This is a genomic window from Pseudomonas sp. FW305-20 (assembly GCF_058788075.1).
This window is the reverse complement of record NZ_JBYTAJ010000007.1, coordinates 169024-220723: the sequence shown is the minus strand read 5'-3', so window position 1 is coordinate 220723 and position 51700 is coordinate 169024. Positions and strand designations below refer to the sequence as shown.

The following is a 51700-nucleotide window of genomic DNA, read 5'->3' as shown; positions in this document are numbered from 1 at the left end:
TTGCTGAAAGGGCAAAGCGAATATCAACCAAAAGCCAGTTGAGGGCTTTCCCTCAACCATAGAATCTCCCACAGGGGTTCTTCGACATACCTTAAAATCGCGCCAAGTCATCGTACAACTTCTGATTGACATTCCCCGTAACACTTGTAAATAATCCGCCCCAACGTTGTACGACGACGTATAACGAAAAATAAAAACAACAAGAAACACGGGAGCGTCACTGTGAGCAAGCTCGTCCGCAATTCCTCCGTCAGCACCCCTCGCCCAACCTTCGCACGCCGTCACGCCCTGAACCTGATCGGTTGCAGCAGCCTGGCCCTCGCCCTGCCCATGACTAGCCATGCCGAAGGTTTCGTCGATGACGCCAAAGCCACGCTGAACCTGCGCAACTTCTACATCAACCGCAACTTCACCAACCCGGCCTACCCGCAGGGCAAGGCGGAAGAGTGGACGCAAAGTTTCATCCTCGATGCCAAATCCGGATTCACCCAAGGCCCCGTCGGTTTCGGCTTGGATGTGCTGGGCCTGTATTCGGAAAAACTCGACGGTGGCAAAGGCACGGGCGGCACCTCGTTGCTGCCGATTCATGACGACGGCCGCCCGGCCGACAATTACGGGCGCCTGGGTGTGGCGTTGAAAGCTAAAGTCTCGAAAACCGAATTAAAGGTCGGCGAATGGATGCCGGTGTTGCCGATCCTGCGCTCCGACGACGGCCGCTCCCTGCCGCAAACCTTCCGCGGTGGTCAGTTGACGTCCACCGAGATCAGTGGCCTGACGCTCTACGGTGGCCAGTTCCGCGCCAACAGCCCGCGCAACGATGCGAGCATGGAAGACATGTTCATGAACGGCAAATCCGCGGCCTTCACCTCGGACCGTTTCAACTTTGGTGGCGGTGAATATGCATTCAACGAGAAGCGCACCCAGGTCGGCGTCTGGTACGCGCAACTCAGCGACATTTATCAGCAGCAGTATTTCAACCTGAGCCACAGCCAGCCCATCGGCGACTGGACCCTCGGCGCCAACCTTGGCTACTTCATCGGCAAGGAAGACGGCAGCGCCCTGGCCGGCGAGCTCGATAACAAAACCGCGTTCGCCATGCTCTCGGCCAAATACGGCGGCAACACCTTCTTTGTCGGCCTGCAAAAACTCAGCGGCGACGATGCCTGGATGCGGGTCAACGGCACCAGCGGCGGCACCCTGGCCAACGACAGCTATAACTCCAGCTACGACAACGCCAAGGAACGATCCTGGCAGCTGCGTCACGACTACAATTTTGTGGCACTCGGCATTCCCGGCCTGACGATGATGAACCGCTACATCAGCGGCGATAACGTGCACACAGGCACCATCACCGACGGCAAGGAATGGGGCCGCGAATCAGAACTGGCTTACACCGTACAGAGCGGTGTGCTGAAGAACCTCAACGTCAAATGGCGTAACGCGTCGATCCGCAAGGACTTCAGCACCAATGAATTCGACGAAAACCGCATTATCATCAACTACCCGCTTTCGTTGCTGTAAGCCGGATCTTTGTAGCAGCTGGCGAAGCCTGCGTTCGGCTGCGAAGCAGTCGTAAACCCTGCGAGCGTGATTTTCCTGATGCACCGCGTCGGCTGATTTTACGACTGCTTCGCAGCCGGACGCAGGCTTCGCCAGCTGCTACATCGATTGCGGGGCGACCGGACCCTTCGTCAACTTCAATTGATGTGTCGTTGACAACTACCAGAAAGGCTAACGATACTTCGCCACAGTCATACGACAACCTACAACAACTAACAATAACTGCGTATCAGGGACTTCCATGACCACTACTCCCCCAGCCCCTTTCAATCGTCTCCTCCTGACCGGTGCCGCCGGTGGCCTCGGTAAAGTCCTGCGCGAACGCCTGCGGCCCTACGCCAATGTGATTCGCCTGTCGGACATCGCCGACATCGCCCCGGCCATCGATGACCGTGAAGAGGTCGTGCCCTGCGATCTGGCAGACAAGCAGGCAGTCCATCAGTTGGTTGAAGGCGTGGACGCGATCCTGCATTTCGGTGGTGTGTCGACGGAGCACTCGTTCGAAGAGATCCTCGGCGCCAACATCTGCGGCGTGTTCCACATTTATGAAGCCGCTCGCCGCCATGGTGTGAAGCGAGTGATTTTCGCCAGTTCCAACCACGTGATCGGCTTCTACAAGCAGGATGAAGTGATCGACGCCCACTCCCCTCGCCGCCCGGACAGCTACTACGGTTTGTCCAAGTCCTATGGCGAAGACATGGCCAGTTTCTACTTCGACCGCTACGGCATCGAGACCGTCAGCGTGCGCATCGGCTCCTCGTTCCCGGAACCGTTGAACCGCCGAATGATGAGCACCTGGTTGAGCTTCGGCGACCTGACGCAATTGCTCGAATGCGCGCTGTACGCCCCTGATGTCGGCCACACCGTGGTCTACGGCATGTCCGACAACAAGGACGTCTGGTGGGACAACCGTTTCGCCACCTGCCTGGGTTATGAACCCCAGGACAGTTCCGAAGTGTTCCGCGAAAAAATCGAAGCCCAACCGATGCCAGCCGCTGATGACCCGGCTCGGGTCTACCAGGGTGGTGCGTTTGTCGCGTCCGGCCCGTTCGGCGACTGAGCTCGCGTACCTCACTGGATCCCGACAACAAAAACCCGAGGGGATGAGCTGTCATGCAAGCCGAATTGATCGTCGATGCCCGCAACGCAGTCGGTGAATGCCCGGTCTGGGTGCCCGAGGAAAACGCCCTGTATTGGGTCGATATTCCTGCCGGTGGACTTCAGCGCTGGAGCGCCGAAACCGGCCATGTCCACGCCTGGAGAGCACCGCAGATGCTTGCCTGCATTGCACGTCACCGCGATGGCGGTTGGGTTGCCGGGATGGAAAGCGGTTTTTTTCATCTGCACCCGCATAACGATGGCAGCCTCGACAGCAATCTCCTGGCGCCGGTCGAACACGCCCGCACAGACATGCGCCTGAACGACGGTCGCTGCGATCGTCAGGGCCGTTTCTGGGCCGGCAGCATGGTGCTGAACATGGGCGCCAACGCTGCCGACGGCGCGCTTTACCGCTACAGCACCGGGCAACACGGGCGACTCGAGGCGCAACTCGGCGGGTTTATCGTGCCCAACGGTCTGGGTTTCAGCCCGGACGGGCGGACGATGTACCTGTCTGACTCTCATCCTCTGGTCCAGCAAATCTGGGCCTTCGATTACGACACCGACAGTGGCACACCGTCCAACCGACGGCTGTTTGTCGACATGCATCAGTTCGCTGGTCGTCCCGATGGCGCAGCGGTCGATGCCGAAGGCTGCTACTGGATTTGCGCCAATGACGCCGGGTTGATTCACCGTTTCACTCCCGACGGCCGGCTGGACCGTTCCCTCGCCGTGCCGGTGAAAAAACCAAGCATGTGCGCCTTCGGCGGCAGTCGCCTGGACACCCTGTTCGTGACCTCGATCCGACCCGGCGACGACCATGACGAACAGTCACTGGCCGGCGGTGTATTCGCCCTCGATCCCGGGGTGAAAGGTTTGCCGGAGCCGTTGTTCAACGATTGCTGATCACCCAGCTTTGAATGATGTGACTTGGCTGGCGAGGTCTCCCTGTGGCGAGGGAGCTTGCTCCCGCTGGGTCGCGCAACGGCCCCCTGCAATTTTTCAGACAGTCCGAGTTTCCTGTATTTGCGACTGCTTCGCAGCCGAGCGGGAGCAAGCTCCCTCGCCACAAAAGCCTTTCAATGAGCTAGTAAAAATCAACATGACGCCAATAACTCTGGAACTCGAAGACGAATTCACCCACCTCACCCTCGCCCCCGAACTCGGTGGCAGCATCGTCAACTGGAGCGTGCGCGGCACGGGTCTGCCGCTGTTGCGAGGATTGCGTTTGCTGAAGCAAGGCGAGTCAGCCGAACTTGGTTTCAGCCTGCACTATCGCTACCCCAGCAACTGACTCAGCACCGCGCGCAACTTGCCGGGTTTCACCGGTTTGTTCAGCAGCGGTGCATCGAGTCGCTGCAATGAGCGCCGACACTGATCCGTGCGGTCGGCAGTGATGATCACTGCCGGAATGGCCTGGTGGTAATGCTCGCGCAAATGCCTGACCACATCGCAGCCCACCACGCCGTGATCGAGATGGTAGTCCGCCAGAATCAATTCCGGCGCTCGCCCCTGCAACGCAGCCAGTGCAGAGAACTCATCGGTGGCCGTGACCACCTCGCAGCCCCATTGCCCGAGCAGCGCGCTCATGCTTTCGAGGATGCTCACTTCGTTGTCCAGTACCAGCAAACGCCGGCCGGGCAATGGATTTCCGGTGCCGGGTTGTGGTGCCGCCAGGCTGATCGGCAGCGGAACCTCATGGGAAATCGGCACGTCGATGCTGAACATCGAACCGCGCCCCGGCAACGAATGAACCCCGACTTTATAGCCGAGGATTTTGGCGATGCGCTCAACGATGGCCAGCCCCAGGCCCACGCCCTTGCGGTCGGCGGCGCGGCCGACGTCCAGTTGGTTGAACTCGAGGAAGATCGAATCCAGTCGGTCCGCCGCGATCCCCCGCCCGGTGTCCCAGACTTCAAGACGCAGCATTTCACCCCGGCGCCTGGCCCCCAGCAGGATGCTGCCTTCGTCGGTGTAGCGGCAGGCGTTGCTGAGGAAGTTGCGCAGGATCCGCGTCATCAGGCGCAGGTCGGTGCTGATGGCGTAATCGCCCATGTGCACCCGCAGGTTCAACCCTGCGGCCTGGGCCACTGACTGGAACTCCGACACCAGCGGCGCGAGCAATTCGTCGAGGCGATACAGCGCAATATCCGGTTTGACCGCGGCCTGATCGAGCCGGGAAATATCCAGCAAATCGGTGAGCAGATCCTCCGCCCCTTCGAGCGCCTGGTGAGTCCGCTCCACCAGCACCTGTTCGACGTCGGGCAGCTTGCGTTCGCGCAGGGTCGAGATCAGCAAACGAGCGGCATTGAGCGGTTGCAGCAGGTCATGACTGGCGGCGGCGAGGTATTTGTCCTTGCTGCGGTTGGCGGCCTCGGCGGCGTCCCGGGCATCGCGCAAGGCTTGGGCAATCTGCTTACGCTGGGTGATTTGCTGTTGCAGGTTACGGTTGGCTTCCAGCAACTCGTCGGTGCGCGCGGTGACGCGCTGCTCCAGTTCGTCGTTGAGTTGCTGAAGACGCTGCTGGGCGAGTTTGCGTTCGGTGATGTCGGCGACAAAACCTTCCACCAGCCCTTCCTGATCGGGCTTGAGCAACAGGTTCATCAACACGTCGACGCTGCTGCCATCCTTGCGCCGCAATTGGGTTTCGTAGCCAAGCAGACTGCGCTCGCGCTTGAGCATTTCACCGATGTTTTCCAGCTCTTGCGCGCCGTTGACAAACAGGTTGCTCGCCAGATCAGCCAGCGAAAACAGCACTTCCTGGGGATTGTCGTAGCCGAGCATCCGCGCCAGTGCCGGGTTGGCGGCGCGCATGCCTTCCAGGAGGCTGGCCTGGAAGATCCCGTGGACCGCGTTTTCGAACAGCCATTTGTAGCGATTGCGCTCGGCTTCCAGCTCGTCGAGGCGCGCGGCCAGTTCCGGGTAATGACTCTTGCGCGCCGAGTGGCTGCCTAATCCCAGTAACCCCGCCAGCGCCCGTTGCTGTTCGTCAGAGGGCTTCGCCATAGACGACCTCGACATCACGCTGACTGGACTCGCGCGGGTTGGTCAGGATGCACGGGTCGTGCATGGCGTGTTGCGACAGGAACGGAATGTCCGCGGTGCTGACCCCGTGCAATCCGAGGGTTTCGTGGAAGCCGATGGCGTGTTTCAACGCAATCAGGTGTTCGACCAGACGCCCGCAAATCTGACGGTGATTCAAGCCACGGCAATCGATGCCAAAGGTCTCGGCGATCACCTTGAAGCGCTCGGGCGCCGAGCTGTAGTTGAACGCCACCACGTGTTCCACCAGCACCGCGTTGCACAGCCCATGAGGCAAGTCGAGAAAGCCACCGAGGCTGTGGGACATGGCGTGCACCGCGCCGAGGATCGCGTTGGAGAACGCCAGCCCGGCCTGCATGCTGCCCAGCATGATTTTCTCGCGCAAGGCAATGTCGTGCGGGTTGGCGATCATCTGCACCAGGTTGCCGTTGATCAGGCGCATCGCTTCAAGTGCGTGGGGATCGGTCAACGGCCCGTGACCGGTGGACACAAACGCTTCGATGGCATGCACCAACGCATCGATGCCGGTACAGGCCGACAGGAACGGGTCCATGCTCAACGTGGTTTCCGGGTCGATCAGCGACACGTCCGGCACCACCGCCTTACTGACGATGGAGAATTTCATGCGTTCTTGCTGGTTGGAGATGATCACGAATTGCGAGACATCGGCCGAGGTCCCGGCGGTGGTCGGAATCAGGATCAGCGGCGGGCTCGGGACGCGGATGGTGTCCACGCCTTCGAATTCGAGAATGCTGCGCCCATGGGCGACGACAATGCCGATGCCTTTGCCGCAATCCATCGGGCTGCCGCCACCGACGGCCACGATCACATCGCAATGGTTTTCCCGGTACAGATCGGCGCCGAGCATCACTTCTTCGACCCGCGGGTTGGGCGAGACCGCGCTGTACAGGACGTACTCGATGCCCTGGGCCTGCAGGCTGGCCTCGACATCGGCGACCCAACCGGCGGCAATCACACCGGGATCGCTGACCAGCAGCACCTTGCGGGCACCAAAGGTTTTGGCGCAATTGCCGACGTTGTGCCGGCAGCCGGCACCAAAGATGATTTCAGGGGAAACGAATTTACGCAGTTGACTGAGACTCTGGCTCATTGGAAAGCCTGTTTTTATTGTTTTGGAAGGTAATGCCCACACTAAACCATCCGGTGGTGAATGCAATCAGACCAATGGGTAGCACGGCTGGTGTACTCAAATCCTGTGTCCACCGCAAATCCCCTGAGGGAGTGAGCCTGCTCGCGATGACGGAGTGTCAGGCAGCATCAATGGTGGCTGGAAGACCGCTATCGCGAGCAGGCTCACTCCCACAGGGGATTTGTGTTGTTTGATTCATCCGCGGTAGATCAATCGCGAAGCCTTCTCGTTGCGTAACGTCAGGTGTTCCATACCCAGCCCCGGCGCCTCGGCTTCCTCGCGGGCCTTGAGAATCACACCGTGGTGCGGGGATTTGCTGCACACCGGGTCAGCGTTGGCGGCGTCGCCGGTCAGCATGAATGCCTGACAGCGGCAGCCGCCCAGATCCTTGTGCTTTTCATCGCAGGAGCGGCACGGCTCCTTCATCCAGTCATCGCCACGAAAGCGGTTGAAACCGAAAGAATCAGTCCAGATGTGCTCGATGCTGTGCTCGCGCACGTTGGGAAACTGCACCGGCAACTGGCGGGCGCTGTGGCAAGGCAATGCCGTGCCGTCGGGGGTGATGTCGAGAAACAGATTGGCCCAGCCGTTCATGCAGGTCTTGGGGCGTTCTTCGTAGTAATCCGGGGTGACGAAGATCAACTTGCACGGGTGGCCCTGTGCTTCAAGACGCTCGCGGTATTCGTTGGTGATGCGCTCGGCACGCTGCAATTGTTCACGCGTGGGCAACAGGCCGACGCGGTTGAGCTCGGCCCAACCGTAAAACTGGCACGTCGCCAATTCGACGAAATCTGCTTCCAGCTCCAGGCACAAGTCGATGATCTGCGCGATCTGGTCGATGTTGTGCCGATGGGTGACAAAGTTCAGCACCATCGGATAGCCCTGGGCTTTCACCGCTCGGGCCATGGCGAGTTTCTGGGCGAAGGCCTTGCGCGAACCGGCGAGCATGTTGTTCACCGCTTCGTCGGCGGCCTGGAAGCTGATCTGGATATGGTCCAGGCCCGCGACCTTGAAATCGCGGACTTTCTGTTCGGTCAAGCCAATGCCCGAGGTGATCAGGTTGGTATAGTAACCCATGTCCCGGGCGGCCTTGATCAGTTCGGCCAGGTCCTGTCTTACCAACGGCTCGCCGCCGGAAAAGCCCAACTGCGCGGCGCCCATCTCCCGGGCTTCGCGGAACACCCGGATCCACTCTTCGGTGCTCAACTCTTCGCCAGATTGGGCAAAGTCCAGCGGGTTGGAGCAATACGGGCATTGCAGCGGGCAACGGTAAGTCAACTCCGCCAACAGCCACAGCGGCGGACCCGGACGCGAGTCACTCGATCCAGAATTGAGCATGGGCCACCTCCAGAAACGCCAGCACATCTTCGTCGATCCCCGGTACGCCGGGGAAATTCGCGGACAGTTGATCAATGATCGCCGCAACGCTGCGCTGGCCGTCTACCAGATCGAGGATCTGCCCGGCACTGTCGTTAAGTTTGATCATGCCTTCGGGGTACAGCAGCACGTGACAGTCCTGACGCGGCTCCCACTGCAGACGAAAGCCCTGGCGCAGCGACAGTGATTGTTCGCGGTTGATCAGGCTCACAGGGCAATCCCCCGATGCCAGACCTGTTCCGTGGTGACGGTGTGATACGGCGGGCGCTCCAGTTCGTAGGCCATGCTCATGGCGTCGAGCATGCTCCACAGCACGTCGAGCTTGAATTGCAGGATTTCCAGCATGCGTTGCTGGCCTTCGACCGTGACGTAATGCGCGAGGGTGATGCGCAAGCCATGCTCGACATCCCGTCGCGCCTGACTCAGGCGAGTACGGAAATAGTCATAACCGCCGACGTCGATCCACGGGTAATGGGCCGGCCAGGCATCGAGCCGGGATTGGTGGATCTGTGGTGCAAACAGTTCGGTCAGCGAACTGCTGGCGGCTTCCTGCCAACAGGCGCGACGGGCGAAATTGACGTAGGCGTCGACGGCGAAACGGACACCGGGCAGCACCAGTTCCTGTGAAAGGATTTGCTCGCGATCCAGCCCCACCGCTTCGCCCAGCCGCAGCCAGGCTTCGATGCCGCCTTCACTGCCGGGTGCACCGTCGTGGTCGAGAATTCGTTGCAGCCACTCCCGGCGCACGTCGCGGTCCGGGCAGTTGGCGAGAATCGCCGCGTCCTTCAGGGGGATGTTCACCTGGTAGTAGAAGCGATTGGCGACCCAGCCCTGAATCTGCTCGCGGGTTGATCGGCCGGCGTACATGGCTTGGTGGAATGGATGATGGATGTGGTAATAGGCGCCTTTGGCGCGCAGGGCTGCTTCGAATTCGGTGGGGGACATCGCTTGGTCAGTCATTGTGTTCTCCTGGTAGCGCTGCGGTGTCTAGTCTGGCGCCTTCGCGAGCAAGCCCGCTCCCACATTGGTTCTCTGTTGTTCACACATTTTGTGTCCAGTGGAGATCCCCTGTGGGAGCGGGCTTGCTCGCGAAGGGGCCCTCCGCTACAACTCAATACTCATGCCGTCATAGGCCACTTCGATCCCGCGCCGCTCCAGCAGCGCTCGCTCGGCGGAGTCTTCATCGAGGATCGGGTTGGTGTTGTTGATGTGGATCAGCACCTTGCGCTGGCGGGTGAAGCCTTCAAGGATTTCGAGCATGCCGCCGGGGCCGCTTTGCGACAGGTGACCCATTTCACTGCCCAGGTTCTGGCCGACCTCGCAGACTCGCATCTCGTCGTCGCGCCACAAGGTGCCGTCCAGCAACAGGCAATCGGCGCGTTGCATCCAGCTCAGCACCTCATCGTCGACCTGTCCCAGGCCCGGCGCGTAGAACAGCGAAGCACCGCTGCGCCGGTCTTCGATAAACAAACCAATGGTGTCGCCCGGCTGCGGATTGCCGCGATTGGGCGAGTACGGCGGTGCGTTGCTGACCAAGGGGATCGCGCGAAACCTCAGGTGTGCACACGCCGGGATGCTGAAGGGCTCGCGGTCGAGCCCGACCGGTTGCCACTGCAGCCCGCCATTCCAATGCTTGAGCATGGTGAACAACGGGAAGCCGCTACTCAGGTCTTCATGGACCCGTTCGGTGCACCAGACCTGATGCGGGCAGCCTTCGCGCAGACTCAACAGGCCGGTGCAATGGTCGATCTGGCTGTCCAGCAGGACGACGCCGGCGATCGCGGTATCGCGCAACCGGCGCGCCGGTTGCAGCGGCGCGAAACTCTCGAGTTGCGCGCGAATGTCCGGTGAAGCATTGCACAGCACCCAATCCACACCGTTGTCGCTCAGGGCAATAGAGGACTGGGTGCGGCGTTGGGCCCGCAGGCTGCCATTGCGCATCGCGGCGCACTGGCGGCAGTTGCAATTCCATTGCGGAAAACCACCGCCAGCGGCGGATCCGAGAACGCGAATGTGCATGGGCAATGCTCCAGAAGGCAGGCCCGGCCAACGCAACAGCTGGCCGGGTGAACAATCAGCGGTTGGCGAAATACATCGTCACTTCGAAGCCAATGCGCAGATCGGTAAACGCGGGTTTAGTCCACATGGGTCAATCCTCTTCTTATGCCGGACGATTCCGGTAAAGCCATTAATGCACGGGGCGCCAGGCACTCGAATGCTACTTTCGAACGAGGTGGCGGCGTGCATTGGTAGGGGGTATTAGAAGGTGCAGGCATTACACAAAACAGTGTGGCGAGGGAGCTTGCTCCCGCTGGGTCGCGAAGCGACCCCATTCCCGACAACCCGGTGCATCAGGCACACCGGGGGTTCCGGGATTGCGACGGCTGCGCCGTCGAGCGGGAGCAAGCTCCCTCGCCACAGGTACCGGAGTAGGACTAGAAGAACCCCATCGGGTTGATGTCGTAGCTCACCAGCAGGTTCTTGGTCTGCTGATAGTGGTCGAGCATCATCTTGTGGTTTTCACGGCCAACACCGGACTTCTTGTAGCCACCGAACGCGGCGTGGGCCGGGTACAGGTGGTAGCAGTTGGTCCAGACACGCCCGGCCTTGATCGCCCGGCCCATGCGGTAGGCGCGGTTGATGTCGCGGGTCCACAGACCGGCGCCGAGGCCAAACTCGCTGTCGTTGGCAATCGCCAGGGCTTCGGCTTCGTCCTTGAAGGTGGTGATACCCACCACCGGGCCAAAGATTTCTTCCTGGAACACGCGCATTTTGTTGTGGCCCTTGAGCAGGGTCGGCTGGATGTAATAACCCGTCGACAAGTCGCCCTCAAGACGCTCGGCCGCGCCGCCGGTGAGCAGCTCGGCGCCCTCCTCCTGGGCAATTGTCAGGTACGAGAGAATCTTGTCGTATTGCTGCTCGGACGCCTGGGCGCCGACCATGGTTTCGGTGTCCAGCGGGTTGCCGCGCTTGATCTTGACGATCTTCTTCATCACCACTTTCATGAAGTCGTCGTAGATCGACTCCTGCACCAAGGCGCGGGAAGGACAGGTGCAGACTTCGCCCTGGTTGAAGAACGCCAGCACCAAGCCTTCGGCAGCCTTCTCGATGAACTGCGGCTCGGCTTGCATGATGTCTTCGAAGAAGATGTTCGGCGACTTGCCGCCCAGTTCAACGGTGCTTGGAATGATGTTCTCGGCCGCGCATTTCATGATGTGCGCGCCAATCGGAGTGGAACCGGTAAAAGCAATCTTGGCGATGCGCTTGCTGGTGGCCAGCGCCTCACCGGCTTCACGACCGAAACCCTGAACGATGTTCAGCACGCCAGGTGGCAGCAAATCGGCGATCAGCTCGGCGAAGACCATGATCGACAGCGGCGTCTGCTCGGCAGGCTTGAGTACCACGCAGTTACCGGCGGCCAGGGCCGGGGCGAGTTTCCAGGCGGCCATCAGCAGCGGGAAGTTCCACGGGATGATCTGTCCGACCACGCCCAGCGGCTCGTGGAAGTGATAGGCGGTGGTCAGCTCGTTGATCTCGGCGGCGCCGCCCTCTTGAGCGCGGATGCAACCGGCGAAGTAACGGAAATGGTCGGCGGCCAATGGCACGTCGGCATTCAGGGTTTCGCGCACAGCCTTGCCGTTGTCCCAGGTTTCGGTGACGGCAAGGATTTCCAGGTTCTGCTCGATGCGGTCGGCGATTTTCAGCAGCACCAGAGAGCGGTCCTGCGCCGAGGTCTTGCCCCAGGCGTCAGCGGCGGCATGCGCGGCGTCGAGGGCTTTCTCGATGTCGGCGGCGCTGGAGCGCGGGAATTCGGCGATCACTTCACCGGTAACTGGCGAAGAGTTGGTGAAGTACTCACCATTGACCGGGGCAACGAACTCGCCGCCGATGAAATTGCCGTAGCGCGGTTTGAACGTAACGACGGCGCCAGGTGTGCCAGGTTGTGCGTAGATCATGGTGGGCCTCTGTCTGGGTCGATGCCTGTCGGGCAAACAGGCGATGAACCGATAGTAGAGAGCCCTGCGCGCCAGACGAATGCGCCGTTGGCAGGAGGACTCTCGTTATTTGGTAGTAGGAGCTGAGCTTGCTCGCGATTGGAGCGCCACAGTCTTGATCGTTCCCACGCTCTGCGTGGGAACGATCAGTGGCAGGTATCAGTGCTTGGCCACCAGGTCTTTCGGCAGCTTGAACGTCCAGAGCATGCCGCCCTGGTTGAAGTCCTTGATGCGCTTGGCCACTTCGCCGCCCCACAGCGGTACAGCACCGCCCCAGCCGGACAACACCGAGACGTACTGTTCACCGTCCATTTCCCAGGTCACAGGCGAGCCGAGTACGCCGGAACCGGTCTGGAATTCCCAGACTTTCTCGCCGGTCTTGGCATTGAACGCCTGCAGGAAGCCTTCAGGCGTGCCGGTGAACACCAGGTTGCCCTTGGTGGTCAGCACCCCGCCCCACAGCGGCGCGAAGTTCTTGTGGCGCCAGACTTCCTTGCCGGTTTTCGGGTCGATGGCGCGCAACACGCCGATGTAGTCTTCATTCAGCGGTTTGATAGTGAAACCGGCACCGAGGAACGCCGCGCCTTTCTTGTAGGCGATGCCTTCGTTCCAGATGTCCATGCCCCATTCGTTGGACGGCACATAGAACAATCCGGTGTCTTTGTTGTAAGCCATCGGCATCCAGTTTTTCGCGCCGAGGAACGCAGGGGCTACGAACACCGAACTGCCTTTGGCTTCGGTGCCGGGAGCACCTGGGCGGCTGGCTTCGTTGTAGATCGGCCGTCCCTCTTTATCCAGGCCGGTGGCCCAGGTGATCTTGTCCACGAACGGGAAGCCGCGAATGAATTTGCCGTTGGTGCGGTCCAGCACGTAGAAAAAACCGTTGCGGTCAGCGGTGGCGGCGGCTTTGATCTCTTTGCCGCCTTCGGTGTAGTTGAACGAGACCAACTCGTTCACGCCGTCATAGTCCCAGCCGTCGTGAGGCGTGCTCTGGAAGTGCCACTTGATGGTGCCGTCGTCCGGGTTGAGCGCCAGACGCGACGACGAGTAGAGGTTGTCGCCAGGACGCAGGTGCGAGTTCCATGGCGCCGGGTTGCCGGTGCCGAACAGCAGCAGGTTGGTTTCCGGGTCGTAGTAACCGCCCAGCCAAGGGGCGGCGCCGCCGGTTTTCCAGAGATCGCCGGGCCAGGTCTTGCCTGCTTCACCGCCGGAGATGCCGTTCTCTACCGCTTTGCCGTCCTTGTAGGTGTAGCCCATGTGGCCTTCGACGGTGGGACGGCTCCACAGCAGGCTGCCGTTTTTCGGGTCGTAGGCTTCGATTTTGCCTACCACCCCGAACTCGCCACCGGCGACACCGGTGATCAGTTTGCCGTTGATCACCAACGGCGCGGCACTGATGGAATAGCCTTCCTTGTGGTCGGCGACTTTCTTGCTCCAGACAACTTTGCCGGTGTCCTTGTTCAAGGCCACAAGCTTGGCGTCGAGGGTGCCGAAGATCACCAGGTCGCCATACAGCGCGACACCCCGGTTGATCACGTCGCAGCAAGGACGGATGTCATCGGGCAGGCGAGCATCGTATTGCCAGAGCTTCTTGCCGGTGCGCGCATCCACCGCAAACACCCGCGAGTAGGAACCGGTCAAGTACATCACGCCGTCCTTGATCATCGGCTGTGCTTGCTGACCGCGTTGTTTTTCACCGCCGAAGGAGAATGCCCAGACTGGCCGCAAGTCCTTCACGTTGTTAACGTTGAGCGTGTCCAGCGGGCTGTAACGCTGACCCTGGACGCCCAGACCGTTAGTGACGATCTGCCCCGGGTTCTTGGGATCCTGGAGGATGTCTTGATCAGTGACGCCGGCCAATGCCGAGCCAGACAACAGCATGGCACTGAGCAGCACACTCAAGACGAAGGGTTGGCGACGTGCGGGTTGGGTCATGACGGCTACCTCTGCAGTTTTTGTTATACCCGGGAAATTTTCCCGGTCTGGTGCAGATTCTTGGGCGCCGCCGCCCTTGGAACAATTGCCCGCAGTGCTGAGATTGCTAGTTCCTTAGTACCGGGTCGGATGAGATGAGTGCTGACTGATCGTTCCCACGCTCTGCGTGGGAATGCAGCCCGGGACGCTCCGCGCCCCTTTCGAAAGCTGGAACGCGGAGCGTCCCTTGAGGCATTCCCACGCGGGAGCGTGGGAACGATCATTGCCTGTTCGCGGCGGAATCGACACGGGTCATTTGTGCGCGCTCGTAGCGCGGATACAGATGGCTGACGCTGCGGATCAGCTCGTAACGACTCAGGCTGATCCCGGCAAACCGTTCGGGAATGGGGCTGCGGATCATCTCGGCCATATCACTGCCATTGGCGGCGCCGTCGCGCATGAGCTGATCGAGCCAGGTCAGGTAGTCGCGCATCTGTTCGAACGGCTGTTGATCCCTGGCGACCGGTCCATGGCCGGGGACGATCAGCGTCCACGGCAGGCCTTGAAGCGTGGCGATGTCCGCCAGCCACACCGACAGCCCCGGACTGTTGGGCGTGGTCAGGGCCCGCTGGTAAAACACCAGGTCCCCGGCAAACAACACGCCGGTTTTCTGGTCGAGAATAGCCAGATCCGCGCCTGTGTGCCCACCCAGGTCCAGCAGGCGCAGATCGTGATTCCCAAAACTTCGCACGCCCGGTATCAGCGTCCGGGTCGGCAACACCACTTCGGTGCCACGCATCCAGTCGCCCACCAGGCGATACATGTTCTCGGCCATGGCGTCGCCCTGCTGATGCAACAGCTCGGTGGTGCCGGCCAACGCGCTGATCGGCACATCACTGAAGGCCTGGTTGCCGAGCACATGATCAGGATGATGATGGGTCAGCAGCACCTCGATCACCGGTTTGTCGGTGGTCGCGGCGATTGCCTTGCGCATCGCTTCGCCGTAGCGTTTGGACGGCCCGGTGTCGATCACCACCACCCCCTGCTCGGTGACGATGAACCCGGTATTGACGATGTTGCCGCCGTTGGCCTTGGCGAAATTGTCGGTGCTGCCCTCCAGCAGCCAGGTGTCTTCGGCGATCTGCCGGGGCTTGAGTGAGTAGTCGAGTTCGGCCAGAACCGGCAGGCTCAGGCTCATGAACAACAGCAGCATCCAGCGCATCACGCGCTCCTTTGGGTCAGGGTATGGCCGCATCGAATTGATTGCCGCTGTTGTCGCGCAGCATCAGGCGCGTCTGCCCTGCCCCTTCGATATCGAAGGCCAGGTTGGGGTTTTCACTGACCGCGGGAAACAGCTCAAGACGGGCCAGCAATTGATCGTTCTGATCCCGCAGTTCGGCATGACTGATGAAGAATTCCGGGATGCCGCTGACCATGCCATTGTCCATCGGGTGCGCCACCTGCATGCGCACTCGGCTGAACTCACCACGGGGATATCGACCGCCCAGCACTTCGCCGATGTGCTCCTCCCAGCCCGGCTGAGTGCGTACCACGCTCGGCGCCGTGCAACCACCGCCCGCCGCATCGATCAGCGTCGAGCCGACGTGCCACACCCCATCACGGGTCAGTACCGCCGCACGCAACGGCGTGGCCTGCTCAATGCGGATACGAATCGACAGCCAGGGCAGCACGCGGTCCAGCGGCTGGAAATCGACGATTTTCGGCAAAGGGTTGAGCTCGGCCCAGGCGAGGATTTTCACCACTTCGCCCTTGAACGCCCGCGCGTCAATTTCCAGTGGCACCTGCCGGGCGTCTTCGGCGAACGGCGGCGCCAGCAGCTTGACCCGATCGTCGAACACGAACGGCGCATCCCCGAGCATTTGCTTGTGATAAAAGGCCCACATCACCGACGGCACCGGGTCTTTGCCCGGGTCGATGTCCACCGCGTGCGCGGCGATGGGTAACCAACAGGCCAACAGACAAGCCGCTCGCCAGTTCACTGTTGATACATCTCAGGCACGTCATAGCGCAGGCCGTAATGGCCATAAATGGTCTTGACCGAGCCCTCGCGAATCAGGGTTTCCAGCGCCTCTTCCACGGCATAGGCCAGTTGACGGTTGCTTTCATGCACCGCCATGCCGATCTCCCACAGCTGCTTGCCCATGTTCGGGTAGGCGTTTTCCGCCAGCGCCACTTGCGGGTCGTTGGCTTCATGAACCTGCCAGTCGATCTCCCCGCGCATGGCCATGACGGCATCGACTTCACCGGCCTTCATGGCGGCAAAAGCCTGGGGTACGCCGGGATAGTGGTGGGTTTTGCCGGCGAGCATGCCGTTGAACACCGAGGTCAGGTAGAACGACGGCACGCTGTCGACTTCGACGCCGATCGGGTGGTGCTCGAACACCGCGACGCTAGCGACTTTGTCCAGTCGGCGGCGATCATAAGCAACCTGCCATTGTTCGTTCTGGTACGGGCCGAACATCACCACATGGCCGTTTTCCAGCTCGCCCAGTTCATTGCGCTTCTGCGCGTAGGCGCGATCGTATGGCACGCGCATCATCAGGTCGGCCAGTTGCAGATCGTGCAACTGACTGGCACGCCAGATGTAATCGCGCAGGTCGTCATCGAGCTTCTCGCCGGCCGGCGCCCAAATCAACCTCAGGCGCACGCCAAGGGCCTTGGCCAACGCCTCGGCAAGTTCGACATCAACGCCCCGGGCCTGGCCGTCGTGTTCAAAACTGTAAGGGGCGAAGTCCTTGTAGACCGCCACTTTCAGTTCCCCGGCGGCGATCATTTCGTCATAGGTACGGACCTGCGCCTGCACTGCCTGGCAGCACAGCAACACAGCGCTGATCAACACAGCGAACAGGCGCATGGGTTATTCCTCGACGCGAACGGTATCCAGGTAAGTGCGGACCGCCCACAAAGCTTCCTGGCTCAGGTAATCGGCCATCTTCGGCATGTACACCCGGCCGTCACGCACCGCGCCGTGGCGCACGCGTTCGACGAACCATTCATCACCCGCCTCGCCGACATCGAGCAGGCGCAAATCGGGGGCGATGCCGCCGGACTTGGCTTCCAGGCCATGGCAGGCCGCACAGTTCTGGTTGTACGCCGAAGAGCCGATTTCCACGGCCTTATCGTGTTCCGGGGTGGTGCGATAAGGGTTCACCGCAGCCCAACCATCGGCATCAACCGGTACGCCAGCGTCCTTGATCGAGGTCAGGCCCGCGGTGGCGACAGCCTGTGGGACCACGTTGCCATGGGCCCAGACAGAACCTGCACTGATAAAGCCGGCCAGCAAACCGGCAACGAGCAAGGCGTTGCGTCTTGTTGTCATTGTTATGCCCTCTTGATTGCACGCAAAACCTCTTTGAAGAGGCTATGGCACCCATCTTAGGAACGGCTTCGCGCAAGCCCCATGCTGCTTTGGTGGCCGCCGTCTAGTTCCTTGGTAGTAGGGCTTGTGGCGCACACCTAAATCAGGTGCCGTACGGGAAGTATTCCCGGCAACAGCGGGACTTTTTCCGTATCCGCCAACACGTCGGGCACACCACCCTGTGCAGGCCAAAACCTCCACTGGGAACTGCAACCATGACAATAAGATCGCTACCCGCCCTTTCCCCGCTGTCTATCGCCGTGCAGGCTTTTCTGCTGGTGGGCAGCCTGTCCCTGAGTGCTGTCAGCTACGGCGCGACGGCACCGGCCACTCCCACCCGCAATGTGAGTTGGGAAGACATCGCCAACGATCACCTGACCACCAAGGACGTGCTGCAATACGGCATGGGCACCAACGCCCAACGCTGGAGCCCGTTGGCCCAGATCAATGACAAGAACGTGTTCAAGCTGACCCCGGCCTGGTCCTACTCGTTTGGCGATGAGAAGCAGCGCGGCCAGGAATCCCAGGCCATCGTCAGCGACGGCGTGGTGTACGTCACCGGTTCCTATTCGCGGGTATTTGCCCTGGACGCCAAGACCGGCAAGCGCTTGTGGACGTACAACCATCGCCTGCCGGACAACATTCGTCCGTGCTGCGACGTGGTCAATCGCGGCGCGGCGATCTTTGGCGACAAAATCTACTTCGGCACCCTCGACGCGCGGCTGGTCGCCCTGGACAAGAACACCGGCAAAGTGGTGTGGAACAAGAAATTCGGTGATCACGCCGCCGGCTACACCATGACCGGCGCCCCGGTGCTGATCAAAGACAAAACCACCGGCAAAGTGCTGCTGATTCACGGCAGCTCCGGTGATGAGTTCGGCGTGGTCGGGCAACTCTTCGCCCGCGATCCCGACACGGGTGAAGAGGTCTGGATGCGGCCCTTCGTCGAGGGTCATATGGGCCGGTTGAACGGTAAGGACAGCACCACGACCGGCGACGTCAAGGCGCCGTCCTGGCCGGATGACCCGACCACCGAAACCGGCAAGGTCGAAGCCTGGAGCCACGGCGGCGGTGCCCCTTGGCAAAGCGCCAGTTTCGATCCGGAAACCAACACCATCATCGTCGGCGCCGGCAATCCTGGCCCTTGGAATACTTGGGCTCGGACCTCCAAGGACGGCAATCCTCACGATTACGACAGCCTCTACACCTCGGGCCAGGTCGGCGTCGATCCGAGCACCGGCGAGGTGAAATGGTTCTACCAGCACACCCCGAACGATGCCTGGGATTTCTCCGGCAACAACGAGCTGGTGCTGTTCGACTACAAGGACAAGGACGGCAAAACGGTCAAGGCCACCGGCCATGCGGACCGCAACGGTTTCTTCTACGTGGTCGATCGCAACAACGGCAAATTGCAGAACGCATTTCCCTTCGTCGACAACATCACTTGGGCCAGCCACATCGATCTCAAGACCGGCAAGCCGGTGGAGAATCCGGGCCAGCGTCCGGCCAAACCGTTGCCCGGTGAGACCAAGGGCAAGCCAGTGGAGGTTTCGCCGCCGTTCCTCGGTGGCAAGAACTGGAACCCGATGGCCTACAGCCAGGACACCGGGCTGTTCTACATTCCGGGCAACCACTGGAAGGAGGAATACTGGACCGAAGAGGTCAACTACAAAAAAGGCTCGGCTTACCTGGGCATGGGTTTCCGCATCAAGCGCATGTACGACGATCACGTCGGCAGCCTGCGCGCGATGAACCCCACCACCGGCAAAGTGGTCTGGGAGCACAAAGAAGCACTGCCACTGTGGGCCGGCGTGCTGGCAACCAAGGGCAACCTGGTATTCACCGGTACCGGCGACGGTTTCCTCAAGGCCTTCGATGCGAAAACCGGCGCGCAGCTGTGGAAGTTCCAGACCGGCAGCGGCATCGTCTCGCCACCGATCACTTGGGAACAGGACGGCGAGCAGTACGTCGGTGTGACCGTCGGTTACGGCGGCGCGGTGCCGTTGTGGGGCGGTGACATGGCCGAGCTGACCAAACCGGTGGCTCAGGGCGGATCGTTCTGGGTGTTCAAGATTCCGAGCTGGGATAACAAGACGGCGCAGAAGTAATCCGCCACCTCCTGTGGTGAGGGGGCTTTTGTGGCGAGGGGGTTTACCCCCGTTGGGTCGCGAAGCGGCCCCCTACATTTTCCAGGAACACCGAGTTGCCTGGATTAACGACTGCTTCGCAGCCGAACGGGGTGGTGCGGCATTCCGATAAACCCCCTCGCCGAAAAGCTCCCTAGCCACAGGTTTTGTGTGTATCCAGCTGCCCTCCATATTTCGAGGACCTGCAATGAAATACCTTCCCTTATTCCTTATGTTGACACTGCCTTTGGCTCACGCCACCGACGACGGCGAAGACACCCCGTTCATCATCAACGGCTGCACCGTCGCCCAACACAGCCAATGCCCCGGCGCCGATCTCAAAGGCGCGAACCTGAGCAATCAGGACCTGCGCAGCATGAACCTCAGCGGTGCCGACCTGCGCAATGCCGACCTGCGCCACGCCCGACTCGATCTCGCCAACCTGGAAAAAGCCCGATTACAGGGCGCCAACCTGACCCGCGCCAGTCTGCAACAAAGCAACCTGCGCCTGGCCGACTTCACCGGGGCAACCCTGATGGCGATTCAGGGCTGGGGGATGTTCGCCCAGGGTGCACAATTTCAGGATGCCAACCTCGGTGGCGCTTACCTGCAATTTGCCCGCCTGTCCGGGGCCAAATTGCACAACGCCAATCTGCGGGCTGCGGATCTGGAAATGACCTGGTTGAGCAAGGCCGACCTCAAGGGGGCCAATCTTAGTGATGCCAATCTGCAAGAGGCCAAGTTGGGGGAAAGCAATTTGGAACAGGCGAATCTGAGCGGCGCACGGCAGCACTATGCGAATTTTCAGGATGCGAATATGGAGGGCTGCACCGGTTGCCCGACGACGTGGGGCAAATGAGGCGATATACCGGATGATTGTTCCCACAAACGGGTCGCCCCCCAAAAGTTGCACACAACTGATGGGGTGTTTCACGCAATCCCCTGTGGGAGCGAGCCTGCTCGCGAAAGACGTGAACGATAACGCGTGCTGTCTGAATGAACGCGGTGTCCAGACATCTTTCGCGAGCAGGCTCGCTCCCACAGATACAACGCCGGGCTGTTGATCTTGCTGTTGATCTTGATCTGCCCCGTCGGAAGGCCGAGCGCAGGTTCTGCGCAGTGGGCACCGCGGCAAGGATGCCGCGGTAGCCGCCCCCGGCCATGGATGGCCGATGGCGGCGGGCCCACGGAGCAGGACCGGAGCGAGGGTACCCTGAGCCTAGGCGAAGGGCCGTACGTCAGGGGCCAAAGCGTTTTGGTTACTTTGGCGCTTTTCCAAAGTGACCCGCCGTAAGGGCGGAACCGCAAGCAGCCGTTACCGCAGCAACGGATATGCACCCCGAAGTAAATATTTACCCTTCAGCCCAACGTGTACCCGTTATCAACCTTCCAATCCTGCCCATAAACACCCCGAGCCCCCTGCGACAGCTGAAAAACAATCACATTGGCCACCGCCGCCGCATCAAGAAAATGCCCCGGCAACAGACGTTTACCCAGCGTGTCGGCAACATCGCCAAGCTCCCCATCGCTCAACCCCAGGTTGTCCCACATCGAGGTCGCCGTCGGCCCCGGCGAAACCAGATTAATCCGCACATCAAAACGCGCAAACTCCACCGCCAACGTCCGCGCCTGAGCCGCCAAGGCAGCCTTGCTGGCAATGCACGCAGCCAACCCCGGAAAACTCGAACCGGTCAGAAAACTCCCGACAAACACCACCGACGCCGGGTTCGCCAATTCACCGCGCAACGCCGCCAGCGTATTCAACGCCCCGGCACCGTTAACCGCCCACTGACGCTGAAAGGCCTGCATATCCAGGCTGTCAGCCATTTCGGCGATGCCCGCGTTGGGCACCAGATAATCCACGGGGCCAATCGCCGCCGCGCACTCGGCCAGCTCGCGCAGGTCCTGCTGACTCGTGACATCCCCGGCAAACCACTGCAACCGCTCGCCGTAGATCTGCTGCAACGCCGGCAATTCACCGAGGGTCCGAGACATCGCCAACACCTTGACCCCGCGCGGCAACAGCGCGGCGCACAGAGCCAGACCAATTCCGGAGCTGGCACCCGTGACCACCGCCAAGCGATCCTGAAACTCGGTTTTCATCATTTACTCCTGGGCATCACGGATGCCAGCACTGGGGGACATTGCCAGCCCCTATCTTTGAGCAGGAGGAAAAAAAACGACTTGACGGCGATCAGGATTTTTCGACGGCGTTAGTGCTGCTGCAACAGCGCCGGAGTGATCTCGCTGAATCGCAGCAAGCGACCGCCCTGTTCAGCGGCAAGTTTCTCAGCGGCCTCGCGATTGGAGAACGACGCCAGCACTACGCCCATGGCGCCCTTGAGTTGGGTGCCGACCACGTAGAACGCATCCTTGGCATCGATCAGCTGAGCGTCATCCGGCGCGATCCAAGGGCTGCGGCCCATGTCGTGGACATACAGTCTTGCATCGCCATGATGATTTTCCGGCTGCAACCACCAACCGATCATTTCCGCCGTGGAGCAGAACTTCTTGACCCCGGACCGCTCGACCACCTCGCCCTTGGGCCCGGGGAATCCGTCGATGATCATCCCGCAGACATGGCATTCATCACTGGGATGAAAGGCCGTGGCCGCGTCGCTGTAAGTGGCTTGCGCCGGGTTGTCGCAAGCCGTCAGAAACAGGCACATCATCAGGCCCGCCACCGCGCGCATCGTCGTCAGATAAAACCCATTCATCGTTAACTACTCCCAAAATACCAAAGTAAAAATTCATGTCGCCCGGCGACGAAACAACAGCCAGGCCGAGCCCAATGGCACCGCCACCCACAGCGACAGGCACAGCCAGAGCATCGAGCCCGGCATCGGCAAATCGCTGCCCAGCGTCAGCACACCCGCGGTACTGGCGCCGGGCTCGAAACCGGAGAGGTTGATCAGGCGATAGATGTCGGCGGGGTTGAGCAGCAGTAACCAGGGCAGCACTTTGGGGTTGAACTGCCCTTCGCTGAGCACCAACAGCGCCAGCAGTGCGAGGTCGAACACCAGCACGAAGAAGAACCACACGCCCAGCGCCAGACCGGCTGCGGTGGACTTCTCGGCCGACACACTGCTCAACACATAGGCCAATCCCAGAAACCCCCAGCCCAGCAACGTCGACGACGCCATGAACCGGCCAAAGGCCCAAAGCAGCAGGCTCAGTTCGACATCGTCCACCAGCACCGCGATGGCCAGCATGGCGCAGCCGAAACCGATCAATGTCGCCAGCGCCAGGATCAATCCGTGGCCGACAAACTTGCCGAGCAAAATCTGCCCGCGACCCAACGGGTAGGTCAGCAACAGCAGCAACGTGCCGCTCTCGTCCTCGCCGACGATGGCGTCATAGGCCAGCAGCAACGCAATCAACGGCATCAAAAACGTCGCCAGACTGGCGAGGCTGGCGATGGTGGCCGGCACCGAGGTGAACCCCAATTGCCCGGAGGCTGCCGCGCCCAGCCAGGCGATGCCGATGGCCAGCACGGCGAACAACACACTGATCGCCAGCAACCAGCGATTGCGCAAGCCATCGCTGAATTCCTTGCGGGCCATGTTCCAGACAGCGTTCATACGGCCTCCCCAACGGGCGCCGCACCGGCCCGGCTCATGTAGTAGCGGTAAATATCTTCCAGAGACGGCTGATGGATTTCCACGTCGGCCGGTTCGTCGTCATTGAGCAGTTGGCGCAACAGCCCGAGCTTGCTGCCATTGAGCGCGGCCACTTCAAGCCCTTCGACGCCCCAGCGTTCGGTGACGTGCCCGGCGTTGTTCCAGCGTTGCTGCAACGGCCCGGCGTGCTTCAGGCCGTTGGCGCGAATCAGCGTCGGCAACCCGGCTTCCTCGCGCAAACTGTGGAGACTGCCGAGGGCCAGCAGGCGGCCCTGGGTCAGAATCGCGGCGCGGTTGATATGCGCCTCGACACCCGGCAAGACGTGGGAGCAGAGAATGATGCTGGTGCCCTGGCTGCGCAGGCGATCGAGCAAGCGATAAAGGTCCTGGGTCGCAATGGGATCGAGGCCGACCGTCGGCTCGTCGAGCAGCAACAAACGCGGTTCGCCAAGCAGCGCCTGCGCCAGCCCCAGGCGTTGGCGCATGCCTTTGGAGTAGGTCTTGACCCGTCGATGCGCCGCACCGGCCAGGCCGACTTCCTCCAGCAGCACGTCCACCTGAGCGGGTGCGGCGCCTTTGAGTCGCGCGAAATGGCGCAAGGTCTCAACACCGCTCAGCTGCGGGTAAAACGTCACGTTTTCCGGCAGATAACCGAGCAGGCGCCGCACGTGGGGATCGCTGGGCAAACGGCCGAACACCCTGACCTGCCCTTCGCTGGGCTGGAGCAGGCCAAGCACCAGTTTCATGCTGGTGGTCTTGCCCGCGCCGTTATGCCCGAACAAGCCCAGCACTTCGCCTTCAGCGAGGCTGAGGTTGAGCTGATGCAACACGGTGGCATGCCCATAGCGCTGGCTGACGCCTTCGATGTCGATGACGTTCATGAGGTGGGCTCCTGGGTCAGGGTTTGAGTGGATGACTTCATCAGCGGATGACTGTCGAGCACCCCAGGCGATTTCATCACCGGAAACGCTCGTTGCACCCAGCGCAGCAACTCGATACCGGGGCTGTTCATCAACAGCCGTACCTGCGGGTACAGCCACAACAAACGGTCGACGTTGTCATTGGGTTCATAGGCGATATCGCCGAGGCCATCGTTGTTGCGGTCCCAGCCCAGGTAATCGCTCCAGTAGTTGCCCCGGCCATCCGCCGACCATTCCTGCAAGCGGGTGGCGACGTACTTGACCTGTCGCTGGTTGCCGACAAAAGCGTTGTCGGCGATGCGGTTATCTTCCGAGCCGGCGGTGAGATGAATACCCACGGCGCTGTGCTCGAAGTGGTTGTGTTCGATGCTGTTGAACAGCGAGTTGTAGATGAACAGCGCCTTGCCCTCGGCACCGCTGATCATGCTGTCGCCGGTCGAGCCGTCGCGCACGTCAGTGACGAAGTTGTCACGCAAGGTTGAATAGGTGATGTAGTTCATCAGGATCCCGTAGTTCTGATCCTGTTCGGAGCGATTGCCGATCACCGTGAGCTTGCGGCTTTGCATCAAGGCATAGCCGGTGCGGGTGCGGCGGGTGGTGTTGCCGATCAACCGGTTATCGTTGGCGAACATGTAATGCACGCCGTAGCGCAGGTCTTCCAGGGTATTGCCCTGCAGCAGGTTGCCGTTGGAGGTGTCGATGTAGATGCCATCGCGAGTGTCGCGCACCTGGTTGCCAATGACCTTGGCGCCATGCACGGCATACAAGTGAATGCCATTGCCGCGGTCCTGGGAGCGCATCGTCGGATCACCCTGAATGCGGTTGTCGATCAGGCTCACATCCTGAGTGCCATCGACCCAGATACCGAAGCCCTTACCCTGCAGGCGATTGCCTTTAATCACCGCGCCATGGGCCTTGGGCTGGATGAACACCGCCGCATTCATGGCGGTGAGATCGTGCCCCCAGTCCAGAAAGGTGCAGCCTTCGATGCCGACATCCGGCGCACTGATGATCAAGCCGTTGCCCTGCCCCTCGCCCTGAAATACCGCGCCCGGTTCGCAGACAATCTGCATCGGCTGATCGACGCTGAACGAGCCACGGTATTCCCCGGCCGGCAGGTGCCAGCGTTGATCGACGCCCACCGTCAACGGCAGCGTGGTGACGGGTTGCACCGCCAGCGCGCCGCCGGACATCAGCAGGAGCGCAAGCGCAATGACCTTCACCGGGTTTCCCTTGCTGTCAGTCATTGCCTCGCTCCTGTCGATGGTCAACGGTCAGGCCTTCTCGACCTTCATGCGGCCGACCATTTCCATGTGCAGCGCATGGCAGAACCAGCTGCAGTAGTACCAATGCAGGCCAGCCTTGTCGGCAATGAAGGTGATCGATGAAGTCTGCTGCGGGCTGATCTCCATGCTCACGCCATGGTTGGTCATCACGAAGCCGTGGGTCACGTCTTCAATCTGGTCGATGTTGGTGATGGTCACTGTGACCTCGTTGCCCTGCTTGACGGTGAACTCCGGCAAGCCGTAGGCCGGGGCCATCGAGGTCATGTAGACGCGGACTTTGTTACCGTCGCGGATGACCTTGTTGTCGGTCTCCAGCTTGATCCCGTCCTTCGCGGCGATGACCACGGTTTCGGCAAAGAACGGGTCATTGCGGTCCCAGATTTTCTTGGTCTTGATCTGGTCGCGGCGAGCCATGACGCAGTCGTGGGGTTCGGCAAAGGCCGGGCCGTCGTGCACCAGTTTCATTTCCTCGCCGGAGATATCGATCAGTTGATCGTTTTCCGGGTGCAGCGGGCCGGTCGGCAGGAAGCGGTCCTTGGAAAACTTGCTGAGCACCATCAGCCACTGGCCGTCGGCCTCACTGGTTTCGGTCAGCGAGGCATGGTTGTGCCCCGGCTGATACTGCACATCGAGCTTCTGCTTGATGTAGTTGATCTTCTCGCCGGTGTAGGCGCGAATCGCCTCCTCGACGTTCCACTTCACCACCTGGCTGTCGATAAACAGCGTGGTGTAGGCATTGCCGCGGCCGTCGAAAGTGGTGTGCAGCGGGCCCAGACCGAGCTCAGGCTCACCGACCACCACGTCACGCGGGTCCTTGAACTTGTCGTCGAACAGATCGTCGAGCTTGGCGATGGCGATGATGGTGCAGGTCGGCGAAAGCTTGCCGTTGGCAATGAAGTACTTGCCATCGGGCGAGGTATTGAGGCCGTGGGGATTCTTCGGCGTCGGGATGTAACGGGTGAACGCGCTGTCCTTGCCGTCGGTTTTACGACCGTCGACCACCGGCACTTTCGAGCCGTCGAGGGTGATGAACTTGCCGGCCTTGATCGCCGCTTCGATGCGCGGGATGTTGAACACCACCACCCAGTCGCGCTCGTTGCGCATCATGCCGCCCAGGTCGTAGGCCTTCTCCGAGTTGTAGCAGGTCGACGCCGCGTATTTGCCGGTGTAGTCGGCGTCGGTGTTGTCCAGGTTACCGTCGACGATGACCTGGAACGCCATCTCCATTTTCTCGGCATCGATGGCGTTGAACAGGGTGTAGCTGTTCTTGTCCTGCAGGTCGAAGGTGCTGCCGTCATTGGGGTGCGGAATCACGAATTCGGCATTGGCGAACACGTACTTGGTGTGCGGCACTTTTTGCAGGCGCAGCCCGTGAACCGCCTGCACATTGGGCACGGTGAGCATCTTGTCGCACTTCATGATGTCCAGGCGGATACGCGCAACGCGGCTGTTGGCCTTGTCGTTGATGAACAGGTATTTGCCGTCGTACTTGCCGTCGGTCATCGACAAATGCGGGTGGTGGCAGTCGCCATTCTGGAAATGCGCGCTGTCGCCCATGATCCGTTTGCTTTCGTTGGTCAGGCCCCAACCGGTGGCGGAATCGACGTTGAACACCGGAACACGCAGCAACTCGCGCATTGACGGAATGCCCATGATCCGCACTTCACCCTGATGGCCGCCGCTCCAGAAACCGTAGTACTGATCCAGTTCACCCGGCCCGACGTGGGTTTTCAGTTGTGCGTCCTTGGCCGCTGCCGCCCAGGTCTCACGGGTGAACACTGCGCCACCAATGGCCGTGGCGCCGGCCAGTACCGCACCGGTCACCGCACTGGTGCCCAGGAAGCCGCGACGACTGAGGCCGGTCGGTTCCGACGCTTCAGTGGTTTTTTTGGATTCTGTGTCGTTCATCAGGTGTTTTCCTTGAAGGGATAAAAACGGTCACTGCGGACAGGCGCTCGCGGGGTTCATTCCAGAGCGGTCACTTCCACGACAGGTATCAGTTGCACAGGAGCGGGCGTCGCTTTGTCGCGCTTCTTGCGCTTGTTGATCAGCGGCGGGCATTTGTTGTCGTTCTGGTACGTCATCTGGCAATCGAGGCAGTAGTGGCACTCGTTGGCGTTGATCCGGCCATCGGGATGAATCGCCTGGATCTCGCATTCCTTGGCGCACAGTTGGCAAGGTGTGCCGCACTCTTTGCGGCGTTTGAGCCAGTCGAACAGGCGAAATTTGCTTGGGATCGCCAGCGCCGCGCCCAAGGGGCAGATATAGCGGCAATAGACTTTGCGCGTGAAGAGGTTGATGACCAGCAGCGCCACCGCGTAGAGCACGAACCACCACTGGCGGTCGAACCTGAGGGTGATGGCGGTCTTGAAGGGTTCCACCTCGGCGAACAGTTCGGCGGTGGACATCGACTCCAGGGAGATACCGAACAGCAGCAGCAAAATGATGTATTTGATCGCCCATAAGCGTTCATGCACGGCGAACGGCAATTCGTACTGGGGGATTTTCAGCTTGCGCGCAGCCTCGTTGATCAACTCTTGCAAGGCGCCAAACGGACACAGCCAGCCGCAGAACACGCCACGGCCCCACAGCAGAATACTGGCGGCGGCGAAGACCCAGAGCATGAAGATCAGCGGATCGGTGAGAAACAGCTCCCAGCGAAAGTGATCGAACAGCGCATGGGCGAAGGTCAGGACATTGACCACGGACAACTGCCCCAGCGCGTACCAGCCGATAAACACCACGGTAAAGACCAGATACCCGCGACGCAGCCAGTGCAGAAAATGCGGGCGACGGGTGAAGGTGTCCTGCAAAAACAGGATCGCTGTCAGCAGCAGCAACGCAGTACCGAGCACGGCAATCTGAAAGGATTTCTGGTACCAGATGTTCAACCACATCGGCCGACTGGCTTCCTCGATGGCCGCCAGTTCTTCGACGCTGGGCAGTGGTCGTTCAAGGTAAGGCTCGGGCAATTGATAGGCCAGCTCGAAGCTGCTGAACATGCCACTGACCGGGCCGGTCTGGCGACGTACCAATAGCTCCAGGGACCAGGGCGATCCCGGATCGAACTTCGCCGGTTCGCGCACAATGAAAATCGACATCTCAGTGAACTCGGGCATGCCTTTGGCAAACACATCCGAGAGCCGCTGATGGTCCATGTCGCGAAAGCTGATGACGTTGCCGAACTGGCGCAGTTGCACCCGATCGAAAATCCCGCCGCGCACATACCCCGAGCCTTTATAGGAAAACAGCCCGCGCCCCAGCACCGCGATGGCTTGCTCGCCGGGCTTGAGGTCTTGCATGAGGAAGCGATATTGGTTGTCGCCCAGCAGCGCACGGCCGATGGTTGGCGGATTCAGGTCGGCGGTATAGAGCTCGATGAAGGTCTCATCAACCTGATCGGCACTGGCGTTGTCGATGCCTTCGGCTTCAGTGCCCTTGAAGGCAGCGTCGACCTGGCCACGGGTCAGGTTCAAACGGCGGATGGCGCCGTTACCGGTCAGTTGTTCCCAGGTGGCAGGTTCGAAAAAGTCCTGGCGCACGGTGGCGGGCTTGCGCGTCACTCCGGCCGTGTCTTCAATCAGCTTCAGCGATACGGCCACTTCATGGGCGGCGCGCATGATGACCTCGTTGACCACCATGGCGGTGACGGTTGCGCCGGCGATGGCATCGACGGTGACCGCATTCGGGTCACTGGAATGGCCGACAACGACCCGCTGACTGACCTTGACGCCTTTGTACTTGGCGCTGAAGCCGTGAAGTTTTGCCTCAGGAATGCCAATCAGCAGAATCGGTTCGTGGTGTTCCAGCACATAGGCGTCCTGAATCATGCCGGTCGTGTCGAGAATTACCTGGGTGTTGATCGGTTTGCCCGAGTAAGCCGGAATATCCACCACGTCCAGGCTCTGGAACACATAACCGATGACCTTGCCGGCGGCGGACAGCGTACGCACCTTGAACGGGCCTTCGGGGGCGGAAACGGAATCGGTTTGAGGGAAGGTTTTCTCGATGCGCTGTTGCTCGATGTCGCCGTACTGCTTGGCTTGCACCGCCTCGAAGGTGGCGAGCATCAGCGTCAGCATGACCACCAGCCCGACACCCCAGGCGCGCAGGTTGCCGTGTATCGAAGGCTGATGGATTGTCATGGGTTCGCTGATTTCAAAGGGGCTTGCGGTCATGTTAGGGAGCGTTGCGCCCCCTGCCCTTGATTGAAATCAACTTAAGAAGTCAGCCCCGGGAGCCAAGCTCCAAAGTAATGCCGAGCAGCCAAGCCTTTTCACCCGCAACGCAAACCTTTGTAGCAGCTGGCGCAGCCTGCGTTCGGCTGCACAGCAGTCGTAAAATCAGCCAACGCGGAGTGTCAGTCTCACCGTGCATTCCGGTTTTACGACTGCTGCGCAGCCGAACGCAGGCTGCGCCAGCTGCTACAGGGTTTGCGTGTGGCTTAGACCGTGCGTGAAAACTGGCCTTTTTGCTCACCACCGAGATAGGCATCGAACGCCATCGCGGCACTGCGCATCATCAAATGCCCTTGTGGCAGCAGCACCAGCTCGTCGCGGTGAATCTGCAGCAATCCATCGCGCACATGCTCGCCCAGCTGCGTCAGCGCCTCGGCAAAATACTCGGTGAAGCGAATGCCATGCCGCGCCTCGTACTTGTCGAACGCGATACGGCCATGGCACATCAGGTCGCTGATCACCTCGCGGCGCAGCAGGTCGTCGGCGCTCAGGCGGTAACCGCGATGCACCGGCAACAGCCCTTGATCGATACGCGCGTAGTACTGCGAAAGCTCCTTGACGCTTTGGCTGTAGCTGTCGCCGACCTTGCCGATCGACGACACTCCAAGGCCGATCAAATCGCAGTCGGCATGGGTGGAATAGCCCTGGAAATTACGCTGCAGGGTGCCATTGGCCCGGGCCAGCGCCAGCTCGTCATCCGGCAAGGCGAAATGATCCATGCCGATATAAACGTAACCGGCCTCGGTCAGACGCCGGATGGTCAGCTCGAGCAGCTCCAGCTTGCGCTCCGGTGGCGGCATGTCGGCGGGACGAATCAGCCGTTGTGCGCGAACCATCTGCGGCAAATGCGCGTAGCTGTAGGCGGCGATCCGATCTGGGCGCAGCGCGATGATCTTGCTGAGGGTGATGTCGAAACTTTGCACGGTTTGCAGGGGAAGACCGTAGATAAGGTCGACGCTGATCGACTTGAAGTGCGCCTCGCGCGCCGCCGCGACCAGCGCATAAATCTGCTCTTCACTTTGCTGGCGATTGACCGCTGCCTGCACGTCGGGGTCGAAATCCTGCACACCGAAGCTCAGGCGATTGAAGCCCAACTGGCGCAATGACTGAATCTGCTCGGTGCTGATGGTGCGGGGGTCGACCTCGATGGAGAACTCATGGTTATCGCTGTCGTCCATGTTGAACGCCTGGTGCAGGCAGTCCATCAGGTCGGCCAGCTGCTCGCTGGTCAAATAGGTCGGCGTGCCGCCCCCCAGGTGCAACTGGGTGAGTTTGCGGGTGCCGTCGAACAAGGCCGCCTGCATTGCGATTTCACGCTTGAGGTACGTCAGGTACTCGACGGCGCGATGGGTTTTCTGGGTAATAATTTTGTTGCAGGCGCAGTAGTAACAAAGGCTTTTGCAGAACGGAATGTGGATGTACACCGACAGCGCTTTTGGCGCGGCCACCTGATTGCTGTCGCGGGCGGCACGCTGATAGTCATCAACGGCAAACGCCTGATGAAACTGCGGCGCCGTGGGGTAAGAGGTATAACGCGGCCCCGGGCGATCGTACTTTTCGACCAGGGCGCGATTGAAATCAAAAGTCGTGTTCATGATCGATCAACTCGCAGGGGGTTAATGCTTCGCACCGCCCAAATCCTTTTCAAACAGGTTGCAGATGGCATCCACTTCCGGCCGACCGGCGGGAAGGATGCTGATAAAACGGTCTGATAACTCGATCAACCCGTCCCGGCTCAATTGCTCCAGCAACGGCCAGACGGCGGAGAAGTACTTGGAAAAAACCAGCCCGTAGCGCCGCTCGATGGCACGGATATCCAGCTCCTGATCACAGGCCAGACGCTCCATGACCATTTGCCGGATCTGATCCCCCGCCTCGAAGCGCCAGCCTCGACACGTCGGCAATTGCTTCATGTCCAGTTGCTGCTGATAGCGTTCAATCTCATCGGTGTTCTGCGTATACAAATCGTCGATCTGGCTGATGGCGCCCAAACCGAATCCAACATGATCGCAATAGCCGTGACGGGAGAACCCTTCACAGGTACGGCGCAACCGGCCGCGCTCCTGGGCGATCGCCAAATCATCATCAGGCCGGACAAACTGCCCCAGACCGATGTAGTGATAACCCGCGCCAAGCAGTTGATCGAAGCAGATCTGGCGCATCGCACCCTTATCGTCCTGGCTGCACAGTGCTCTGGCCTTGTCGCCGAGCACCGGCCGATAGCGCCGCGGGGGCCGGGCATAATCAAACACCATCAGCCGGTCCGGTTCCAGCTCGATAATGCTCGCCAGCTTCAGCGCAAAACTGTCTGGGGTCTGCCAGGCATGACCGAAACCCAGGTCGACATTAATGGATCGAAAGCCAAAGGTACGCGCGGCATCCATGAGCGACTGGATCGGCGCCGGGTTCTGGTAGCAGGCCACCGACCTGTCACAGTCGGCGTCGATATCCGGAACGCCGATGCTCACATGAGTGAATCCCTGGTCGCGCAGCAACCCCATGGTCGCCCAGTCGGTGTGGTGGAGGTCGACCTCGACGCTGTAGTCGCCGCCTTCATGTTCGAGAAAGTTGAACCGGCCACGCAGATGACTCATCAGCCGTTCCAGGTGGGCAGGCGTTGGGGTTCCTCCACTCAGATGAAACTGCTCGACCCGTTGTTGCGCACCGAGGTGACAACCGACGAGGTCGATTTCCCGCTCCAGATGCTGGAGGTACTGCTCGATACCGTTGTGCTCACCGTTGATAATGCGCGGGGAACAGGAAGACGGCTTGAGGCTGGAAGGCAACTGCACATTCAGGGACAGTGGACGGCATTTCTGACGGCTGACGCGCAGCGCACGAAGCAGATCAAGGGAGCCAATACCGTCATGAAATTTTTGCGTATCGGCATGACAGTTAGGGTCAAGCACGCCTTGATCGCACCGAGCGATCAACTCGCCTGGGTTGTGAAATAAATCGAGCATGGCGGTCTCCGAGACTGGCTGCGGACTTTCAGTCTCCGGGTTTAACCCTCAATGCTCCTTGATTTGCGTCAAGCGCAAGCGAAGTGTCTGCACGACGGACCAACGGTCAGGCCCGATTACCACGTCAGATAAAACATGCCCTTGGCCAGCAGCACGATCACGACCATGTGGCCGAACAGGCTGCCGTGAATGAAGTGCAAGTATCGCGGGCTCATTCGGCCGCTTTTGAACAGGAACATGGCACCGAGGAAATGCAGCAACACACTTACGGCCACTGCGATTTTCAATGCCAGTAAGGTGCCGAACGATGAGGACAGTGGTGCGGCCAGGGCTGGCAAGTAGCGTAACCAGACCATGCCCAGCCCGGCGCCGAACAATACCAGCAGGACCCACGGCATCAGCGAGCGGGCCCGGCGGCCGATGCCCTGCTCCACCAGCAGCATCACCCTGGCGGGTAGCTGTTTGCGGATGCTTTCCAGGAACAGGACTTCGAAGAACACGGTGCCGATGAAGATCAGCGCGGCAAACAGGTGCAAGGTCAGAATCAGCGGATAGATCATGGTGTTTTCGCCTTGGGTCAAGGCAACCGGCGCTACGGCGAACATTGGGGTGAGCGCACTGGCTGTCGGTCTCTGGAGACTACAGAGGCCGCCTGGATATGCGGTTGATACTGATCAAGAAAGCGGCAAAACCCCCGAGTTCGGTGGCCTGTCTTTTGTTGATCGTGTGCATATCCATTTCTGCGGTGACGGCGGCTTAGGGTTCCGCCCTTACGGCGGGTCACTTGGAAAAGCGCCAAGTAACCAAACGCTCTTGCCCCTGACGTACGGTGCCTCGCTGTGGCTCTGCATGCCCTCGCTCCGGTCCTGCTCCGTGGGCCCGCCGCCATCGGCCATCCATGGCCGGGGGCGGCTAACCCGGCATCCATGCCGGGTTGCCCACTGCGCAGAACCTCCACTCGGCCTCCCGAGGGGGCGACTACCGCAACAGCACCGCGAGGCGGCCTACCGGCCGGCCTGTCTCTTCATGCGTACGCATTCCCTGTACTGATCGTTCCCACGCTCTGCGTGGGAATGCATCCCGTGACGCTCCGCGCCACCAGTGCGCAAGACTCAAGCCTTGCGTCGCGAGCGGAACGCGGAGCGTCCCCAGCGGCATTCCCACGCAGAGCGTGGGAACGATCAGAAGGTGAGCGCTGAATGCTGTTGATCTTGCTTTAGCTTTTGATCTTGCTTTGGCTTTTGATCTTGATCTGCCCAGTCGGAAGGCCGAGCGCAGGTTCTGCGCAGTGGGCACCGCGGCAAGGATGCCGCGGTAGCCGCCCCCGGCCATGGATGGCCGATGGCGGCGGGCCCACGGAGCAGGACCGGAGCGAGGGCATGCCGAGCCTAGGCGAGGCACCGTACGTCAGGGGCAAGAGCGCTTGGTTACTTGGCGCTTCTCCAAGTGACCCGCCGTAAGGGCGGAACCCTAAGCAGCCATCACCGCAGAAACGGATATGTACCCCAACCTTAGTGGCGCTGCCCGGTCTAGTGCCCGCGAATGTAATGCTCCAGCTGCCGAATCAAATCCGCCTGCTCAACGATAGCTTCCTTGACCAGATCCCCAATCGATAACAACCCCATCAGTTCGCCGCCCTCCATCACCGGCAGATGACGCAGATGGCTGTCGGTCATCACCGCCATGCAACGCTCGATACTCTGCTGACTATCAGCAGTCACCACAGGCGCGCTCATGATGTCGCGCACCGGCGTACCCACCGAAGAGCGTCCCTGCAGCACGACCTTGCGCGCATAGTCACGCTCGCTGATCACCCCGACCACCTGCCCGGCCTCGATCACCGGAAGCGCGCCCACATTCTTTTCGGCCATGATCCTCAGCGCTTCAAGCACCATTTCATCCGGCGCGATGCTATGCACCTGGCGGTTTTGTACGACCTTGAGTTTCAGCAATTGTGCGGCTGTTTTCATAAATGCCTCCGATGCGGATACGCGATGCTGTTGACCAGGCTCAAGCCACTCCGACTTCCACCACGCCGCTGTTCAACCGTACGGGCCAGACACGCAGACGCTGTTGCGGATACTCCAGGCAGCTGCCGTCCTCCAGGCGGAAATGCTGTTTGTAGATCGGCGATGCAACCACCAGATCTCCCTTGATGCTGCCGACCAACCCGCGACCGATCACATTCGCCCCGGACTGCGGGTCATGGTTGTCGATGGCGTAGAGGGTCCGACCCTCGGCCCCCGGCAGGTAGAACAGCGCCACTTGCGCGCCATCGAGCCAGACGACGACGCCGGAGTTGCTGACCAGGTCCTGTTGCCCGCACACCGTTTGCCAGGCCTCGGGGTTTTCCAGGGAATCGATGCGTTGGGTATTGGACTGGCTCATCAGGCAATCTCCTCGGTAACAGGGATAAGGTTGAGTTCGGCGGCCATGATCGGGCGCCGCTGGCCGCGTTCCTGGACGAAGTGGATGTCCGGGTCCGGGCGTTTATCGTTGACGAAGGTACGGAAGCGCTTGAGTTTTTCCGGGTCTTTGAGAGCGTTGGCCCATTCGCATTCATAGCGATTGACCACCAGTTGCATTTGCGATTCGAGCTCTTCACCCAACCCTAGGCTGTCGTGAATGATCACATCCTTGAGGAAATCGAGGCCGCCTTCCAGGCTTTCGCGCCACACCGAGGTGCGTTGCAATTTGTCGGCGGTGCGGATGTAGAACATCAGGAAGCGGTCGATGTAGCGGATCAGGGTCGCATCGTCGAGGTCGGTGGCGAACAGCTCGGCGTGACGCGGGCGCATGCCGCCGTTACCGGCGATGTACAGGTTCCAGCCTTTCTCGGTGGCGATCACGCCAACGTCTTTGCTCTGGGCTTCGGCGCACTCGCGGGTGCAGCCGGACACCGCAAACTTGAGTTTGTGCGGCGAGCGCAGGCCCTTGTAGCGGTCCTCGATGGTCAGGGCCATTTGCACGCTGTCCTGCACGCCATAACGGCACCAGGTGCTGCCGACGCAGGATTTCACGGTGCGGGTCGATTTGCCGTAGGCATGCCCGGTTTCGAAACCGGCTTCGATCAGCTCGGCCCAGATGTCCGGCAACTCATGCAACTGCGCGCCGAACAGGTCGATACGCTGGCCGCCGGTGATTTTGGTGTAGAGGTCGTATTTCTTCGCCACCACACCAATCGCGATCAGTTTGTCGGCAGTGATCTCGCCACCGGGGATGCGCGGCACCACCGAATAGGTGCCGTTTTTCTGCATGTTGGCCATGAAGGTGTCGTTGGTGTCCTGCAACGGCACCAGTGAGGCGTCCATGATCGGCTGGTTCCAGCACGACGCGAGAATCGAGCCCACCGCCGGTTTGCACACGTCGCAACCGGTGTGGCCACGGCCATGCTTGGCCAGCAATTCTTCGAAGGTGATCACCCCTTCTACCCGCACCAGCGCATAAAGCTCTTGGCGGGTATAGGCAAAGTGTTCGCACAGGCTCTTGTCGACGCTGACGCCACGGGCGATCAACTCGTGCTCGAACACCTGCTTTAGCAACCCGGCACAACCGCCGCAACCGGTGCACGCCTTGGTCTGCGACTTGAGCAAGCCAAGGTCGGTGCAGCCACCGTCGATGGCCGAGCAAATGGAACCCTTGGTGACGTTGTGGCACGAGCACACCGTGGCCGCTTCGGGCAACGCGCCTGGGCCCAGGGTCGGCGCGCCTTCGGAGGATGGCAGAATCAGGCTGGCAGGTTCGGCCGGCAGCGCAATCGCGTTCTGCATGTATTGCAGCAGCGTGTCGTAATAGCTGTTGTCACCGACCAGCACCGCACCGAGTACGTGCTTGCCCGTCGCGTCCACCACCAGGCGTCGATAGCTGGCCGTGGTTTCGTCGATGAACTGATAACTGCGCGCGCCCGGCGTGCTGCCATGCGCGTCGCCGATGGAACCGACATCGACGCCCAGCAGCTTGAGCTTGGTCGACATGTCCGCGCCCATGAACGGCTCGGCGGCTTCGTTGCACAACAGTGCGGCAACGCCGCGCGCCATTTGATAGCCCGGGGCGACCAGGCCAAAAATGCTGCCATTCCACGCGGCACACTCGCCGATCGCATAGATGTTCGGATCGCTGCTTTGGCATTGGTCGTCAATCACCACGCCGCCGCGCGGGCCGACTTCCAGCGAGCATTGGCGGGCTAGTGCGTCTTGCGCACGGATACCGGCGGAAAACACGATCAGGTCGGTTTCAAGAAATTCGTCATTGGCGAAGTTCATCCGATAGCGGTATTCCTCGCCTGCGCTGATCGATTGCGTGCCGCGCGACAGGTGCACGCCGACGCCGAGTCGTTCGATCTGCGCCTTGAGCGCCAGGCCACCGTATTCGTCCAGTTGCACCGGCATCAGGCGCGGGGCGAACTCCACCACATGTGCTTCCAGCCCCAGGGTCTTCAGGGCGTTGGCCGCTTCCAGGCCCAGCAAGCCACCGCCGACCACCACACCGCGTCGGGCGTTGCTGGCCGCGGCACGAATGGCGTCGAGGTCTTCAAGGGTGCGATACACCAGCCGCGAATCGCCCTCGGCGCCTTCGATCGGTGGCACAAACGGATAGGACCCGGTGGCCAGCACCAATTTGTCGTAGGCGACGCTGCCTTGCGCGGTGATCACTTGGCGGCGTGCACGGTCGATTTCCAGCACCGGCACCCCCAGATGCAGGATGACGCCCGGGGTCTGGTACAGCGAGGCTTCGCCGAGGGCCAGCGACTCGGCATCGCGGCCGGAGAAATACTCGGAAAGGTGCACACGGTCGTAGGCACGCATCGGCTCTTCGCTGAACACGTGTAACCGATACTGATCAAGGGCACCGCGTTCGATCAGCTGTTCGACACAATGATGTCCGACCATGCCATTGCCGATCACGATCAGCGTTTGCAGCTTGTTCAAAGTGGCAACATTGGAATTCATAAGAGACACCCGTCGATAGCTGTTCAAAAAGCAAAAAAAAACGCCTGAAACCTTGCGGTTCCAGGCGTCTTTGCCTGTTCATTTACGGTGCTAAGTCAGGCATCTATGCCGGAACCACCGATGTTGCCCACGACCTGCTCGGCCAATCGATCGTCGTTGACCGAGGGGGCTGCCCACTCGACTGCGTCACAGTGGGCCTGAACAGTGTCTTGCAGACTTTGTGCCAGCCAGCGATTGGCAGCATTTGCGTAGGTAAACAGGGGCATGGGGCGAATGCCGATCAGTTAAGCCTCAATGCTATTTGTAGCAGCTGGCGAAGCCTGCGTTCGGCTGCGAAGCGGCCGTGAAATCAGACGATGCGGTGTTTCAGGAAGACCGCAAACTCAGGTTTCACGACTGCTTCGCAGCCGAACGCAGGCTTCGCCAGCTGCTACGGATTGTGTCGTCCCTTAAAGATCGGCATTAGGCCTGGGAGCTTCAGAACATCCGAAATTTGCCTTCGCATAGTGCAAGGCAGTGTTGCGTGGCCTTATAAAAGTGCACAAAGGTCAGCAACTCGATGATGGTGAAATTCCATTGTTCCTATCCTTTTACGCACACCACCTGACGCAAGGTGTGCAGCACTTCCACCAGCTCGCGCTGGGCGTGCATGACGTGGTCGATGTCTTTGTAGGCCATCGGAATTTCATCGATGACGGCAGCATCCTTGCGACACTCCACGTGGGCGGTGGCACGGATCTGGTCTTCGACGGTAAACAGGCTTTTCGCCTTGGTACGACTCATGGTGCGGCCGGCGCCGTGGCTGCAGGAGCAGAACGATTCCTCGTTACCCAGCCCGCGAACGATGAAGCTTTTCGCCCCCATCGACCCCGGAATAATCCCCAACTCGCCCTTCTTGGCCGATACCGCGCCTTTGCGGGTGACCAGGATTTCCTGACCAAAATGCCGCTCTTTCTGCACGTAGTTGTGATGGCAATTCACCGCTTCCAGCGCCGCCTCAAAAGGCTTGTTGATCACTTTTCGGGTCGCCTGAATCACCGCTTGCATCATTAACGCACGGTTCTGCCTGGCGAAGTCCTGGGCCCAACCGACCGCTTCAACGTAGTCATCGAAGTGCCGGCTGCCCTCTTTAAAGTAAGCCAGGTCACGGTCCGGCAGGTTGGCGAGGTGCTGACGCATATCCGCCTGAGCCATTTGAATGAACAGGTTGCCGATAGCGTTGCCGACACCACGGGAACCGCTGTGCAGCATGAACCAGACCCGGTCGGTTTCATCCAGGCACACCTCGACGAAGTGGTTTCCGCTACCCAGCGTGCCCAAGTGCCCACGGTTGTTGGTGTTGGCGAGTTTCGGGTACTTGTCGGTGATCGCCTTGAACCGGGGTTCCAGTGCCGCCCAGGCCCGGTCCGCCTCACGCGGAACACTGTCCCAGGCGCCCTTGTCCCGAACGCCGCGCCCAATGGTGCGGCCATGGGGCACCGCTTTCTCGATCGCGCAACGCAAGCCATGCAGGTTGTCGGGTAAATCACTGGCGGTCAGCGAGGTGCACGCGGCGATCATCCCGCAGCCGATATCCACTCCGACAGCGGCTGGAATGATCGCGCCGACCGTGGGAATGACGCTGCCGATGGTCGAGCCCTTGCCCAGGTGTACGTCGGGCATCACGGCCAGGTGCTTGAAGATGAACGGCATCCTGGCGGTGTTCATCAATTGCTGTCTGGCTTCGTGTTCTACCGGGACGCCTTCGGTCCACAGCTTGATCGGTTTGCCGTTGGCGACTTCCAGCAGTTGATAGGTATGGGCTTGCATGATTTTGATTCTTTTCGATTGGCCGATCGTTCGGCGTTGTTCTGGCGCCTGGGGTGAAAAAGGTCGGTGCAACAGGCATGGCAGGTCGCCTGTCGAGAAAGGAACAGCCGCAGACGCGCCCGCTTTGATTTTCCTACTTCGCGAAAAAAGTGGACATCTATATTTACTGAAAACAACCTCCGATGCTTTTCTCCCGTCAGCGCTGATAACAGAAACGCCGCTCACTGAGCTAATGCTGTCAAAAACAAAGCGTGACAGCCTACCGGCCGGCCTGTTTCCTCAACGCCTGCGCGTGTTGATCGTTCCCACGCTCTGCGTGGGAATGCCGCCGGGGACGCTCCGCGTTCCGCTGTCGACACAAGGCTCGAGTCCTGCGCAGGGGTGACGCGGAGCGTCACGGGATGCATTCCCACGCAGAGCGTGGGAACGATCAATGGGTGTCGGGAGCTGCTGATCTGGCTCTGGCTTTTGATCTTGCTCTGCTTGCCCCTTTCCCAGAGGCCGAACGCAGGTATTGGGCAGGGGGCGGGTTCTGCTGGAAAAACGAATAGCCCCCCCTTTCAGAGCTTGGCGATCGAGACTTCAGTGGATTTGACGAAGGCAATCACCTCGCTCCCCACTTTCAATTCAAGATCACGCACTGAACGGGTGGTGATCACCGAGGTGACGATGCCGGAGGCGGTTTGCACATCGATTTCGGAGACCACCTCGCCTGTCACGATTTCCTTGATGACACCCTTGAACTGGTTGCGGACGTTGATCGCTTTGATGGTCATGATGAGGCTTCCTGTCTGATGTCGAGAACATCCGCACGAATGTGCAGGCCTTCAAAATGAACCTCACGGATAAATATTAAAAGGAATATATATCTACTTACTTATTCCTTAATAGAATAACAAGCCCGACCGCTACCACAACGCCACGGTATAGCTAACGATCAAGCGATTCTCATCCAGGTCATTACCGAAGTTCGAACGCACTGACGCGTTACGCCATTTGAGGCCCAGCCCCTTCAATGAACCGTCCTGCACCACGTAAGCGATGTCGGTGTTGCGCTCCCATTCCTTGCCTTCACCTGGCGCAGTGCGTTGCACATTGTCGCCAGAGATGTAGCGCGTCATGAAGGTCAATCCCGGCACGCCGAGTGCAACAAAGTTGTAGTCGTAGCGCGCTTGCCAGGAATGTTCGTCGATGTTGGCGAAATCACCAATTTGCACGAAGTTGACCAGGTACGGATCGCTACGCCCGATATACGCAAACGGATCGTCGCCACTCATGCGCTGATAGCCAAGGCCCAGCGCATGGCCGCCCAGGCTGTAGGTGAACAGCGCGCCGAAGGCCTGGTTGTCGATATCACGAAAGTTGCCGTCTTCGGTGCTGCGCGCATAGCGCACGTCGCTCTTGAGCGACTGCCCGGAGCCCAGGTCCAGCGTGTGCACCAGCCCGAAGTAATTCTGCTGGTAGATGTTTTCCAGCTGACCGTAGCGGTACTGCGCGGTCAGGTTCGGCAGAAACTGATAGTCCGCCCCGGCAAACTGAAACTTGTCGCTTTGCCCGCCGATGCGGTTGGCGGTCATGTCTTGATAGTCGGTGGAGTCGACAAAGTTGATCTGCGTGAGCTGACCGGCCGTGAGCTTCAAGCGATCGATTTCCTGCACATTCACCAGCCCGCCCTTGAACGTGCTCGGCAACAGACGGGTATCGTTGGAGCTCACCACCGGGTCCTTGATCTGCAACGTCCCGAATTTCAGGGTGCTGTTGGACACGCGCATTTTGCCCGTCAGGCCTGACTCGCCATAGCGATCCTGTGAGCCGCCGGACAAATCCGGTGGCAACAGATTAGTCCCCGCCGTCCCGCCACCGGAGTCCAGTTTGAAACCGGCCATGCCCAAAACATCCAGGCCGAAACCGAACGTGCCGGCGGTGTAACCCGACTCCATCCGCAACAGAAAACCCTGGGCCCATTCCTCGGCCTTGTCGCGCGAACCGTCCTGGCGAAAATCACGGTTGAAGTAGAAGTTGCGCGCTTCCAGGCTGCCTTTGCTGTCCGCTACGAAATCCGCCTGAGCGGCCGGCGCACAGAGCAGACCCAGGCCGAGCAATGTGCCAGCCGAGGCGTACCCGTTGAATGGGCAGGTGCGCACCGCTTTTGAAGGCACGTGGACAGTCATGATTTTTTCCATGGAAGAGGTTCCTGCAGCAGCAAGGGAAGATGACGGACACGCCTCATTGTTTTTTTGTGAAAGCGTTGTCGTGGGGGGCAGACGCAGCGACCTGCGTCGTGGGGCGGATTCTTCGTGCCGGGGCAGAACGGCGTCAAACGGGAAAAAGACGAGGTTATGCATAAGAAAATTTGATGCCCGCGATGGCGGACTCTGGAGTAACAATTGCAACCCGCCCCTTCATTACAAGAGCCATAAGCGCCAAGGGAACCGCCATGAACCTCAAATTCCTCGAAACCTTCGTCTGGGTCGCCCGCCTGCAAAGCTTCAGCCTGACCGCCGAGAAAATGTTCAGCACGCAGGCAGCGATCTCCAGCCGGATCGCCGCGCTGGAAGACGAACTGGGCCTGCGCCTGTTCGTGCGCGATTCACGCGGGGTGTCGCTGACGCCCGAAGGTCTCAAGGTGCTCGACTACGCCGAGCAGATGCTCGAGGTTCAGCGCGCACTGAAACACTCGCTGGACAACACCAGTCCGCAGCAGGGGCTGGTGCGCATCGGCGTGATGGACACGGTGATTCACACCTGGCTCAGCCCGTTGATGTCGACCCTGATGCAGACCTTCCCCGCCGTGGAAATCGAGATCACTGCCGACGCCGCGCGCAATCTCTGCGAGCAATTGCAAAAGGGCTATCTGGACATCGTTTTCCAGACGGACCTGATCCGCCACGAAAGCGTGCGCAACCTCGAACTGGCGCACTACCCCATGCACTGGATCGCCGCCAGCAACTCGATCTACGCCCGACCTTATGCCTCGCTCACCGAGATGGCCGGCGAGCGGATCATCACCTTCGTCAAACATTCACGACCGCATCAGGATGTGCTCAACCTGTTGCACGCCCATGGCATCGGCGCACCGCGTGTCAGTTGCGTCAACTCGGTGTCCGCCATGACCCGGCTGATTCGTGACGGCTTCGGTATTGGCGCCTTGCCCGCGGCACTGGTGGCCAAACCGCTGGCCAGCGGCGAGCTGATTCAGCTGGACCCCGGCAGCCGCTTGCCGCAACTGGACGTCGTGGCCTCGTGGCGCGCGGGGGTCGGACTGGAACTGATCGAGAACATCGTCGAGATGAGCCGCCAGGTGGTCTGCCAATACGCGGCGGATGTCGGGCCGTTACTCATGGTGGCGGCGCCCGGCCTCGACAGCCGACGGCCCCCTGAATAACTTTTAGTTGTCTGGGGGCAACAACATTCCTTGTTGGACGGCATCACCGCGGTTTTCTAAAAAGGCTCAACGAACCTGCCGAGACGCCATGATGAATCAACCCGCCCTGTCCTTCGAACAACTGCAGCGCAGCACTCCTCAGGCCCTGCGCCAAAGCATCGCCGCCGGGCACTATCAGGGTCACACCAGCGGCCTGGGCCAAGGCCGGGTGCAAGCCAATATCGTGATTTTGCCCAGTGACTGGGCCAATGAGTTTCTCAGGTATTGCACCCTCAATCGTCAAGCCTGCCCGCTGCTCGACATTACCGAACCGGGCGATCCTTATTTCCGCCATCTCGGAACAGCCATTGATATTCGCCACGACGTGCCCCGATACAGGGTTTATCGCCATGGCGAACTGAGCGAAGAACCGCTGGATATCGAGCACCTTTGGCAGGATGACCTGGTGGCCTTCGCCATCGGCTGCTCGTTCTCCTTCGAACAACCGCTGCTGGATGCCGGCATCCCCCTCAAGCACATCGATCTGGGCCGCAATGTCGCCATGTACCAGACCAACATCGACACGCGCCCCACCGCTCGCCTCGGCGGCAAATTGGTAGTCAGCATGCGACCGATGAAAGCCGCTGCCGCCATCCAGGCCATTCAGATCACCGCACGCATGCCCAACGTCCACGGCGCTCCCGTGCACATCGGCGATCCGTCGCTGATCGGCATCCACGCGCTCGACACCCCGGACTACGGCGACGCCGTCCCCATTGAAGCTGACGAAATACCGGTGTTCTGGGCCTGCGGTGTGACCCCTCAATCGGTGGTGCAGGCCTCACGCCCGCCACTGTGCATCACCCATGCCCCCGGTTGCATGCTGGTGACGGATTTGTGCAACAGCGCTTTGTAAAGGCGTGGGTGTGCCATAACCAAGGAACGACACCCTCTGTAGCAGCTACAGATGGCGTTTTGGGTGCCATTCTTTTTTGCCTGTTGTTTAAGCAAAGTCGAAGCCTTGTAAAACCACTCAATGTAGTCAACGATGCGATTGGCCTTCGTCCCTTGTTTTGTGCCATGGACCCTGTCCCATTTCCTGAATGTTCGGGACTAAAGTTCGCGCACATTACCCACAAAAGACATGATGACAGCGAAACCGACTATCCTTTCGGACAGTGGACGCTGCACTCTTGGCAAAAAGGGACGCCATGCCAGACTATGATCGCGCCATCGGCTCCAGACCCGGCATCATATGCGGTGATCGAACTTGCCTGATCAGGCCCGGGCTACTCTGGCGGGCTTCGATTGCGCTGTTCTGTCTTTTCACCGCCACTCCCGGATTCGGCCAGAACCTGCCAACCACAGCGGATGTCGAAATCGCCACGGTTACGGTGATTCAAGCGCAGGAAATCGTTTCCAGAGCCACCCTCGAAGCCGTGCGCTGGAGCGGCCCTGAATCCGGTCCGCAAGTCCTGCGCGGCAAGAGCATCGCCTTTGTCGCAGAAGATTTGCGCAACGGAGGCATTGTCGGTGTCGCGCAAGGCGCTCGCGAGGCAGCCAAGGCGATGGGCTGGACGCTGAAGATATTCGATGGCGCCGGATCATCGACCGGGCGCGCAAAGGCCTTTTCCGATGCCCTGGCAGCGAAACCCGACGGCTTGATTCTGTGCGGCTCCGACGCCCTTGAGAACAAGGCGGCGCTGGCCCTCTTCGCCAAGAGGGATGTGCCGGTGGTTGCCTGGCACGCCGGGGCACGGCCCGGGCCGATTGACGGCACACCGGTGGCCATGAACGTCACGACCGACCCGCTCGAAGTGGCCCGCCTCACGGCCATGGCGGCAGTGGCACAGTCGAACGGACGCGCCGGCGTGGTCATCCTGACCGACTCCAAATACAGCATCGCCATGGCGAAAGCCAAGGCCATGGAAAACGTCATTCGGGGCTGTCGGGAATGTACATTGCTGGAAGTGCGCGATGTCGCGATTTCCGAAAGTGGCGAGAAGATGCCGGTGATCACCAAGGAGCTGCTTCAGCGCTTTGGCAAGCGCTGGACCCATACGCTGGCCATCAACGATATCTATTTCGATTACTCGATTGCCTCATTGACCAGCGCCGCAATACCCAGCGACGGCATCAGCCTGTTGTCTGCCGGTGATGGCAGCGCTTCGGCTTTCTTGCGCATCCAGGCAAAGACCTACCAGACCGTCACCGTGGCCGAGCCGCTCAACCTGCATGGCTGGCAAGTGATGGATGAACTGAACCGGCTGTTTGCAGGTCAGCCAGTGAGCGGCTTCGTCGCGCCGATTCACCTGGTCAATGCCGACAATATTGCCTTCGACGGCGGAAAGAAATTCCAGTACGACCCTGACAATGGCTATCGAGACATCTATCGCCACCAATGGAATCCCTGACATTGGACGTTATTTCCCGGCTCGGACGCCGGCTATTGCCGCAATCGCTACGCGCACAGTTCACCCTGGCGTTTCTGACGCTGGCGCTGCTGATCCTGGCGAGTGGTGCAACGGCGGTCTATGCCTTGCGCACATCGAACAACGCCACCCGCCAGCTGACGGATGAACGACTGGTCCGCATGCAAAACGGGCAAGACATGCTGCAACGTACCTTGCTGATCGAACGCCAGACCGATCAGCTCCTGACAACCCGCTCCCCCGACACCCTGCGTTCAAGCTATGCGGCGACCGTCGAACAGCTTGAAGCCCTCGATCGACTGGTGCAGCAGCTGACTGCCGCGAACAGTGGCGTGGCGATACTCGATATGCATCAGTCGAGTCAGATGTTCCGCAATACCGCCAACATCGTCGCGCAGCTGCGAGAAAGCCTGCTGCAAACCGAGGTCACCTTCGCGCAAACCATGGAGGATCACACCGCTCGGTTAACTGCGACTCAGGCCCGGGCCAGCCTGGAACTGGCGGTGTTACTTTTCGATCTGCCGCAGGCTGTTGACAGTGATGCCGTGCAACGGCTGCGGACCCGATATGAACGCCTGTCACGCACCGCAGGCAATTTGACCGACGCTAATGTGCAGACACCCGATCTTTTCTCCCTGCGCCTGAGACTCATCAATCAGCAAAACGTCATACAGCGCGTTAATGAGGAGCTGAAGAATGAGGCCGGGGTTCTGGTCGCGGTGGCCCGCGCGCAATCCAGTGCATACACCGAAGACTATCGAGAAGCTCTGCAGCGTCTGGTCGAAGCTTCAAATCGCAGCCAGCAATGGGTGCTGATCATGTTGGGTGCCAGCCTGGTGTTCGCCTGGTTCGTGACTCGGGTCTTCATGGGCCGTCACGTGCTGATGCGTCTGAATGAAATAAGCCGGCAATTGCGTCAGGAACACACTGACAAAACGCATTTGATGATGGCGGAACATGGAAAGGACGAGATCGGCAACATGGCTCGCGCGGTGAATCAATTCCTCAGGGACCGGCTTCAGCTGGAAAAAAGAACGGTCCAACTGAGTATCGCCACAGAGCGGCTCGCCCTGCAGAACAGCCGATTGGAGCAAGAAGCCGTCATCCGCGCCGGGCAACGTCACGTCCTGGAGCTGATCGCCAGGAGCACCGAGCTTGCAGAGGTCCTCGACAGCCTGGCGCATCTGGTGGAGTCCCAGCTGGAGGGGATGATGGTGTCCATCCTGTTGTTGGACGAGGATGGCAAGCACTTGCTGCACGGGGCGGCCCCCAGTTTGCCGACAGCCTATAACCAGCTCATCGACGGGATTGCGATCGGCCCGAACGTCGGTTCATGCGGCACCGCGGTGTATCGACGAGAACCGGTCATCGTCACGGATATCGAGCTGGATCCGCTGTGGGAGGAGTACCGTTCAGCCGCTGCACCCTATGGATTTCGCGCCTGCTGGTCGACGCCGATCCTGTCCCATGAGCGAAAGGTATTGGGGACGTTTGCCTTGTATTCCAACACCGTCCGCAGCCCCAGCTCGACCGAGACGCGACTGATCGACATGGCGACACCGCTTGCCGGCATTGCGATAGAACGCCAGCTGACCGAAAAGCGCATTCGCTATATGGGCGACCATGACGCGCTGACCGGGCTGCCGAATCGCACACTGCTCGAAGACCGTCTCAAGCAGGCAATGCTGTATGCCCAGCGCTACGACCGCCTGGTGACGGTGGTGTTTCTCGATCTGGACAAATTCAAACTGGTCAATGACAGCCTTGGCCACAGTGCTGGAGACGAACTGCTGAAAACCGTCGCCCAGCGCATGCAGGAATGCGTACGCCGTACCGACACGGTCGTGCGACTGGGTGGCGACGAGTTTGTGATCATCCTGTTCGACCAGCCCTCAGACCTCGACGGTGTTACTCCGGCCCTGCACAAAATCCAGGAAGCCATCCTGCGGCCGATTCAGCTCAGCGGGCATACACTGCACGTCACCTGCAGCATGGGGTTGGCCACCTACCCTGCCGACGGCAGCGATACCGACACGTTGCTCAGCAACGCGGACGCTGCCATGTACCGGGCCAAGGAACTGGGTCGCAACAGTTACCAGTTCTATACCAGCGAGATGAATAACAAGGTCCAGGGCAAGCTCGTCATGCAAGACGGGCTTCGAAACGCACTCAACCATGACGAGTTCCTGCTGCTGTACCAGCCCCAGGTGGATTTGCGGTCTGGTCAGATTATCGGCGTAGAGGCACTGATCCGCTGGCAACACCCCGAGCTCGGCATGGTGTCTCCCATCAAGTTCATTCCGCAGGCCGAGGAGACCGGGTTGATCGTGCCGATCGGCGACTGGGTGATTCATACCGCATGCAGACAGAACAAGGCCTGGCAGGATGCGGGCTGGCCGCCAATCACCATGTCGGTGAATATTTCTGCACGCCAGTTCGTCGAAAGGGATCTGATCGAGCGGGTGATGCACGCCTTGCAAGAAACCGGACTGAACCCGAAGTACCTCGAGCTGGAGCTGACCGAAAGCCTGATCATGCAAGACCTTCAGCAGGCCATCAGCAAAATGAAGGAACTGCAAGCAATGGGCATCAGCCTCTCGATCGACGACTTCGGCACTGGCTACTCCAGCCTCGCAGCCCTGAAAAGCTTTCCGATCGCGAGACTCAAGATCGACCAGTCATTCGTGCGCGACCTGCCCGACAACGAGAACGACAAAGCCATCGCCACCGCGGTGATTTCGTTGGGGCACACACTGAACCTGAAGGTCATTGCCGAAGGTGTCGAAACCGAAGAGCAGCAAACCTTCCTGCGTGAAAACGGTTGCGATGAAATTCAGGGCCACGTGTTCAGTACTGCGGTCTGCGCAGAGGAAATCAGCCTGTTATTGCGTACGCCCCGTTCACCTCAACCGAGTCGCATTGCGAGCCCTGACTCGGTGAAGCGAAAACGCGATGCAAATCGCCCAAGCAGCCCAATATCCAGGCATTGAACTGCGCAGGCTCTCGCCCGCCAACCCGGACTTAAGCGCTACCCGCCAATCCACATAGCCCTCATGGCAACCATTTAAATGGCAGAATCGCCTTAACTTGATCGTTTCGGAGACCACCATGCTTCGCGCATTTGAACAAAAACTCGACCCCTTCCCGCCCGACGAGGTGCCGCCGCCACCCGAGGGCCTGGCTCGGTTCCTGTGGGCATGCACACGGGGCGCCCGCGGCTATATTCTCGCCTTTGCGCTGCTCAGTGCCGGGGTGTCGATCTACGAAGCCTGGCTGTTTTCTTTCCTCGGTCAGGTCGTGGATCTGCTCTCGACCTGGCAAGCCGGTGGTGATGCGGCGGCGCAGGAAAGTCGCGTGTTGTGGGGGATGGGCATCGTCATGGTGGCCAGCATCGGGCTGGTGGCGTTGCGGACCATGGTGCAGCACCAGATATTGGCGATCAATCTGCCGTTGCGGCTGCGTTGGGACTTCCATCGCCTGATGCTGCGGCAAAGTCTTTCGTTCTTTTCCGATGAGTTCTCCGGCCGGGTCACCACCAAGGTGATGCAGACTGCGCTGGCGGTGCGCGACGTGCTGTTCACCCTTATCGAGATCGCACCCGGCATCGGGGTGTATTTCATCGCGATCATCGCGCTGGCCGGCGGCTTCGCCCTGAAACTGATGCTGCCCTTCATTGCCTGGCTCGTGTTGTTCGGCCTGGCCATGCTCTACTTCGTGCCCCGCTTGGGGAAAGTCGGACAGGAACAGGCCCATGCGCGCTCCTCGATGACCGGACGTATCTCAGACGCCTACACCAACATCACGACAGTGAAGCTGTTCTCCCATTCCAATCGTGAAGCGCACTTCGCGCGCGCGGCCATGGAGGATTTCAAGCAGACCGGTTTTCGCCAGATGCGCCTGGTCAGCCAATTCGAGATCGTCAACCAGGCATTGGTGGTGGCGTTGCTCATGGCCGCCGGCGGTTATGCACTTTGGCTGTGGCACCTGGGCGAAGTCGGCACAGGTGCGGTGGCGGCAATTACCGCCATGGCGTTGCGTATCAATGGCATGTCGCACTGGATCATGTGGCAAATGACCTCGCTGTTCGAGAGCATCGGCACTGTGCAAGATGGCATGGCAACCCTGACCCGCGGCCCCAAGGTGCAGGATGCGCCGGACGCGGGCGTGCTGGTGACCGCTGGCGGGGCGGTAACTTTCGACAATGTGAGCTTCAACTACAATGGCGAACGCCAGGTGCTCGATGGCTTGAGCCTGAACATTCGCCCGGGCGAAAAAATCGGCCTGGTCGGCCGCTCGGGCGCGGGTAAATCCACGCTTATCAACTTGCTGCTGCGCTTTTATGACGTCGACGGCGGGCAGATTCGCATTGACGGGCAAGACATTGCGCACGTGACACAAGACAGTCTGCGCAGCGCGATCGGCATGGTCACCCAGGATACTTCCCTGCTGCACCGTTCCATTGGCGACAACATTGCCTACGGCCGACCCGATGCCAGCGACGCACAGATCCGCAGTGCCGCGATCAATGCCCAGGCCGATGAGTTCATCAGCCAACTGAGTGACCGCCAAGGTCATACCGGCTACGACACCTTGGTGGGCGAGCGTGGCATCAAGCTTTCCGGCGGCCAGCGCCAGCGCATCGCCATTGCCCGGGTGATGCTCAAGAACGCTCCGATCCTGCTACTTGACGAGGCTACCAGCGCGCTGGATTCGGAAGTCGAAGTGGCCATTCAGGAAAGCCTCGATGAAATGATGAAGGGCAAAACCGTCATCGCCATCGCCCATCGGCTGTCCACGATCGCGGCGATGGATCGACTGATTGTCATGGATGATGGACGCATCGTCGAACAGGGCACCCACACTGAACTGCTTGCCAGGAACGGTATCTACGCGCGGCTGTGGCACCATCAGAGTGGCGGATTCCTGGGTGAGGACCGGGAGATGACCGAGGTTATGGACCAGGTATGAACGTGAACGGCCCGGGGATGATCTGCAAGTGGCGGCGTTGAGTCCGATTGCAGAAAAACTCGTTGGCTGGCTCATTGAACGATGAGCGCCGTATAAAAAGGCCGCCCGCAAGCGTAATGCAGGCGGCCTTTCGCTGACGATTGTCACCGGGGCAATGCATAAACCCTGAACAGTTTTTTCACCGTATCGTCGGTACCGCCCAGGTACTGGTCGTATCCCTTTTCTATGGCGCCGGAGGAATAGGCTTCGCTCAGGGCCGTATCAACCAGCAAGCGGAAGTCTTCGTCGTTGCGATCCACCATCATCGCCACCGGCGAGTACTCGAAAATGCGGTCCAGGACCATCAGGTTCCTGGCTGCGCCCTCCTTCGTGATTTCGTTTCGCAGCAGCATGCGTTCTGAGAAAAAGGCATCGGCCTTGCCCTCGGCGACCAGTTTGATGCCCTGGTCAGTGTTGTCCACGGTCACCAGCGAGGCGATCACGTTGAGCAGGCGCATCCGTTCGCGAATCCAGTCTTCGGTCACTCCTCCCTCAAGGGTCGCGTAGGTTTGGTTGGCCAGACCATTGTTGATGCTGGCACGCCAGGTCGGACCGGTGTAGGCGACCTGGCCGTTGAGCACATTGAGCAAAGGCGCGGCAGCATCCTTGCGCACCACGACTGAGAGGCCAGCGGTATAGATCGGTATGGAGTAACTGATCATCTTGCGCCGCTCCAGGGTTGGCGGAGTCGGCGTGCAGAGGATATCGACCTTGCCCTGGCTCACAGCACTGACCTGTTCCGAAACTTGTACCGGCTGGTAGCGCACTTTGAGGTCGGGCAGACCCAACTCGCTCTTGAGCTTGTCGGCAATTTTCAGGCACAGGTCGATGGCATAACCGTTGGCCTTGTCGCCTTCCTGCTTGCTGAAGGGTGCCAGGTCCGGCATGTAACCCAGCGTAAAGGTGTGGCTGCTGCGCACGCGTTCAAGGGTGTCGGCGCCGGCCATCAGCGGCAGCGTCGAGAGAGCGAGGGCAAGCAGCAGCCTGGTGGTTGTGGCAAATGGTACGTTCATGTCCGGTTTCCCCGTATGCAGATGTCTGTGCAGTCCTGTTGGCAGCGCCTAAGGGTTTACGGCCCTGGCCTGGTTGGTGGCTGGCGCTTCGGTGAAGCGCTTGGCGAGGAATCCATAAAGCAGGTAGCCGACCGCGAGTACCAGGGTGCCGCCCATGACTGCGTCCTTGCCGCAGGCATACAGGGCGTACAAGCAGTACGTGACTGCAATCAACAAAACCACCACGTTACGCGTGTGAACTGCTGATGAGACGCCTGCCTTGTGCATGATCACCAGCAGGCCCGTCAGCGCGGTGATATAGGGGATCAGGTTGGTGACCGCTGCCAGGCTGACCAGCTTGCTGAACTGGGCGGCGGCATCGGGCGAGATGGTCGACAGAGCCATGAGGGTCTGCAGCACCCCGCAAACGATCATGCCAACGACAGGCGCATTCATGGAATTGACCTTGCTGAACAGCT

42 protein-coding genes and 1 pseudogene (1 of these 43 cut by a window edge) are annotated in these 51700 nt (G+C 60.2%); 11 read left to right on the top strand and 32 right to left on the bottom strand.

Going from position 1 to position 51700, the window contains the following annotated elements; all coding sequences use genetic code 11:
* Positions 1-222 precede the first annotated feature (222 nt).
* The 4 genes and pseudogenes from AC3WP4_RS09005 to AC3WP4_RS08990 all read left to right on the top strand — a co-directional run.
* On the top strand, positions 223-1521 hold the full coding sequence (locus AC3WP4_RS09005; protein WP_102616697.1) for an OprD family porin: 1299 nt from the start codon (positions 223-225) through the stop codon (positions 1519-1521).
* A gap of 280 nt (positions 1522-1801) precedes the next feature.
* Positions 1802-2620 (top strand): NAD-dependent epimerase/dehydratase family protein, encoded by an 819-nt coding sequence (locus AC3WP4_RS09000; protein ID WP_102616696.1) that lies wholly within the window; start codon positions 1802-1804, stop codon positions 2618-2620.
* Between the two features lie 53 nt (positions 2621-2673).
* Positions 2674-3564, top strand: coding sequence for an SMP-30/gluconolactonase/LRE family protein (locus AC3WP4_RS08995; protein ID WP_102616695.1), 891 nt, complete (start codon positions 2674-2676; stop codon positions 3562-3564).
* 196 nt (positions 3565-3760) lie between these two features.
* Positions 3761-3877, top strand: a pseudogene (locus AC3WP4_RS08990) (aldose 1-epimerase); the annotation flags it as partial.
* A 59-nt stretch (positions 3878-3936) separates the two neighbouring features.
* On the opposite strand, the gene AC3WP4_RS08985 reads toward AC3WP4_RS08990, so the two are convergent.
* The 13 genes from AC3WP4_RS08985 to pedF all read right to left on the bottom strand — a co-directional run bounded on the left by AC3WP4_RS08985 (position 3937) and on the right by pedF (position 17476).
* Positions 3937-5664 carry a PAS domain-containing hybrid sensor histidine kinase/response regulator gene (locus AC3WP4_RS08985; protein ID WP_074876195.1) on the bottom strand — a complete coding sequence of 576 codons (1728 nt, stop codon included), beginning with the start codon at positions 5662-5664 and terminating at the stop codon, positions 3937-3939.
* A complete protein-coding gene (gene ercA / locus AC3WP4_RS08980; protein ID WP_074876193.1) occupies positions 5648-6811 on the bottom strand; it encodes an alcohol dehydrogenase-like regulatory protein ErcA in 1164 nt (387 codons plus the stop codon). The genes AC3WP4_RS08985 and ercA overlap by 17 nt, the downstream gene beginning before the upstream one ends.
* A gap of 234 nt (positions 6812-7045) precedes the next feature.
* Positions 7046-8188, bottom strand: coding sequence for a pyrroloquinoline quinone biosynthesis protein PqqE (gene pqqE, locus AC3WP4_RS08975; protein ID WP_102616694.1), 1143 nt, complete (start codon positions 8186-8188; stop codon positions 7046-7048).
* Entirely contained in the window at positions 8166-8438 is a 273-nt protein-coding gene (gene pqqD / locus AC3WP4_RS08970) for a pyrroloquinoline quinone biosynthesis peptide chaperone PqqD (protein WP_102616693.1), read from the bottom strand. The genes pqqE and pqqD overlap by 23 nt, the downstream gene beginning before the upstream one ends.
* On the bottom strand, positions 8435-9187 hold the full coding sequence (gene pqqC / locus AC3WP4_RS08965; RefSeq protein ID WP_102616692.1) for a pyrroloquinoline-quinone synthase PqqC: 753 nt from the start codon (positions 9185-9187) through the stop codon (positions 8435-8437). Before pqqC ends, pqqD begins: the two co-directional genes overlap by 4 nt.
* A 144-nt stretch (positions 9188-9331) precedes the next feature.
* The gene (gene pqqB, locus AC3WP4_RS08960) at positions 9332-10246 is read right to left on the bottom strand and encodes a pyrroloquinoline quinone biosynthesis protein PqqB (protein WP_074876185.1); all 915 of its coding nucleotides are present in this window, start codon (positions 10244-10246) and stop codon (positions 9332-9334) included.
* Between the two features lie 55 nt (positions 10247-10301).
* Complete coding sequence (gene pqqA, locus AC3WP4_RS08955; RefSeq protein ID WP_003253598.1) at positions 10302-10373, bottom strand: pyrroloquinoline quinone precursor peptide PqqA; 72 nt, start codon at positions 10371-10373, stop codon at positions 10302-10304.
* A gap of 289 nt (positions 10374-10662) precedes the next feature.
* Positions 10663-12183 carry an acetaldehyde dehydrogenase ExaC gene (gene exaC / locus AC3WP4_RS08950; protein ID WP_074876184.1) on the bottom strand — a complete coding sequence of 507 codons (1521 nt, stop codon included), beginning with the start codon at positions 12181-12183 and terminating at the stop codon, positions 10663-10665.
* Positions 12184-12381: 198 nt separating this feature from the next.
* Positions 12382-14157 carry a PQQ-dependent methanol/ethanol family dehydrogenase gene (locus AC3WP4_RS08945; protein ID WP_074876182.1) on the bottom strand — a complete coding sequence of 592 codons (1776 nt, stop codon included), beginning with the start codon at positions 14155-14157 and terminating at the stop codon, positions 12382-12384.
* Between the two features lie 259 nt (positions 14158-14416).
* Positions 14417-15358 (bottom strand): quinoprotein relay system zinc metallohydrolase 1, encoded by a 942-nt coding sequence (locus tag AC3WP4_RS08940; protein WP_076031299.1) that lies wholly within the window; start codon positions 15356-15358, stop codon positions 14417-14419.
* Between the two features lie 16 nt (positions 15359-15374).
* The gene (locus AC3WP4_RS08935) at positions 15375-16136 is read right to left on the bottom strand and encodes a quinoprotein dehydrogenase-associated SoxYZ-like carrier (protein WP_102616690.1); all 762 of its coding nucleotides are present in this window, start codon (positions 16134-16136) and stop codon (positions 15375-15377) included.
* Positions 16133-17011 (bottom strand): substrate-binding periplasmic protein, encoded by an 879-nt coding sequence (locus AC3WP4_RS08930; RefSeq protein ID WP_076031301.1) that lies wholly within the window; start codon positions 17009-17011, stop codon positions 16133-16135. The genes AC3WP4_RS08935 and AC3WP4_RS08930 overlap by 4 nt, the downstream gene beginning before the upstream one ends.
* Before the next feature lie 3 nt (positions 17012-17014).
* Positions 17015-17476, bottom strand: coding sequence for a cytochrome c-550 PedF (gene pedF, locus AC3WP4_RS08925; protein WP_102616689.1), 462 nt, complete (start codon positions 17474-17476; stop codon positions 17015-17017).
* 254 nt (positions 17477-17730) lie between these two features.
* Here pedF and exaA point away from each other — a divergent pair, with 254 nt between their 5' ends.
* The gene (gene exaA, locus AC3WP4_RS08920; RefSeq protein WP_074876174.1) at positions 17731-19623 is read left to right on the top strand and encodes a quinoprotein ethanol dehydrogenase; all 1893 of its coding nucleotides are present in this window, start codon (positions 17731-17733) and stop codon (positions 19621-19623) included.
* A gap of 226 nt (positions 19624-19849) precedes the next feature.
* Complete coding sequence (locus AC3WP4_RS08915; RefSeq protein ID WP_102616688.1) at positions 19850-20500, top strand: pentapeptide repeat-containing protein; 651 nt, start codon at positions 19850-19852, stop codon at positions 20498-20500.
* Positions 20501-21000: 500 nt separating this feature from the next.
* On the opposite strand, the gene AC3WP4_RS08910 is transcribed toward AC3WP4_RS08915, so the two are convergent.
* From AC3WP4_RS08910 to AC3WP4_RS08830, 17 genes are all read right to left on the bottom strand, one after another.
* Positions 21001-21744 carry an SDR family NAD(P)-dependent oxidoreductase gene (locus AC3WP4_RS08910; protein ID WP_102615441.1) on the bottom strand — a complete coding sequence of 248 codons (744 nt, stop codon included), beginning with the start codon at positions 21742-21744 and terminating at the stop codon, positions 21001-21003.
* A gap of 110 nt (positions 21745-21854) precedes the next feature.
* Positions 21855-22358 (bottom strand): nitrous oxide reductase accessory protein NosL, encoded by a 504-nt coding sequence (locus AC3WP4_RS08905; RefSeq protein WP_102615440.1) that lies wholly within the window; start codon positions 22356-22358, stop codon positions 21855-21857.
* Positions 22359-22391: 33 nt separating this feature from the next.
* A complete protein-coding gene (locus AC3WP4_RS08900; protein WP_033062172.1) occupies positions 22392-23222 on the bottom strand; it encodes an ABC transporter permease in 831 nt (276 codons plus the stop codon).
* The gene (locus AC3WP4_RS08895; RefSeq protein ID WP_074876166.1) at positions 23219-24142 is read right to left on the bottom strand and encodes an ABC transporter ATP-binding protein; all 924 of its coding nucleotides are present in this window, start codon (positions 24140-24142) and stop codon (positions 23219-23221) included. Before AC3WP4_RS08895 ends, AC3WP4_RS08900 begins: the two co-directional genes overlap by 4 nt.
* Positions 24139-25428 (bottom strand): nitrous oxide reductase family maturation protein NosD, encoded by a 1290-nt coding sequence (locus AC3WP4_RS08890; RefSeq protein WP_102615439.1) that lies wholly within the window; start codon positions 25426-25428, stop codon positions 24139-24141. The genes AC3WP4_RS08895 and AC3WP4_RS08890 overlap by 4 nt, the downstream gene beginning before the upstream one ends.
* Before the next feature lie 27 nt (positions 25429-25455).
* A complete protein-coding gene (gene nosZ, locus AC3WP4_RS08885; protein WP_371916905.1) occupies positions 25456-27378 on the bottom strand; it encodes a TAT-dependent nitrous-oxide reductase in 1923 nt (640 codons plus the stop codon).
* Between the two features lie 53 nt (positions 27379-27431).
* Positions 27432-29645: a transcriptional regulator NosR gene (gene nosR / locus AC3WP4_RS08880; protein ID WP_102615437.1), complete on the bottom strand. Its 2214-nt coding sequence runs from the start codon at positions 29643-29645 to the stop codon at positions 27432-27434.
* Positions 29646-29911: 266 nt separating this feature from the next.
* On the bottom strand, positions 29912-31300 hold the full coding sequence (gene hemN, locus AC3WP4_RS08875) for an oxygen-independent coproporphyrinogen III oxidase (RefSeq protein ID WP_102615436.1): 1389 nt from the start codon (positions 31298-31300) through the stop codon (positions 29912-29914).
* A 21-nt stretch (positions 31301-31321) separates the two neighbouring features.
* A complete protein-coding gene (locus AC3WP4_RS08870) occupies positions 31322-32668 on the bottom strand; it encodes an oxygen-independent coproporphyrinogen III oxidase (protein ID WP_102615435.1) in 1347 nt (448 codons plus the stop codon).
* 116 nt (positions 32669-32784) lie between these two features.
* Positions 32785-33228 (bottom strand): CopD family copper resistance protein, encoded by a 444-nt coding sequence (locus tag AC3WP4_RS08865; protein ID WP_074880659.1) that lies wholly within the window; start codon positions 33226-33228, stop codon positions 32785-32787.
* Positions 33229-34197: 969 nt separating this feature from the next.
* A complete protein-coding gene (locus AC3WP4_RS08860) occupies positions 34198-34638 on the bottom strand; it encodes a CBS domain-containing protein (RefSeq protein WP_046046902.1) in 441 nt (146 codons plus the stop codon).
* A 40-nt stretch (positions 34639-34678) separates the two neighbouring features.
* Positions 34679-35056 (bottom strand): nitrite reductase small subunit NirD, encoded by a 378-nt coding sequence (gene nirD, locus AC3WP4_RS08855; protein ID WP_074876153.1) that lies wholly within the window; start codon positions 35054-35056, stop codon positions 34679-34681.
* Positions 35056-37617, bottom strand: coding sequence for a nitrite reductase large subunit NirB (nirB, locus tag AC3WP4_RS08850; protein ID WP_102615434.1), 2562 nt, complete (start codon positions 37615-37617; stop codon positions 35056-35058). The genes nirD and nirB overlap by 1 nt, the downstream gene beginning before the upstream one ends.
* A gap of 95 nt (positions 37618-37712) precedes the next feature.
* Positions 37713-37883, bottom strand: coding sequence for a hypothetical protein (locus AC3WP4_RS08845; protein ID WP_158242620.1), 171 nt, complete (start codon positions 37881-37883; stop codon positions 37713-37715).
* Between the two features lie 316 nt (positions 37884-38199).
* Complete coding sequence (locus AC3WP4_RS08840) at positions 38200-39426, bottom strand: RtcB family protein (protein WP_102615433.1); 1227 nt, start codon at positions 39424-39426, stop codon at positions 38200-38202.
* 560 nt (positions 39427-39986) lie between these two features.
* Entirely contained in the window at positions 39987-40202 is a 216-nt protein-coding gene (locus AC3WP4_RS08835; RefSeq protein ID WP_008145745.1) for a TOBE domain-containing protein, read from the bottom strand.
* Positions 40203-40334: 132 nt separating this feature from the next.
* On the bottom strand, positions 40335-41597 hold the full coding sequence (locus tag AC3WP4_RS08830; RefSeq protein ID WP_074880656.1) for an OprD family porin: 1263 nt from the start codon (positions 41595-41597) through the stop codon (positions 40335-40337).
* Between the two features lie 266 nt (positions 41598-41863).
* Here AC3WP4_RS08830 and AC3WP4_RS08825 point away from each other — a divergent pair, with 266 nt between their 5' ends.
* From AC3WP4_RS08825 to AC3WP4_RS08805, 5 genes are all read left to right on the top strand, one after another.
* Positions 41864-42811, top strand: coding sequence for a LysR family transcriptional regulator (locus AC3WP4_RS08825; protein WP_074876147.1), 948 nt, complete (start codon positions 41864-41866; stop codon positions 42809-42811).
* A gap of 91 nt (positions 42812-42902) precedes the next feature.
* Complete coding sequence (locus AC3WP4_RS08820) at positions 42903-43706, top strand: putative hydro-lyase (protein WP_102615446.1); 804 nt, start codon at positions 42903-42905, stop codon at positions 43704-43706.
* A gap of 478 nt (positions 43707-44184) precedes the next feature.
* Positions 44185-45204, top strand: a complete 1020-nt coding sequence (locus tag AC3WP4_RS08815; RefSeq protein WP_102615445.1) for a substrate-binding domain-containing protein — start codon at positions 44185-44187, stop codon at positions 45202-45204.
* Positions 45192-48212, top strand: a complete 3021-nt coding sequence (locus AC3WP4_RS08810) for an EAL domain-containing protein (protein WP_102615432.1) — start codon at positions 45192-45194, stop codon at positions 48210-48212. The genes AC3WP4_RS08815 and AC3WP4_RS08810 overlap by 13 nt, the downstream gene beginning before the upstream one ends.
* A 118-nt stretch (positions 48213-48330) precedes the next feature.
* Positions 48331-50190, top strand: a complete 1860-nt coding sequence (locus AC3WP4_RS08805) for an ABC transporter ATP-binding protein (RefSeq protein WP_074876143.1) — start codon at positions 48331-48333, stop codon at positions 50188-50190.
* A 143-nt stretch (positions 50191-50333) separates the two neighbouring features.
* Here the strand turns inward: AC3WP4_RS08805 and AC3WP4_RS08800 are convergent, their stop codons facing one another.
* Together AC3WP4_RS08800 and potE are read right to left on the bottom strand one after the other, a co-directional pair.
* On the bottom strand, positions 50334-51242 hold the full coding sequence (locus tag AC3WP4_RS08800; RefSeq protein WP_074876141.1) for an amino acid ABC transporter substrate-binding protein: 909 nt from the start codon (positions 51240-51242) through the stop codon (positions 50334-50336).
* 48 nt (positions 51243-51290) lie between these two features.
* A protein-coding gene (potE, locus tag AC3WP4_RS08795) for a putrescine-ornithine antiporter (protein ID WP_074876139.1) crosses the window boundary here: on the bottom strand, positions 51291-51700 show its final stretch. It continues 931 nt past the right edge of the window; the window shows 410 of its 1341 coding nt (coding positions 932-1341); its start codon lies off the right edge, out of view — the gene reads right to left on this strand; the stop codon is at positions 51291-51293.

Coding starts and splice junctions, on each gene's coding strand:
- AC3WP4_RS09000 (WP_102616696.1), top strand. CDS start 1,802: ATGACCACTACTCCCCCAGCCCCTTTCAATCGTCTCCTCCTGACCGGT.
- AC3WP4_RS08995 (WP_102616695.1), top strand. CDS start 2,674: ATGCAAGCCGAATTGATCGTCGATGCCCGCAACGCAGTCGGTGAATGC.
- AC3WP4_RS08985 (WP_074876195.1), bottom strand. CDS start 5,664: ATGGCGAAGCCCTCTGACGAACAGCAACGGGCGCTGGCGGGGTTACTG.
- ercA (WP_074876193.1), bottom strand. CDS start 6,811: ATGAGCCAGAGTCTCAGTCAACTGCGTAAATTCGTTTCCCCTGAAATC.
- pqqE (WP_102616694.1), bottom strand. CDS start 8,188: ATGCTCAATTCTGGATCGAGTGACTCGCGTCCGGGTCCGCCGCTGTGG.
- pqqC (WP_102616692.1), bottom strand. CDS start 9,187: ATGACTGACCAAGCGATGTCCCCCACCGAATTCGAAGCAGCCCTGCGC.
- pqqB (WP_074876185.1), bottom strand. CDS start 10,246: ATGCACATTCGCGTTCTCGGATCCGCCGCTGGCGGTGGTTTTCCGCAA.
- exaC (WP_074876184.1), bottom strand. CDS start 12,183: ATGATCTACGCACAACCTGGCACACCTGGCGCCGTCGTTACGTTCAAA.
- AC3WP4_RS08945 (WP_074876182.1), bottom strand. CDS start 14,157: ATGACCCAACCCGCACGTCGCCAACCCTTCGTCTTGAGTGTGCTGCTC.
- AC3WP4_RS08940 (WP_076031299.1), bottom strand. CDS start 15,358: ATGCGCTGGATGCTGCTGTTGTTCATGAGCCTGAGCCTGCCGGTTCTG.
- AC3WP4_RS08930 (WP_076031301.1), bottom strand. CDS start 17,011: ATGCGCCTGTTCGCTGTGTTGATCAGCGCTGTGTTGCTGTGCTGCCAG.
- pedF (WP_102616689.1), bottom strand. CDS start 17,476: ATGACAACAAGACGCAACGCCTTGCTCGTTGCCGGTTTGCTGGCCGGC.
- exaA (WP_074876174.1), top strand. CDS start 17,731: ATGACAATAAGATCGCTACCCGCCCTTTCCCCGCTGTCTATCGCCGTG.
- AC3WP4_RS08915 (WP_102616688.1), top strand. CDS start 19,850: ATGAAATACCTTCCCTTATTCCTTATGTTGACACTGCCTTTGGCTCAC.
- AC3WP4_RS08910 (WP_102615441.1), bottom strand. CDS start 21,744: ATGAAAACCGAGTTTCAGGATCGCTTGGCGGTGGTCACGGGTGCCAGC.
- AC3WP4_RS08905 (WP_102615440.1), bottom strand. CDS start 22,358: ATGAATGGGTTTTATCTGACGACGATGCGCGCGGTGGCGGGCCTGATG.
- AC3WP4_RS08900 (WP_033062172.1), bottom strand. CDS start 23,222: ATGAACGCTGTCTGGAACATGGCCCGCAAGGAATTCAGCGATGGCTTG.
- AC3WP4_RS08895 (WP_074876166.1), bottom strand. CDS start 24,142: ATGAACGTCATCGACATCGAAGGCGTCAGCCAGCGCTATGGGCATGCC.
- AC3WP4_RS08890 (WP_102615439.1), bottom strand. CDS start 25,428: ATGACTGACAGCAAGGGAAACCCGGTGAAGGTCATTGCGCTTGCGCTC.
- nosR (WP_102615437.1), bottom strand. CDS start 29,645: ATGACCGCAAGCCCCTTTGAAATCAGCGAACCCATGACAATCCATCAG.
- hemN (WP_102615436.1), bottom strand. CDS start 31,300: ATGAACACGACTTTTGATTTCAATCGCGCCCTGGTCGAAAAGTACGAT.
- AC3WP4_RS08870 (WP_102615435.1), bottom strand. CDS start 32,668: ATGCTCGATTTATTTCACAACCCAGGCGAGTTGATCGCTCGGTGCGAT.
- AC3WP4_RS08865 (WP_074880659.1), bottom strand. CDS start 33,228: ATGATCTATCCGCTGATTCTGACCTTGCACCTGTTTGCCGCGCTGATC.
- AC3WP4_RS08860 (WP_046046902.1), bottom strand. CDS start 34,638: ATGAAAACAGCCGCACAATTGCTGAAACTCAAGGTCGTACAAAACCGC.
- nirD (WP_074876153.1), bottom strand. CDS start 35,056: ATGAGCCAGTCCAATACCCAACGCATCGATTCCCTGGAAAACCCCGAG.
- nirB (WP_102615434.1), bottom strand. CDS start 37,617: ATGAATTCCAATGTTGCCACTTTGAACAAGCTGCAAACGCTGATCGTG.
- AC3WP4_RS08845 (WP_158242620.1), bottom strand. CDS start 37,883: ATGCCCCTGTTTACCTACGCAAATGCTGCCAATCGCTGGCTGGCACAA.
- AC3WP4_RS08840 (WP_102615433.1), bottom strand. CDS start 39,426: ATGCAAGCCCATACCTATCAACTGCTGGAAGTCGCCAACGGCAAACCG.
- AC3WP4_RS08835 (WP_008145745.1), bottom strand. CDS start 40,202: ATGACCATCAAAGCGATCAACGTCCGCAACCAGTTCAAGGGTGTCATC.
- AC3WP4_RS08830 (WP_074880656.1), bottom strand. CDS start 41,597: ATGACTGTCCACGTGCCTTCAAAAGCGGTGCGCACCTGCCCATTCAAC.
- AC3WP4_RS08825 (WP_074876147.1), top strand. CDS start 41,864: ATGAACCTCAAATTCCTCGAAACCTTCGTCTGGGTCGCCCGCCTGCAA.
- AC3WP4_RS08820 (WP_102615446.1), top strand. CDS start 42,903: ATGAATCAACCCGCCCTGTCCTTCGAACAACTGCAGCGCAGCACTCCT.
- AC3WP4_RS08810 (WP_102615432.1), top strand. CDS start 45,192: ATGGAATCCCTGACATTGGACGTTATTTCCCGGCTCGGACGCCGGCTA.
- AC3WP4_RS08805 (WP_074876143.1), top strand. CDS start 48,331: ATGCTTCGCGCATTTGAACAAAAACTCGACCCCTTCCCGCCCGACGAG.
- AC3WP4_RS08800 (WP_074876141.1), bottom strand. CDS start 51,242: ATGAACGTACCATTTGCCACAACCACCAGGCTGCTGCTTGCCCTCGCT.